The organism is Haloarcula sp. CBA1129, from assembly GCF_008729015.1.
Taxonomy (GTDB): Archaea; Halobacteriota; Halobacteria; order Halobacteriales; family Haloarculaceae; genus Haloarcula.
In genome coordinates this window covers 1-57671 of the sequence record NZ_RKSM01000001.1, presented here as the reverse complement: position 1 = coordinate 57671, position 57671 = coordinate 1, and the positions used below count along the sequence as shown (strand labels likewise).

The 57671-nt window shown below is 63.5% G+C and carries 47 protein-coding genes and 1 tRNA gene (1 of these 48 running past the window's edge); 22 read left to right on the top strand and 26 right to left on the bottom strand.

The genetic code is table 11. The annotated features are described in order from the left end of the window. On the bottom strand, window positions 1–114 hold the beginning of the coding sequence (locus Har1129_RS00250; protein ID WP_151098815.1) for a cryptochrome/deoxyribodipyrimidine photo-lyase family protein. Its footprint begins 1491 nt before the window's first position; only the first 114 of its 1605 coding nucleotides appear in the window; it begins with the start codon at window positions 112–114; its stop codon lies beyond the left edge, outside the window. Between the two features lie 139 nt (window positions 115–253). Between Har1129_RS00250 and Har1129_RS00245 the strand changes: the two genes are divergently transcribed. Beyond that, window positions 254–766 carry a hypothetical protein gene (locus Har1129_RS00245; protein WP_191906100.1) on the top strand — a complete coding sequence of 171 codons (513 nt, stop codon included), beginning with the start codon at window positions 254–256 and terminating at the stop codon, window positions 764–766. Window positions 767–824: 58 nt separating this feature from the next. Here Har1129_RS00245 and Har1129_RS00240 read toward each other — a convergent pair whose 3' ends face one another. The 7 genes from Har1129_RS00240 to Har1129_RS00210 are packed head-to-tail and all read right to left on the bottom strand — an operon-like array spanning window position 825 to window position 7733. Beyond that, a complete protein-coding gene (locus Har1129_RS00240) occupies window positions 825–1358 on the bottom strand; it encodes a hypothetical protein (protein ID WP_151098814.1) in 534 nt (177 codons plus the stop codon). Beyond that, window positions 1355–1759, bottom strand: coding sequence for a hypothetical protein (locus Har1129_RS00235; protein WP_151098813.1), 405 nt, complete (start codon window positions 1757–1759; stop codon window positions 1355–1357). The genes Har1129_RS00240 and Har1129_RS00235 overlap by 4 nt, the downstream gene beginning before the upstream one ends. Next, a complete protein-coding gene (locus Har1129_RS00230) occupies window positions 1752–2456 on the bottom strand; it encodes a hypothetical protein (RefSeq protein ID WP_151098812.1) in 705 nt (234 codons plus the stop codon). Before Har1129_RS00230 ends, Har1129_RS00235 begins: the two co-directional genes overlap by 8 nt. Then, window positions 2453–2899, bottom strand: coding sequence for a hypothetical protein (locus tag Har1129_RS00225; RefSeq protein ID WP_151098811.1), 447 nt, complete (start codon window positions 2897–2899; stop codon window positions 2453–2455). Before Har1129_RS00225 ends, Har1129_RS00230 begins: the two co-directional genes overlap by 4 nt. Continuing rightward, on the bottom strand, window positions 2892–3617 hold the full coding sequence (locus Har1129_RS00220) for a type IV pilin (protein ID WP_151098810.1): 726 nt from the start codon (window positions 3615–3617) through the stop codon (window positions 2892–2894). The genes Har1129_RS00225 and Har1129_RS00220 overlap by 8 nt, the downstream gene beginning before the upstream one ends. After that, the gene (locus Har1129_RS00215; RefSeq protein ID WP_151098809.1) at window positions 3614–5506 is read right to left on the bottom strand and encodes a type II secretion system F family protein; all 1893 of its coding nucleotides are present in this window, start codon (window positions 5504–5506) and stop codon (window positions 3614–3616) included. Before Har1129_RS00215 ends, Har1129_RS00220 begins: the two co-directional genes overlap by 4 nt. Then, window positions 5496–7733: a type II/IV secretion system ATPase subunit gene (locus Har1129_RS00210; RefSeq protein WP_151098808.1), complete on the bottom strand. Its 2238-nt coding sequence runs from the start codon at window positions 7731–7733 to the stop codon at window positions 5496–5498. The genes Har1129_RS00215 and Har1129_RS00210 overlap by 11 nt, the downstream gene beginning before the upstream one ends. Before the next feature lie 285 nt (window positions 7734–8018). Here Har1129_RS00210 and Har1129_RS00205 point away from each other — a divergent pair, with 285 nt between their 5' ends. The 5 genes from Har1129_RS00205 (at window position 8019) to Har1129_RS00185 (ending at window position 12679) form a co-directional block, all read left to right on the top strand. After that, entirely contained in the window at window positions 8019–8633 is a 615-nt protein-coding gene (locus Har1129_RS00205; RefSeq protein ID WP_191906099.1) for a hypothetical protein, read from the top strand. A gap of 89 nt (window positions 8634–8722) precedes the next feature. Continuing rightward, a complete protein-coding gene (locus Har1129_RS00200) occupies window positions 8723–9400 on the top strand; it encodes a helix-turn-helix domain-containing protein (protein WP_151098807.1) in 678 nt (225 codons plus the stop codon). Window positions 9401–9497: 97 nt separating this feature from the next. Then, the gene (locus Har1129_RS00195; RefSeq protein WP_151098806.1) at window positions 9498–10271 is read left to right on the top strand and encodes an SDR family oxidoreductase; all 774 of its coding nucleotides are present in this window, start codon (window positions 9498–9500) and stop codon (window positions 10269–10271) included. A 247-nt stretch (window positions 10272–10518) separates the two neighbouring features. Continuing rightward, window positions 10519–11742, top strand: coding sequence for an FAD-dependent oxidoreductase (locus Har1129_RS00190; protein ID WP_151098805.1), 1224 nt, complete (start codon window positions 10519–10521; stop codon window positions 11740–11742). Between the two features lie 85 nt (window positions 11743–11827). Further along, window positions 11828–12679, top strand: a complete 852-nt coding sequence (locus Har1129_RS00185; protein ID WP_151098804.1) for a translation initiation factor eIF-2B — start codon at window positions 11828–11830, stop codon at window positions 12677–12679. Between the two features lie 6 nt (window positions 12680–12685). Here the strand turns inward: Har1129_RS00185 and malQ are convergent, their stop codons facing one another. Then, window positions 12686–14176, bottom strand: a complete 1491-nt coding sequence (gene malQ / locus Har1129_RS00180) for a 4-alpha-glucanotransferase (protein ID WP_151098803.1) — start codon at window positions 14174–14176, stop codon at window positions 12686–12688. A 141-nt stretch (window positions 14177–14317) separates the two neighbouring features. Here malQ and Har1129_RS00175 point away from each other — a divergent pair, with 141 nt between their 5' ends. Beyond that, the gene (locus tag Har1129_RS00175; protein WP_151102052.1) at window positions 14318–15373 is read left to right on the top strand and encodes a glycosyltransferase family 4 protein; all 1056 of its coding nucleotides are present in this window, start codon (window positions 14318–14320) and stop codon (window positions 15371–15373) included. Between the two features lie 14 nt (window positions 15374–15387). Here the strand turns inward: Har1129_RS00175 and Har1129_RS00170 are convergent, their stop codons facing one another. The 4 genes from Har1129_RS00170 to malA all read right to left on the bottom strand — a co-directional run bounded on the left by Har1129_RS00170 (window position 15388) and on the right by malA (window position 23487). After that, window positions 15388–15717 carry a hypothetical protein gene (locus tag Har1129_RS00170; protein WP_151098802.1) on the bottom strand — a complete coding sequence of 110 codons (330 nt, stop codon included), beginning with the start codon at window positions 15715–15717 and terminating at the stop codon, window positions 15388–15390. Window positions 15718–15839: 122 nt separating this feature from the next. Next, on the bottom strand, window positions 15840–16784 hold the full coding sequence (locus Har1129_RS00165; protein ID WP_151098801.1) for a sugar phosphate nucleotidyltransferase: 945 nt from the start codon (window positions 16782–16784) through the stop codon (window positions 15840–15842). Between the two features lie 50 nt (window positions 16785–16834). Beyond that, a complete protein-coding gene (locus Har1129_RS00160) occupies window positions 16835–21370 on the bottom strand; it encodes a glycoside hydrolase family 15 protein (RefSeq protein ID WP_151098800.1) in 4536 nt (1511 codons plus the stop codon). 125 nt (window positions 21371–21495) lie between these two features. Continuing rightward, complete coding sequence (malA, locus tag Har1129_RS00155) at window positions 21496–23487, bottom strand: alpha-amylase MalA (protein ID WP_151098799.1); 1992 nt, start codon at window positions 23485–23487, stop codon at window positions 21496–21498. Between the two features lie 97 nt (window positions 23488–23584). On the opposite strand from malA, the gene Har1129_RS00150 reads away from it, so the two are divergent. Continuing rightward, window positions 23585–23920: a hypothetical protein gene (locus Har1129_RS00150; RefSeq protein WP_151098798.1), complete on the top strand. Its 336-nt coding sequence runs from the start codon at window positions 23585–23587 to the stop codon at window positions 23918–23920. A gap of 499 nt (window positions 23921–24419) precedes the next feature. On the opposite strand, the gene Har1129_RS00145 is transcribed toward Har1129_RS00150, so the two are convergent. Beyond that, a complete protein-coding gene (locus tag Har1129_RS00145; protein WP_151098797.1) occupies window positions 24420–25184 on the bottom strand; it encodes an IclR family transcriptional regulator in 765 nt (254 codons plus the stop codon). Window positions 25185–25598: 414 nt separating this feature from the next. Here Har1129_RS00145 and aceB point away from each other — a divergent pair, with 414 nt between their 5' ends. After that, window positions 25599–26906 (top strand): malate synthase AceB, encoded by a 1308-nt coding sequence (gene aceB, locus Har1129_RS00140; RefSeq protein ID WP_151098796.1) that lies wholly within the window; start codon window positions 25599–25601, stop codon window positions 26904–26906. 77 nt (window positions 26907–26983) lie between these two features. Here aceB and Har1129_RS00135 read toward each other — a convergent pair whose 3' ends face one another. Continuing rightward, window positions 26984–27364, bottom strand: coding sequence for a VOC family protein (locus Har1129_RS00135; RefSeq protein WP_151098795.1), 381 nt, complete (start codon window positions 27362–27364; stop codon window positions 26984–26986). A gap of 102 nt (window positions 27365–27466) precedes the next feature. On the opposite strand from Har1129_RS00135, the gene Har1129_RS00130 reads away from it, so the two are divergent. Beyond that, entirely contained in the window at window positions 27467–30517 is a 3051-nt protein-coding gene (locus Har1129_RS00130; protein WP_151098794.1) for an FAD-binding and (Fe-S)-binding domain-containing protein, read from the top strand. 419 nt (window positions 30518–30936) lie between these two features. Here the strand turns inward: Har1129_RS00130 and Har1129_RS00125 are convergent, their stop codons facing one another. Further along, window positions 30937–32235, bottom strand: coding sequence for a DUF362 domain-containing protein (locus tag Har1129_RS00125; protein ID WP_151098793.1), 1299 nt, complete (start codon window positions 32233–32235; stop codon window positions 30937–30939). A gap of 122 nt (window positions 32236–32357) precedes the next feature. Then, window positions 32358–33488, bottom strand: coding sequence for a serine hydrolase (locus Har1129_RS00120; protein WP_151098792.1), 1131 nt, complete (start codon window positions 33486–33488; stop codon window positions 32358–32360). A 145-nt stretch (window positions 33489–33633) separates the two neighbouring features. Here Har1129_RS00120 and Har1129_RS00115 point away from each other — a divergent pair, with 145 nt between their 5' ends. After that, on the top strand, window positions 33634–34404 hold the full coding sequence (locus tag Har1129_RS00115) for an IclR family transcriptional regulator (RefSeq protein ID WP_151098791.1): 771 nt from the start codon (window positions 33634–33636) through the stop codon (window positions 34402–34404). Between the two features lie 55 nt (window positions 34405–34459). Here Har1129_RS00115 and Har1129_RS00110 read toward each other — a convergent pair whose 3' ends face one another. Next, window positions 34460–35623 (bottom strand): acyl-CoA dehydrogenase family protein, encoded by a 1164-nt coding sequence (locus Har1129_RS00110; RefSeq protein WP_151098790.1) that lies wholly within the window; start codon window positions 35621–35623, stop codon window positions 34460–34462. 82 nt (window positions 35624–35705) lie between these two features. On the opposite strand from Har1129_RS00110, the gene Har1129_RS00105 reads away from it, so the two are divergent. Next, window positions 35706–37175 (top strand): aldehyde dehydrogenase family protein, encoded by a 1470-nt coding sequence (locus Har1129_RS00105; RefSeq protein WP_151098789.1) that lies wholly within the window; start codon window positions 35706–35708, stop codon window positions 37173–37175. 49 nt (window positions 37176–37224) lie between these two features. Here the strand turns inward: Har1129_RS00105 and Har1129_RS00100 are convergent, their stop codons facing one another. Together Har1129_RS00100 and Har1129_RS00095 are read right to left on the bottom strand one after the other, a co-directional pair. Next, window positions 37225–38286 carry a zinc-dependent alcohol dehydrogenase family protein gene (locus Har1129_RS00100; protein ID WP_151098788.1) on the bottom strand — a complete coding sequence of 354 codons (1062 nt, stop codon included), beginning with the start codon at window positions 38284–38286 and terminating at the stop codon, window positions 37225–37227. 144 nt (window positions 38287–38430) lie between these two features. Beyond that, window positions 38431–40086 (bottom strand): long-chain-fatty-acid--CoA ligase, encoded by a 1656-nt coding sequence (locus Har1129_RS00095; protein WP_151098787.1) that lies wholly within the window; start codon window positions 40084–40086, stop codon window positions 38431–38433. A 170-nt stretch (window positions 40087–40256) separates the two neighbouring features. Between Har1129_RS00095 and Har1129_RS00090 the strand changes: the two genes are divergently transcribed. The 3 genes from Har1129_RS00090 (at window position 40257) to Har1129_RS00080 (ending at window position 44253) form a co-directional block, all read left to right on the top strand. Beyond that, on the top strand, window positions 40257–41051 hold the full coding sequence (locus tag Har1129_RS00090; RefSeq protein WP_151098786.1) for an enoyl-CoA hydratase/isomerase family protein: 795 nt from the start codon (window positions 40257–40259) through the stop codon (window positions 41049–41051). A gap of 43 nt (window positions 41052–41094) precedes the next feature. Beyond that, window positions 41095–42165, top strand: coding sequence for a phosphotransferase family protein (locus Har1129_RS00085; protein WP_151098785.1), 1071 nt, complete (start codon window positions 41095–41097; stop codon window positions 42163–42165). 123 nt (window positions 42166–42288) lie between these two features. Beyond that, window positions 42289–44253, top strand: coding sequence for a 3-hydroxyacyl-CoA dehydrogenase/enoyl-CoA hydratase family protein (locus Har1129_RS00080; protein ID WP_151098784.1), 1965 nt, complete (start codon window positions 42289–42291; stop codon window positions 44251–44253). Between the two features lie 28 nt (window positions 44254–44281). On the opposite strand, the gene Har1129_RS00075 is transcribed toward Har1129_RS00080, so the two are convergent. Further along, window positions 44282–45499 (bottom strand): acyl-CoA dehydrogenase family protein, encoded by a 1218-nt coding sequence (locus Har1129_RS00075; protein WP_151098783.1) that lies wholly within the window; start codon window positions 45497–45499, stop codon window positions 44282–44284. A gap of 173 nt (window positions 45500–45672) precedes the next feature. Here Har1129_RS00075 and Har1129_RS00070 point away from each other — a divergent pair, with 173 nt between their 5' ends. Further along, a complete protein-coding gene (locus Har1129_RS00070) occupies window positions 45673–46374 on the top strand; it encodes an HAD family hydrolase (protein WP_151098782.1) in 702 nt (233 codons plus the stop codon). 36 nt (window positions 46375–46410) lie between these two features. Here Har1129_RS00070 and Har1129_RS00065 read toward each other — a convergent pair whose 3' ends face one another. After that, entirely contained in the window at window positions 46411–47220 is an 810-nt protein-coding gene (locus tag Har1129_RS00065; RefSeq protein ID WP_151098781.1) for an SDR family NAD(P)-dependent oxidoreductase, read from the bottom strand. A gap of 274 nt (window positions 47221–47494) precedes the next feature. On the opposite strand from Har1129_RS00065, the gene Har1129_RS00060 reads away from it, so the two are divergent. After that, complete coding sequence (locus tag Har1129_RS00060) at window positions 47495–47938, top strand: MaoC/PaaZ C-terminal domain-containing protein (protein WP_151098780.1); 444 nt, start codon at window positions 47495–47497, stop codon at window positions 47936–47938. A gap of 48 nt (window positions 47939–47986) precedes the next feature. Here Har1129_RS00060 and Har1129_RS00055 read toward each other — a convergent pair whose 3' ends face one another. Further along, a complete protein-coding gene (locus Har1129_RS00055; RefSeq protein WP_151098779.1) occupies window positions 47987–49126 on the bottom strand; it encodes an acyl-CoA dehydrogenase family protein in 1140 nt (379 codons plus the stop codon). A 1202-nt stretch (window positions 49127–50328) separates the two neighbouring features. Between Har1129_RS00055 and Har1129_RS00045 the strand changes: the two genes are divergently transcribed. Beyond that, on the top strand, window positions 50329–50664 hold the full coding sequence (locus Har1129_RS00045; RefSeq protein WP_151098778.1) for a hypothetical protein: 336 nt from the start codon (window positions 50329–50331) through the stop codon (window positions 50662–50664). 436 nt (window positions 50665–51100) lie between these two features. Here Har1129_RS00045 and Har1129_RS00040 read toward each other — a convergent pair whose 3' ends face one another. Next, on the bottom strand, window positions 51101–52090 hold the full coding sequence (locus Har1129_RS00040) for an aldo/keto reductase (protein ID WP_151098777.1): 990 nt from the start codon (window positions 52088–52090) through the stop codon (window positions 51101–51103). Window positions 52091–52618: 528 nt separating this feature from the next. On the opposite strand from Har1129_RS00040, the gene Har1129_RS00030 reads away from it, so the two are divergent. Beyond that, window positions 52619–53800, top strand: coding sequence for an alanine--glyoxylate aminotransferase family protein (locus Har1129_RS00030; RefSeq protein ID WP_151098775.1), 1182 nt, complete (start codon window positions 52619–52621; stop codon window positions 53798–53800). 136 nt (window positions 53801–53936) lie between these two features. Here the strand turns inward: Har1129_RS00030 and Har1129_RS00025 are convergent. Further along, window positions 53937–54010 (bottom strand) — tRNA-Tyr (locus Har1129_RS00025). A 265-nt stretch (window positions 54011–54275) separates the two neighbouring features. Here Har1129_RS00025 and Har1129_RS00020 point away from each other — a divergent pair. The 3 genes from Har1129_RS00020 (at window position 54276) to ftsZ (ending at window position 56554) form a co-directional block, all read left to right on the top strand. Continuing rightward, window positions 54276–54899, top strand: a complete 624-nt coding sequence (locus Har1129_RS00020; RefSeq protein WP_151098774.1) for a zinc ribbon domain-containing protein — start codon at window positions 54276–54278, stop codon at window positions 54897–54899. Window positions 54900–55136: 237 nt separating this feature from the next. After that, window positions 55137–55313 carry a ribbon-helix-helix domain-containing protein gene (locus tag Har1129_RS00015; protein ID WP_004515010.1) on the top strand — a complete coding sequence of 59 codons (177 nt, stop codon included), beginning with the start codon at window positions 55137–55139 and terminating at the stop codon, window positions 55311–55313. A gap of 2 nt (window positions 55314–55315) precedes the next feature. Next, window positions 55316–56554, top strand: coding sequence for a cell division protein FtsZ (gene ftsZ, locus Har1129_RS00010; protein WP_151098773.1), 1239 nt, complete (start codon window positions 55316–55318; stop codon window positions 56552–56554). 121 nt (window positions 56555–56675) lie between these two features. On the opposite strand, the gene Har1129_RS00005 is transcribed toward ftsZ, so the two are convergent. After that, on the bottom strand, window positions 56676–57671 hold the full coding sequence (locus Har1129_RS00005; protein WP_151098772.1) for a TIGR00269 family protein: 996 nt from the start codon (window positions 57669–57671) through the stop codon (window positions 56676–56678).

Here is a 57671-nt window from a genome sequence, read left to right as displayed (position 1 = left end):
AATCCGCAGGTGTTCGCGATGCCAGACGACTGTGCCGGATTCATCGCCCTCAAGCGTCGGAATCGTGTCTTGCTGTGGCGTGTCCAGCATCTCGGCCGACTCGAATCCCGCCATACGCGCTATTGATTCCTTATTGGCCCACGGACACCACTGTCTTTCGCCTCTCGAAGCCAGCTAGTTCGAGACGGAGATCACGTAGCCACCGTATCCGGCTATCAGAAAGATTACCCCTCGGGACCCGCGCTAGTCGGTAATGGAATTCAAATCTACCCGCCGCCGCTTCATGGAACTCGCCGGAACGAGCGCGACAGTGTCGCTTGCCGGCTGTAACGCCCTGCAGGGTGGCGATAGCGACGGGACAGAAACGGGAACGGGACCGCAGAGCCACAGTGCGGACGCGGATTCCGCGACCGTGACTGTCGTAGTCGAACCGGACCAGACGCAGTTGCAGGAACGACAACAGGAGATCCAATCCGAACTCCAAGCGGGGAATCTCACACAGAGCGAGGCACAGGCCGAATACCGCACTGCACAGGAGAACATTGCCGAAGACGCGATCAATTCTTTCAAGGAGCGCGCGACAGCAGACTTCGGTCTCACTGTCGACGACTCTGTTCCCGAAGCGAGTGCGCTGTTAGTCACTGGCCCACCAGCCGGCCTCATCGATACGCTGTCAGTCGAAAGTGTCTCCGGTATCCTCTCGCAAGCGACGTTCGAGCAGATCCTGTCGCAAGTTCGAACTGAAACGCCGGGTGAGACAGAGTAACACACAGCACGGACTGTCTCCTGATTTGCGGTGAAAGGTGTAGTTTTGCTCCGGCCGCTCACCGCGAGGACCGACCGCTGGCTTCCAGAACCACAGTGACAGTGGTTTCGCCGCGTTCGGTCGTCGTCATTACATCGAAACCGATAGCGAGCACGTGCGTGCGGCCCACGCGGTCCTGAGTGACGACGCCACGGTCGGCGACGCAGTCCCCGAACTGGCGGTCCGGCCCACCCGGGCAGTTTGCGTCTTTCCACTGCCGTGCCGCAGTACCGTTGTAGGTTATATTGTAATAGACACCGTCATCGATTCGGGACGTTTGGAGGCGGTCGAGCCGAGGCCGCAACCTCGTTCGAACGGCTGTCACTGCCGAATCGTTCGCAGCCCAGACGTACTGATTCGGGATGGACGCGCTCTCCGTCGCGACGGCTCGCTCAAGGACCCGAAGCGCGTCAGCTGAGGGGTCCTCATCGTAGTCTGCTGTCGCCCGAACGTCGTCGTGGTAACCCAGTTGGAGGGACGCGAAGAGAATCGGGACGAGAGCGACAGCCACGACCGTAGCCGCAACGAGGACTAGCTGTCCGCGCCGAGTCATGCGTACCACACGATAATTCTGACACTGCCGTGTCCCGTTGGGACAGTTGCGGTTCCGGTGCTGACGCCCTGTGGGGTCGGTGTTCCGACTACCCCGTGTGGTGTTTCGACCCGGAACAGGATGTTGTCGGGGAGGATGCGAGCGACCCGGCTCGAAAGCGCGTCCTGTTCGCGGTCGAAGGCTGCCGGACTCGCGACGACTTCCTGAAGTCGCGTCGCACCGTCGTGTCGCGGCGGGTCGTTAGCGAGGAGCGCCGCCGTATCCGAAGCGTACGCATCAAGCTGTGGTCCCTGCCTGTCCGGCGCTGGCGTCCCCAGAGCAAACCCGAGCGCGACGCCGAGAATCAGCACTGTCCCGAGGGCGACCTCCACGAGCGACAGCGGCAACTGGGCTCTACGCATCGACGGTCACCACCAGAGTTTCTTTCGTCGACCGCGGGGCGTCATAGCTGATGGTCACGTTCCTGGATTCGAGTCGCCCAGCGTGCTGGAATCGGAGCTCTGTCGTCTCGTAGGGCACCAGCGGGACCGTGTGGCTGCCATGCAGCCCACTCCGGTTGTGAAGGAGAACCCGGTCGTTAGCGCGGACCGTCCAGACAGTCGTGCCTGCTGGCGGATCGATAGTTACTGTGGCCTGCGCGCTCCGGCGGGGGAGCGTCACCGCGTCGGCCGTCGTCAAGTCGGGCGTGAGTGTTCGTGGCTCCCGAGACTCGACCACGACAAGCCGGCTGATGCGCGTACCGCCCTGCACCGTGCCGGTGCGTGCGATCTCCTCGTCAGCCAACTCGACGCTGACTCCATATTCACTGGCCGGCGGCGCACTCCGCTCCAGCGCCGTCTGGTCGAAGCCGTCCACCCGAGATTGGTTGAGCACGTTGCTCCGGGCGGCCAGCGGCCCGTCCGCCGCGACGAGTCGGTCAGCAATCGCGGCGGCGACCCGTCGCTCGTCAGGACTCCGGTCCGCGCCGGCAATCGCAGTGTCGGCCATCGCGACCCCCAGACCGGTGACAACGGTCAGCAGCACGAGCGCGACACCCAGCGCTGGCAGCGACGTTTGAGCGCGTGCGTCGTGGCCAAAGGGCCAACGCCGCTCCGTCATCGCTCCGACTCCAGTGTCACCGTCACGCTCCCACGTGTTCCGGAAACAACGATTACAGTCGGACTGCCACTCTGCCATTCACCCTCGAAGGTATCGACTCTCTCGGGAAACAACGGCTGTGTTCGGCCGCCGATTTCGGGGTCGGGATGGTCGAGCACGAGGGCTTCGCCGTCAGTCCGAATAGTGTATCCTGTGCCATCGATAGTCGCCGGCAGCGAGAGCCGAACAGTCGCCGAGACGGCCCGAGCGTCCGGCGGGATAGCCTGTTCGATACGAGCCGTCGCTTCGGCGAGCGTTCGGTCGCCGAGTTCCGCCCCGACGGCGGATTGATACGCCGGGACAGTGCCACCGTACAGCGTGGTCGTCACCAGTCCGATGTACAGCAGCACGATCCCCATGCTCAGTAGTTTCTCGACGACGGTGCTGAGCGCGCGGTTATCCATGCCCCACCTCCGTCCGCATATCGTGGCGAACCAGATACAGCGTTCGTCGGCCCGGGAAGGTCGCCACGACGCTCTGGACGCCGTCGCCGTCGATGTCCCTGACTCGCGTGGTTGCACCGACACGCTGGAAGTACTCGGTGAACGGGCGGGGCGTCTCCGTCTCGATAGCCACACTGTAGTTGTCGGCCGGGAGCCGCTCGCGTTCGTGGCTGACGTTCTGTCGAATGGCAGCGGATACGCCGCCCGTCCCGGACACCGTTCCGCCACTGGCGTTGACAAGCGGTGCGCCGACGATGACCGCCGTGTCGTCCCGCGTCGCCGTCACCGGCGGGTCTGTTTCGAACCACGCGTTGCCCGCTGTTCCGCGGACGACGCTACCGCCGAGAAACCGAACGCGGTTGTCGCCGGAGTCGTACACTATCGCATCGATAGGGAGCGTTCGCTGGACCCCGGAGTCGTTGAGTACGCGCAGTTCCCGTTCCACTGTGGTCAACCGCCCCTCAGTAAACCGGACACGGGCGGTCTGGTGGCCCGTCTGCTCGACCGGCCGGAACGCCGTCTCGAACGTGTTGGCGACGCGGGTCTCGTCCGCGGTTGCAGTGTGGCCATCGACGACGGTCCCGACGACCGCTGTCAGTCCACCGAGCGCGACGACGGTCAGCCCCAGCAGCAACACCACGCCGACGACGTGTGACTGGGCGTCGGTGTCGCCAATCAAATCAGACCAGCCCCCGCGAAGACGACGTAGGCGACGAGTACCAGCCCCGAGGAGTGCAACAGCGCCTCGTAGACGCCACGGCTCGCCGTCCCGGCGAACCAGCCACAGGCCAGCATCGTCGCCTGCGTGACCACGTAGAACCGGTGTTGCTCCCGGGCCGGCTTGATCGCGGTCGGGTCAAAGGCGATGTTCGCGCCGCCCGAAACGGCCGACAGTTGCGCGAAGCTATCGAGGACGTAGATGTTGACGGCGACGGTGATACCGATGACAAGCAACGCTGTCGTCCAGCCGACGGCGACGTAGACGAGCAGCGCTGAGCGGATTGATTTCCGTAAATGGTAGAGCTGACCGATTTCGGTCTGTAACGTCTCGAAAACGTCCTCCGCGTCACTTCCCGTATCTAGCGCACCGACGACCAGCCCGATAGTCTGTTCGGCCATCGGTGTGCCGACGCGGTCGACGAACTGGTCCAGCGCCGCGGCCCGCCTATCGGCAGCGGAGTCCCCGGGGCTGTCACCGAGCGAGAGCGTGAACGCGAGCGACTGGACATCGCTAGCGAGCGCGCCGAGTTCCACGTCATCGGCGACGCGTCGGACCGCTTCGGGAAACGGACGGCCGAGCGCAACGTGACCGGCGACAGCGTGCACGAAGTCCTGAATCTCCCGGTCCTTCGCGTCGTCCGCTCTGGCCCGGCGGACCGTTACCATACCGACGGGGACACCAACGGTAGCGTACGAGAGGAGCGCAACGTTGACCGGGCGATAGCCGAGTGACCAGAGGCCGACCGCGACGACGGCTCCCAGCGGCACGCAGGCGAGGAGTGCGCTTGCTGGATTCGAAGGGATGGCTGTGAGTATCGCAACGGGGCCATCCGGCAGGCTGTAACTCGGAGCGGCTGTGTTCCGTGGCCGGAGCGTAGCAACGACGAACGCCGACAGCAGCCCGGCAGCCATCACGAACGCCGCACTCCCGTAGACGACGATGGCGCGGACAGTCGTCTCGCCCAGTGGCGTCGCAACAGGCTCTGAGAGACCGGGCGCAAGAATACCCATCACGGTGACGATGAGCACCACGAGGGCAGGCAACACCAGCAACACGACGAACAGCTCCGCGAGCAGTTCGAGGTAGCCGGTCGCCCGCTCGTGTTGGCGGCTCTGCTCGTGTGAGAGCAGGCGTCCCTCCATCTCCAGATAGCCCTCCAGTGCCTCGGCGCTCTGGTTTGCGTGTTCACGGAACTTCAGCAGAAACGGGGCAAGCAGGTCCCGTGAAGGGGTTTCGCTGGCGACTCGCTCGATGCCGGTGTCGAGACTGCCGGTGAGAATCCCCTGATTGAGCGCACGCCGGAAGGCAACCGCCGTCTCGCCATAGGCGTCCTGTTCGGCAACGGCGCGTAGCATCTCACGGCGGTCGTGGGTGCCGGAGGCGAGCACTCTGAGGTATCGGACTGCGCCGGGGAGCGTGGCTGCGATGTCCGCGCGCCGCGCGCTGGCAACCCACGAGAGATATCGGTTTCCGGCGACGAACACGCCCCGCTTGAGCGTGAGTCCAGCGACGATTCCGATGCCGGTGGCCACGAGAGGGCGAGGGACCGTTGGCAGCGACAGCCGATTGATGACTGGGAGACTCTGCTGGAGCACCGCGACGAACGAATCGAAGGTCCCCGACGGGACGAGCATCGCTGTTGTCGCGGTTCCGATAACGCCGACGCAGAGCGCCAGCCACGACAGTCCGTATACCCTCGCGACGTAGACGCCGAAGCCGGTGCTTGGATAGGCAGCTCGGTAGCGGTCACGCGTGCTTGCGTGGCGGTCGTCCGCGGCGTGGTGGGCGAACAGGGCGTACAGGCCCCGGTCGAGCAAGCCGAGTGTTCCACCGCCCTCAGTCGTCACCCGTCCCAACCTCCAGTTGCGGGCTGTCGGGGGTACCGGCCTGTCGCCGCAGTCGCTCGACGGTCGCTGCCTCGTTCGTCTCCAAGTCGGCCAACACGCCGAACAGGTCGTCGAAATCGGTCACCCCCTCCTGAACGAGGTACTGGACGTAGCGGTGGCGCCGATGGAACGCGTCCTCGACGGCCGACACCGGTTCGTCACGGAGGTCCGAGAGTCGGTCGAAGATGCCGGTGTCGACCTGCCGCCGGTCGTCGCCGAACTGCGGATGGTCGTAGGCGAGTTCGAAGCTCCCGTCGGGCCGTCGCCAGCAGACGGAGTTCCAGTGGATGGTCGTCCCGTCCTTGTGTATCGTCCCGCTACGGTCGTTGCCGCTCTCGGCGACAGATGGGTCGTCGACAAACTCGACGACTTCGCCGACGTAGCGCTCCCCATCGACGTGTCGGGGAAACACGACGAGGTCGATCTCCTTGAGCAAATATGTTGGTAAGCCCTTCTCGATAACGCGGTTGACCAGCGACTCGATATCGTCGGCGTGGGTCGTCCCGATGACTCCGTGGCCGGTGTTGAGCGTCTCAGCGAACGTTTCGAACGATGCGGCAGTATTGATCTCCGCGATGACTTCGACGTCGGGGTTCAGATAATTACACTGCGTCATCAGGTCGGCCATCGTCACGCGGCGGTGGTCCCGCTCGTGGTCTCTCGTGGTGAGCGAAACGCCTGTCTCGTGTGGAATCCGCACCTCACGTGACCCCTCGTCGATACTGATGGGGCGGTCCCGGTACGGGATAAACGGCATATGGGCGTTCATCAGCGTCGTCTTGCCGGCTCCAGTCGGTCCGGAAAAGAGGACGACGCCGTGGGATTCATACAGGAGCCACAGCAGCGCGACCAGTTCCGTCGGCAGCGAGTCCCGCTGGACCAGACCGACCGGCGTCATCGCGTCACCCGACTGTTTCCGGATAGAGATGTGTGGGCCACCTTCGCTGATAGTCGGCAGGGCGACGGCGCAGCGGATGGTGTCGTCGGTGTCGTGGAGGCCGTCCCCGTCGGGGTCGATGTTGACCTTCGCGCTCGGGTTCGAGGCGTTGAGTTCGACCCCGTCATCGGCGGCCAGTTGCGTGACGACGTTGACGAAAGCGGCCTCCGAATCGAAGGCGAGATTGGTCGGCACCCGGCCGTCGTGACCAAGGTCGGCGCGCGGGAGGACCTTCACGCGTTCGTCGACCCGATTTGCCTCGATATCTTCAAGCGTATGGTCCCGAATCGGGACGGTGAGCTTCCCGTAGCCGACCAAATCACGAAGGACATAGTACAGCAAGTCATCGAGGCGGTCGTCGGCGAACCGGTGGTCGACCGGCGGCACGGCGAGGTCGAGTTCGGCCAGCGCCGACCGGAGTCGATAGCGGGCGGCGTCGACCCACTCGGTCGTGTTGCGGACGGTTAGCTGGCGGGCCAGCAGCGAGCGGGCACGGTCCCGGACGAACTCGACGCGGTTTTCGACGACGCCGTCGACGCCAGTCTCCCAGACGCGCTCTTTACACACCTCGATGAGTTGCTCGTCGCCGGGGAGCAGGTCCGGCTCTCGAACCGCGTACTTCGTCGTGAACGGGTCGGCACCGAGGAGATGCTCGCGATAGACGACAACTGGGATCTCGAATCCCTGAAACCGGACGGTATGGCGCTCGACACGCTCGCTCGCAAAGCGGTTGAGATACGCCGGCTCCGGCCCCAGATCGGTCTCGGCCGGGGCGTAATCGTCGGTGTGGACGACCACGCCGTCGTCGGTCACGTCGGCAACGTCGATGCGGGAGTCCAGTGCGTACGGGGTCAGATCGTCGAAACACGCCAGCGACGAGAGCGCGTGGTACTCGATTCGGCGACGGCTCGCCGGAGATGCATCGATCAGTCGGTCGATGACCCGACGGTGTTTCGCGTCGAACCCCCCGTTCATTCGCTCCACTGCCCCCTCACGGGTCCGTGGTCGCTCGACGTTCGCGCCTGCGAAGTGTGACTCGATGGTCGTCAGTGCGTCAGCTTCTGACGCTGAAAGTACCGGGTCACGGACATCGTACCGGAACTCGCTTCGTTCCCGTCGGACGGTCACGACGACGCCCGGATACACCTCGTCTTGCTCGCGAACGTCCGGCGCGTACCAGGCGTCGGCGGCATTCGGTGGTGTCGGTGCGGGGACCACCGGTGCGGTCTCCGTGCCAGCCTGTGCGGTCATACGGTGGTTTAAATTAACCATTGTACTTAAACTTGTAGACTTATTTTTGGGAAATTTAATCAAAATATAATTGAGAGGGTTGAGAAAGGGTGAAGCAGAAGGACAGGTCAGGAAAGTGCCATAGCAACATAGCGCAAGACCACATAATGGCCCCCTGCTGGAGTCAAAGAACCGCTAATATAGGGCGGTCGACGCAGTTCGGTAGGCCTGCCGTCTGCCTAAACTCAGACTTTCGCCATATGCACCAGAATTATCATATCCGTGCCTACGCATCAGTTCAACTGGATGAAAGAAACGCAGTCGGCGACAACGGATGCTGACGCAGCCTTGACGACCACCACACGGCGACGACTCCTCAAGGGCTCACTCGGTGCCGCGGCGACCGCAGCAGCGGTGCCGAGCTTGAGCGGCGTCGCGGCGGCCCATTTCCCGGTCGAGATTGCAATCGATATCCAGCCCGAGAACGCGGAGAACTTCATCGACCTATCGGAACACGACACCATCACCGTCGCAGTCGAGCAGTCAGCGTTCGTCAACAGTGACGGAGACAGCGAGACGTTCGACCCTACAGAGCGGCCCGTTCGGTATCGGTTCGGTTCGCGTCTCGCACTGGAAAACGGCGAGGGCGCTCGGCCCGTCGACGATGGCGAAATCAGGGACCCAGACGACGATGCTGAAGACGGCAAGGCGTCGGTCGTTCTCACGTTCCCAGTCGATGAGATGGGGTTCGACGGTGGGGAGGAGACAGGGTGGCTGTACTGGGAGCGGGACGAATCCGGGGCCCACGGCTATGCCGGCTTCGATTCCGTGCGGGTGTATCGTGGGCAGCCCGCAAGCCGCTCCTTGATCGAACAGCTGCAACGATTGCTGGGCGGGGAGACAGAGACCAGTACTGACTGAGCGGCGGCGAGTCCGGAGTGGTACTGTCAGCGTGTGACTCCCGTAAGCGCTATGCTGGCGACTATATACGTCGCATCCGATGACACGCTATGGCCATCGTTGCTGAAATCCTCCTCGCGGACGAGACGCTGCCGCTGGTCGGCGTGGCGGATTCGATTCCGAGCGGCGAACTCTCGATTTCGAACGCCGTCGGCCTCGAAGACGGAAAGCTACTGCTTACAGTTAGCGTCGACGCTGGCTCCCGCGACGCCTTCGAGCGCGAACTCGACGCACGGTCACAGGTCACCGACGCGGCGGAGATCGGACAGACGGCCGATGGCTGGTTCTACAAGGTGGTCGTCGACAGCGCACCGAACCTCATCGCGTCACACGACCCGGAGGAGTTCGAGGGCGTGGCGATGGACGCGACGGTCACCGGCGACGGGATACGGGAGCAGAAGGTGTTCTCGGATTACGACGCGTTCAGCGCGCTGCAAGACAGGTGTGCGGTCAACGACATCCCACTCGAACTACTGAACATCGCTTCGGACCCCGAGAACCCCGGCGAGCGCGACCAGTTCGGGCTCACGGATAGGCAGTATCGGGCGATGTCTGTCGCTCTCTCGTCGGGATACTACGACTCACCGCGTCGGTGTTCGACGGCGGAACTCGCCGACAAGCTTGATGTGTCGGCTGCCGCGGCGTCCGATCTCCTGCGTCGGGCTGAAAAACAGCTCATCAGTTCGACGGTCGGTCCCGACCAGTTCCGGAACGCCCTCGTGCAGTAGCCACCGCCCTGTTCGACTGCATATGCGCCACCCCACATATAAATGGGCTTATCAGTAAGCAAAGCAGGCTCGTGGCTGTCGGACCTACTAAGCAACGATGTCAGACGAATCTGCGGCAGACGACCACGACGCACAGCGACTTGCAGGCGACGTTGCGATTGTAACCGGCGCGTCATCGGGAATCGGTGAGGCGACCGCTGAGGCGCTGGCTGACGCGGGCGCGAGTGTTGTACTCGCGGCCCGCCGCGCTGAGGAACTGGAGGATCTGGCGGACCGGATCGAGTCGGCCGGCGGGGATGCACTGGTTGTGCCGACCGACGTGACCGACGAAGGCGACATCGACTCGCTGGTCGACGCGACGACCGACGAGTACGGTCGCATCGACATCCTCGTCAACAACGCCGGCGTCATGCTGCTCGAACCGCTGGAACGGGCAGATCGCTCGAACCTCCGGCAGATGGTCGAGGTGAACCTGCTCGGGCTGATGAACCTCACTCATGCGGTGCTTCCGGTCATGCAAGAACAGGAGAGCGGCCACATCGTCAACGTCTCCTCCGTCGCGGGCCGCCGAGCCTCGGCCGATTCGAGCGGCTACAACGCGACAAAGTTCGGGGTGAACGCGTTCACTGAAGCGGTCCGGCAGGAAGTGACGACACAGGGCATCCGGACGACAGTTATCGAACCGGGTGCCGTCGATACGGAGCTCGCGACACACGTTCCGGACGAGCAGGTGCTTGAGCGGTTCGCGGAGATGGACCTCCCGATGCTCCACCCCGACGACATCGCTCGTGGCATCGTGTACGCGACGAGTCAGCCCGCTCGCGTAGACGTGAACGAACTTCTGATCAGGCCGACCGGTCAGGATATCTGATCGAGCGCCCCGTTCGTTCCGAGTGAAAGGGGTGCAGCAATCCAGAGCGGCAGCCATTGCTATTTTCCACCGTCACAGCGCCGACGACAACAGCTACTGGAACCGTCTCTCACTCCTTCGATCCAGCAGGGTTTGCTGGCTTCGCGTTCATCGGCCACGGTCGGTTTCTCGGTGCTGAAATTGGACGCACAGTCGCCGAAACACCCGGTGCCGGAGGAGCCTTACGTCGTCTACCCTAACGAGATACATGGCAATTGAGACCGATGTCCTCGTCGTCGGTGGTGGTGCGACCGGCGCTGGCGTCGCTCGTGACCTCTCCCTCCGGGGCGTCGACGTGACACTCGTCGAGCGTGACGGGCTGACAAGTGGCACCTCCGGGCGCTCGCACGGGCTGCTCCACAGCGGTGCCCGCTACGCCGAGGCAGACCGGGTCGGTGCCGAGGAATGCATCACCGAAAACCGGATACTCAAGGATATCGCCGGGGCCTGTATCCGTGACACCGGTGGGTTGTTCGTCCAGCTTGCCGGGGACGACCCCGACTACTTCGAGGCCAAGCGGGCGGCCTGTGCGGAGATCGGCATTCCCGTCGAGACGCTGGACGCCGATACAGCCCGTGAGCGAGTGCCCGACCTCACTGCCGACGTCGAACGCGCGTTCGAAGTTCCCGACGCCGTCATCTACCCGTCGCGGCTCGTCGCCGCAAACGCCGCCGACGCGCGCGACCACGGCGCAGACATCCATCCACATGCGCCCGTGGAAGACGTGCTCGTAGCGGACGGACAGGTAACCGGCGTACAGGTCGGCGGGACAGTTGGCGACACTATCGAGGCCGACTACGTCGTCAGCGCGACCGGTGCATGGGCGGGCGAGTTCGCCGCGATGGCCGACCTCGATGTCGAGATGCAACCGACACGGGGCGTGATGGTCTCCATCGAGTACAACGACCTCGGACCGGTGCTCAACCGCTGTCGGGACCCCGACGATGGCGATATCGTCGTGCCACACGAGCGCGAGGCCGTTCTCGGAACGACGAGCGTCCCCGTCCGCGACCCGGACGAGTACGAGACGGAGCAGTGGGAAATCGAGGAGAGTATCGCGGAGTGTGCGGCGATGCTGCCCCCAGTTGCAGATGCGCCCGAGGTCCGGACTTGGTGGGGTGTTCGGCCGCTCTACGCACCAGACGAGGACGAGCGGGGCGGCCGCGGGATCTCGCGAGGCTTCTTTCTGCTCGACCACACTGACGACGGCGTCGACAACATGGCGAGCATCGTCGGCGGCAAGCTGACCACCTACCGGCAGATGGCCGAGGCGACGGCAGACCTCGTCTGTGACGCCCTCGGCGTCGACGCCGACTGCCGGACTGCAGACCAGACGCTCCCCAACGTCGACGATCCGAAGCAGTTGGACGCACTCGTGGCCGAGTTCGACGGTCAGGGGCCGACCGATGAAGACGTGGTCGAGTCGGCGTAACCACGCTCCGTGGCCCTGATTTGAGCCGCCAAAAGGGCTGTCGACCGGCTGTACTGTTATAAGGGTGGCAGCCGCACATGCTCTCATGATAAACGAGACCGTGCGGCAGATCGAGGAAATGGAGACACAGAGTTCCTCGATTGCCGCCGTGAAAGCTGCCAAGGCACTCCGCGAACTGACCGACCGCGAGTGCCACACGGTCGAGGACTTCCTCCGCGTGGTCGAGCGCAACAGCAGCGCGCTCCAGCGAGCGAACCGCTCGCACGCACCGCTATACACCACACAGCAACGTATCGTCTCGGACCTGAAAGACGCCGACCCCGACTCTGTCTCGGCGGCCAAGGAGCGACTGCTCGACACAATCGACGAGGTCGTCACGGAAATCGAGACCAGCAAGGACCGCGCAGCGGAGCGGGCGGCGACGCTCATCGACGATGGCGACGTACTGGTGACTCACGAGAACTCCTCGACAGTGACGGCGACGCTCATGGCGGCGCTTGACGATGGGAAAGAGTTCCACCTATACGCGAGAGAGTCGCGGCCGCATTTCTTAGGCCGTCGAACCGCCCGCCAGTTGGCCGACCGGGACGGAGCCGACGTGACGCTCATTGTCGATGGGGCGGCAGGTCACTACCTTTCGGAAGCCGACCGCGTCTTCGTCGGCATGAACTGCCTCATCGACGACGTGGTGTACAACCGCATCGGAACGTTGCCGCTGGCCGCAACGGCCAACGAGATGGATGTCCCCGTGACCGTCGTCGGGACATCGTCGAAGTTCATCGGCAGCGGCTTCACATTCAGAAACACGTTCCGGCAAGGCTCAGACGTGATGCTGGAACCGCCGGAGGGGTTCGACATCGGGAACCCGGGCTACGACGCGACGCCGACCCGCCTGCTCGATACGGTCGTCACAGAGGACGGCATTCTGCAGTTCTGAGGGTACTCAGCGGATTGTCCTGTCGGTGACCTGACGAAGGCGCTCGGCGATGTCGTCGTCAAGGTCATCGGCGGGCACTCGCCACTCCCAGTTTCCGGTCGCCGTGCCGGGGACGTTGAACCGGGCGTCGCTGTCGAGGCCGAGCAGGTCCTGCATTGTGGTCATTGCGACGACTGCATTCGAGTTCCATACCGCCTCGATGAGGTCCCAGTTGATCCGGTCGCCGTCAGTGCCGAGGTTGTAGTGAAGGCAGTCCCGTTGCCGGTCCGAAAGGTCACGGTAGTATCCGGCGAGAGTGTCTGTATCGTGGGTCGAGGTGTAGCCGACGGACTGCTCGGGGTAATGCATCGGCTGGTACATATGGCCCTCTTCACACCAGTCGGCGTACTGCGGCACTCGCATGCCGGGGAAACCGAACTCGTCCCGGAGCGCGACGATGCTCTCGTCGAGAAAGCCCAAGTCCTCGACGAAAAACGGGAGTTCGCCGAGCCTGTCTCTGACCGTCTCGAAGAAGTGTGCGCCGGGGCCGTCGCGCCACTGGCCGGCGGCCGGGTCCTCGGCCTCGGCCGGGATCGACCAGAACTCGTCGAAGCCCTTGAAGTGGTCGATGCGGGCGATATCGACGAGGTCGAACAGTCGCTCGAAGCGGTCGACCCACCAGCCGTAGTCGTTCGCGCGGAGGGCGTCCCAGTCATACACTGGATTCCCCCACCGCTGGCCGTCGTCGCCGGGATTGGGTGGGACGCCAGCCACCTCTGCTGGCTGGTGGTCGTCGTCGAGGCGGAACACCTCCGGGTACGCCCAGACGTCCGCCGAGTCGAGGCCCACGTAGATGGGGAGGTCGCCGACGAGGCCAATGTCCCGCTCGGCCGCATACTCGGCCAGCGCCTGCCACTGGCTGTCGAAACACCACTGGACGAACTTGTGATAGCGGATGTCCGCGGCCAGTTCGTCCCGGTATCGCTCCATGGCCGCTGGCTCACGCGTCCTGATATCGTCCGGCCAGTCCATCCAGCCGGCATCGTCGAACTCGGCTTTCAGCGCCGTAAACAGCGCGTAGTCGTCCAGCCACCCCGATTCGCGCTCGCAGAACTCGGCGAACGACTGCTGGTCCGCGTCGCTTGCGCTCTCGTCGAAGGTCGCGTACGCGTCCCGGAGCCGACCCGTCTTGAACTCGGTCACGCGGTCGTATTTGACGTGCTGTTGGGAGAGATCGTCCGACGGTTCGATGGCAGCCTCTGTGAGATAGCCACGGTCGACGAGGTCGCGGAGATCGACGAGCAGCGGGTTTCCGGCGAAGGCGGACGACGACTGATACGGGGAGTTCCCGTGGATGCTCGCTGTGGGACCGAGGGGACAGAACTGCCATAGCGACTGGTCCGCCCGATCGAGGAAGTCGACGAACGCCCGCGCGCCGGCACCGAGGTCACCGATGCCGTGTGGCCCCGGGAGCGACGTCTGGTGGAGAAACACCCCGCTCTGCCGTTCGAATTGCATACGCACCTGTTGCCCTGACAGGCATTTCAATGGGCGGGGTTGTTGACTGCCATCGTGTCTGCTTGTAGGTCCGGAGACGGCCGCACGCAAACATATATATTGTATCCATTTGATGCTCTGATGAGAGAGCCAGTGACAGAGATGCCACCGAACGTGCTGATGCTGGGCTGGGGGTTCCCACCCAACATCACCGGCGGGCTTGATACCGCTATCGGGGAGCTGTTCGAACAGCTCGAACCGAGAGACGACATCGAGTTCGAGTTGGTGTTACCCGCGGAGTACGCGCCGCCGGACCGCGACGGTATCCACGGCGTCTCGACGGGCAGTGGCGACATCATCACGCGTATCGGCCGGCTAGCCGGGGAGTTCGCCGACCGGGCGGCCGACGCCGATATCATCCACACGAACGACTGGTTCGGCTACAACCCCGGCTCGCGGGCCAAGTCGGCCCACGATGTCGAATGGATCTCGACGTTCCACTCGCTGTCCGCGGACCGCAACGTGAACCCGCCACAGCGGGAAGTCGAAACCGAACAGCGGGTCGCCAACCGCTCGGACCACATCGTCGCGGTGAGCAAGTTCACGCAGCGACGGATTCGCGAGCAGTACGACGCCGACTCGACGGTCATCTACAACGGATTTTCGTCGGTGGAGCCGACAGGCCGAGACATCAAGGCGGAGCTCAACATCGACGGGAAGATGCTGTTTTTCGTTGGCCGACACACCGACCAGAAAGGGCTGTCGTACCTGCTGTACGCGCTCTCGAAGCTCGGCCGAGACGACGTCAGTTTGGTACTCGGCGGCTCAGGGCATCTCACCGAACAGCTCGAACAGTTCGCGGAGCTGCTGGGCGTCGAGGACCGTGTCTACTTCCCGGGGTATCTCCCCCAGTCGGAACTCGGGGACTACTACAACAGCGCCGACCTGTTCGTCTCACCGTCGCTGGCGGAGCCGTTCGGCATCACAATCGTCGAAGCGCTGTCAGTCGGGACGCGCGTCGTCGCCTGTGAGAGCGGGGCCGCGGAACTGCTCAACGAGGACTGTGTCATCGAGGTCGAACCCGATTCGGACTCCATCGCCGAGGGAATCGAGCACGCGCTATCGCTGTCGACGCCCATCGAGTACGATGTTCGGACTTGGGAAGCGGTCGCTGACGAACACGTCGAGTTCTATCGCGAGGTTCTGAACGAAGCCTGACTGTGACCGACCGCTTACCGGAGGAAGCGAACGTCCGTGACCGGTTCCGGATGAACGATAAGGTAGCCATCGGCTGTCGGCTCCAGCCCCGTCACTGACGTTGTGTCCGTTTGCGTCCGATATGGGCTGTCGGCGGTCCCGTCGGCCGACTGGTAGGGGCTGTCGTAGGGCGTCTGTCTGTCCTCCGGCGGGCGGTCGAAGTCCTCGGGCGGCAGGTATATCTTTTCGCCCGACGCCGAACGGACGACGACGGCCGTGTCGCGGTCACCCGAGACGTCGATTCTGGTCCGGCCGTCGTCGATTGTCATCTCGAACGTGATTGGCTCCGTTTCTGTTTGTGACATGTTGTCAGTGGTTTTCGTACGCCGAGTAATCGGGGCTGTGTCACTTAGTCCTTCGCCAGCGATGCAATGGCTGGCGGCGGGCCGTGGTTGGTCTTGTACTCGGACAGAGGGTTCGCGAGCGATCAGCGGTTGATGAGGAGTGAGCCCGACATATTGTACCCCTCGACGTGGACGTCCTCGCCAAGAATCGTTTCGTCGAGGTCGCAGTCGTGGACCTCGGTGTCCGGGAACACGATGGTCCGGTCGAGGCTGCTGTCGGTCACTTCCGCGCCGGCCATCACGTGGACGGTGTCACCGATCTCGGAGTTCTCGACGGTCGCGTCCGGGTGGATGAGCGACCCGCCGTCGAGTTTCCACTCGACCGCCTCGAAGTACGAGTCGGGCGTCCCGATGTCGAACCAGACGTCGTCGAAGGTGAACGTGGACACCGGTTCCTGCCGTTGCAGCCAGTCGATGTACCAGCCCGGTTCGTCGGGGTTGTTGTCGCCCGAGAGGTACTCCTCGAAGCGGAGCGAATCAGCGGGGAAGGCGTAGCAGGCAATCGACACGAGCGTACTCTTGGGATTGTCGGGCTTCTCCTGAAAGTCGACGACGCGCTCGCCGTCGAGTTCGACGAGCCCGTAGGACTTGGCTTTCTCCCGCGAGCCAACGTCGTAGGCGGCGAGTACCGGCCCGTCACGCTCCTCGAAGAAATCGAGGAACTCGGAGGGGTCGAAGCCGATGAGGTTGTCGCCGCCGATAACGAACAGGTCGTCGTCGATACCCTCGCGGTCGATGAGTTGCGCGAGCGCGCCGACGACGCCGAACTTCTCGTCTTCGTCTGCCGTGCTCTCGACGGAGAGTTGCACCTTCTCGTAGCCCATCTCATCGATGTGGGCCTCGAACTCGTCGGCAAAGGCCTCGTTTGTGCTCAGGTACGTCGTCCCGATTCGGTCATCGGCTTCAAGCGATTGCAAGACCCCGTCGATAACAGTCGTCTCACCGACCGGAAGTAGCATCTTCGGTCGACGCCGAGTGATCGGCCACAGTCGTGTCGCGTAGCCGCCAGCTAGAACTATCGCGTCCATACCCCACAGTCAGACCCGAATTATAAAGTGGTAACTAATTGTCGGGGTGGCTAGAGGTTTAGCTGCCAGACAGTTGTCCCGGCGGTGACCAGATCCTCGTCGTCCGCGGCGGCGACGATCACCTGATTCTCACCGGGGTCGACGTCGACCGCGACCTCGAACTCGCGGTCCTCGACGGGGATGTACGTGATGTCGGCAGGGGTTTTGACCACGACACAGACGCCGGTCGTCTCGCCGGAGACGACCAGTTCGTTCCCGCGGAACTGTGTATCGACGCGGAGCGCGGGACTGCGGTCGGGGGTGTGGGCCCGTCGCTCGCGGTAGCGGTCGTCGACGAACGCGGGCGTCTCGACCGGTTCACCGGCGCTGATACCGTGGGCCAGCCGCACATACTGGGCCATCGACCACGCCAGCGGCGTCGCCGAGCCGGTCCCTTGGGCGAACTCCCAGTCGTAGTCGGTCGCGTGGCCTCGGTCCCAGATCTGTTCGGCGATCATCCGCCCCGAGTTCGCCACGTCCTGCATCATCCGCAGGCAGTTCTCGGGCGGGATATCCGGGTCATCACGATGGAGTTCGTACTCGGCGCGCTCGCCGGTAAGCAGCGGCCAGAGGCGACCCTTCCCCTTGTGTTCGACCGTCCACGGCGCGCCCTGATCGTCCCGGCCGCGTTCGCCGTAGCCGTCGCCGTTGTACCGGTAGAACCCGGGCGCGTACTCCGTGTCGACGCTGATCGTGTCGTCGACCTCGACGAGCGAGTTCCGGATGGTCTCGTCGTCGTCGGGCTTGATACCCAGCCGAACGAGTTCGAGGAAGCCGCCGTCGATGATGTTCCGTTCGTCCAGCGTCGGGCCGTCGTTCGCGAGCGTGCGAAGGTGCCCCATCTCGGGGTTCCCATCGAGCGTGACCCGCGTGTAGTAGGGCGTGGTGGAGTGGCGCTCGGTCCCGGTCTCGGTCGCGGTCCATGCCTCGACGTTGTTCGCCCACTGGTCGGCCAGCGCCAGCCAGACGAGCGCGTCGGCCTCGTGGCCGGTATCGAGTGCGAGCTTCGCCGCACACGCGAGCCCCGCGATTTCGGCCGCAATCGAGGACGGCGAGAAGCCGGCCTCCTCCTCCCAGCGCTCCTGTGCGGTCTCGGGGCCGTGGCGGACGACGTACTCGGCCGACCGCCGGACGTTCTCGTAGCTGTACTCGACATCCTCGAAGTCGACGCCGGATTCGGCGAGGCGGTAGGCCATCACCTGCGGGAACGAGATGTTGTCCATCTGCTCGCCGCCCCAGCGGGTCGTCCCGTTGACGTAGGTGTTCTGCGGGATGAAGCCGGCGTCGTCCTGCTGATACTCGTAGATGTACTCCAGTTGGTCCGTCGCGATGTCCAGCGACCCGATGGCGTCGAAGACGCTGAACACCTGATAGAGGTCCCGGGACCAGACGAAGTTGTAGCCGTAGCCCTTGGGCTCCTCTGCGTGGACAGCCTCGCCCCACGGCACGGACGGCGAGGCGATGGACGCCCCGTGGTAGGTCTTGTCCTCGACCGCCAGCAGCGTCATGAGCGCAGTTCGGTACTGGTTCGCCAGATCCTCGTCGCCGGCGACCGATTCTGGAAGAGGCTTGTCCGAGAGGAAGTCGGTCCAGCTGTCGGCGTATTCCGCGCTGACCGTCTCGTAGCCGCGGTCGAGTGCGCCGTCGGCTTCGCCCAGTGCGGCGGCGGTGTCGGCCTGCCGCGCGAAGCCGAGTGCGACCGTGTCCCTGACTCTGGTCCCCGAATCCAGCCGGCCAATGAGGACGAGGTTCGTCCCGTCGAGGGATTCGACCGGATTCGGGAGCTCGCCGTCGGAGTACAGCCCGTCAAGACGCTCGCTACCGGCCGCGCCGACAGTGGCCCAGTCGAAGCGTCCGGCCGCGGCCATCGCTACGGCGATAGAGTAGGCGTCGCCGTTCTCGTCGACAAGCAGGTCGTTGTCGGTCTGGTCGGTGTAGGCCCGGGGGTTCCGGCCGACGAGGTGGTAGCTCCCGGGCTGGCCGTATCTGATGGCGCGGTCCTCGGTGACCGTACTCGTGAGTGCGATGTCGGCGACAGAGAACACGTCGTAGGACTTGCCGTCCTCGGAACTGAAGGACACGTCGGCGACGATAGCGTCGTGTTCAGGGTCAGTCGCGTAGTCGACGGTCAGTGTCCACTCGTGGCCCCGGCCATCGCCGGTCTCGGTGAAGACGTGGCGGTAGAGCAGCGCCTCGTCGTCGACCGGTTCGACGCGTCGCCTCACGGTGTCGTCGGTCCGGCGGTTCTCGCGGTGGGTCCGGACGGCATAATCCGTCTCGTCCGTACACCGGACCAAGAAATCCAGCGTCCGCAAGTTCATCAGATCGACTTGCGGGTAGCGGGCCTCCGTCAGTGCACCCTCAGTGAGCGTGAACCAGACGCGCGAGGGGTCCTGCTCGTCGTGGTCGGCGACGGTGCCGACGCCGTACTTCTCCCCGGTTGTCCACGTCGGGCGCTCGCTCGGCCCCTCGGTTCCGGCCGATGTCGTCGGCAGCGCGTTCAGTTCGCCCAGACGCGCAGTCGCGTGGAGCCGCAGCGCATGTGACCAGCCAAGCGGCGTCGCGCTGTCGAGATCGCCGTCGTCGAAGGCCTGTTCGGCGAGGTAGCCGGCGTCGGTCGAAAGCGGCCCGTCGTCTTCGAGCAGTTCGTACAGGTCGCTCGCGCGGTCGAGGTACGCGTCGCCGCTCATATCGCGCTCGTTCAGCATATCGCCGACGCGGGCAGCGGCGAGGGTCCCCATCGCCGTCGTGACCGTCCAGACCTTCTCGCTGTCCTGATGCCCGGTCCGCCAGCGGTCGCCCTCGTAGCGGGCCAGCCCCGCGACCCGGCTCTCTGTCGGGTTCCGGAAGAGCGTATCCAGCGTCGTGCTCACATGGTCGGCCAGACGAGTGAGGTGCTGGTCGGAGAGCGTCGTCGCCTCGACGCTGTCGTACTCCTGCAGTGCGTCTGCGAGGTGGAGCCCCGCAGCGTCGATGCGGTGGTCCGGTGTCCCGTTTGTCAGCCCTATCACGTACACGCCAAGATCGGCGTCCCAGAGCGTCTCCAGCCCGTCCAGCAGCCTGTCAGCCGCTTCGAGGCTTCGCTCGCGGACCGACTCGCCCATCGGCGCACGGGCCACCGCGGCGAAGGCTTCGATGAACGTCGTAGTAGTGTGCGTGAACTGGCCGATGGAGTCTTCCCAGACGTTCTGACACGGCTCGGGCAGGTCGTTGTCCGCGATGTCTTCGACGAGCGTCTCGACGGCCGCAGTGATTGTCTCCCGAACCATCGCCGTCAGTTCGGCGTCCATCTTGCGGCGATGCGTTCGCAGCATCGTCGCGAGGAAGGCGGTGACAGTCGCGGTCTGGTCGGCCTGATACTCCGGCGACTCGGCGTTGTGTTCGACTCTGGCGTTGGCCCATCCCGGTGCGATAGCCCCGCTATCGGCCCAGACGCGGTGGGGCCAGCGGCCGTCGGAAAGCTGGCTGTCACAGAGGAACTCCGCGCTCTCGGTCAGCATCTCCGCGGTGTCGATGTCGAGCCGAGTCCCGGCTTCGAGCAGGTGCCGGGAGACCGAGGCGTCGTCGCGGAACCAGACGTAGCCGTAGCCGCCGGAGTTCGAGTAGAAGGGGTCGAACTCCGGTGCGGCGATCCGGCCACCGGTGGGCGAGGACAGCAGGTCAAGCACGCGCAGGTCCATCCGTATCGAGTCCGAGCGCGGCGTGGATTCAGCCACGTCGATCCGCGTTCGCTCCCGCCCGGCCTGTCGGAGGTCGTCAGACGTCGTATGCTCTCTCACGCAGTCGGCGAGGTCAAGCAGTGCCGTCTCCCGGTCGACCTCGTCGTGGTTGGAGAGCTGGCTGACGAGCGTCGTGTCCTTGCTGCGCCCGGACCGGTCCAGCGGCGCGGTCACGAGGAAATCGCCGGTGAGCCGCGTCTGGTCGCGCCGCTCGACTGGTTCCGACCGCGGGAAATCGACCGGGCTGTCTTCGAGTATCTCTGCGAGGCGTTCCGGCCGCTGGCCGGCGACGGCGTCTAGGCCGGTCGACGAAGCGAGGTAATCGTGTTCTCGCCGATGGTACACCTCCAGCACGCGCGAGTTGTCGGGCCCGGCGTCCTCGTGAATCAGCGAGCCGACGCCGCTATCGCTGTTGTCGGGGGCCAGCGTGACGAACGCCACGAGTTTGGCGTTCTGTGGAACGGCCCCACGCATCGCGACGTGCGTGACGTGTGCCCGCCCAAGCGTCAGGTCGTACTGGTGGACCGTGAACGACCCCGCGTCGTACTCGGTCTCGACGAGTCGCGTCTCACGATAGTAGTGCTGTCTGATGGTCTCTAGGTCGCTGAACCACCGTGTCTCGTCCCCAAGCATAACCCCGAGCCGAGAGCGGTCGATACCGGAGAGCCCGGAGAGTGAATCCGAATAGTCTTTCAGTGTGCCGTCTTCGCCGACGTGTACGAGGCGATCACCGTGCCCGGAGAAAGAGCCTGAAACAGTCCTGCGCTCCTCTGGAAAGCGCTCATGACGAGTCCGCTTGTATTCGTTGAGCGCTGTCGAAAGCCGCATACACATCAAAGCAGACCACTCTCTATAAACTCCTGTGGTTCGGACAAATTAGTGATACTTCGGGGGAGTGACTCCATATGCCGAGGAAACGGGGCCGCTAATGCTACACGCCCCCGCCCCTCGGACTACTGGTTCAGGTCGCTCTCAGTAGCCGGAAACACGCCCACACTATCGACTGTGACAGTCGCCTCACCGTCATCAGCGGTCCCGCGGTGCTCGCCGGAAACGAGGTCAGTGTCGTCGGCCCCGGCCGGCAGTCCGACAGTCGACGGCTCACTGCCGAAATTGAGCACCACGATGGCTGCGTCCTCCGTAGTTGTCCGTGCGTACGCGACGACGCGGTCGGACGGGCCGTCTCGAACCTCATACGGAACTCGAACGAGGTCCGCATCGGCCGATAGCGCCGACTGCTCGTGTCTGACTGCCGAGAGGTCACTGACGAACGACTGGAGTGCCTCGTCGGCATGGTCCCACGCGAGGTCGTCACGCCGGCCGCGCTGGCCGAACTCTTGGCCGGCATACAGCAGCGGCGCGCCGGGGAGCGTGAACAGCGCGCCCGCGGCGGCCTCAGCAGCGTCCCGCCCGTAATCGACGATATAGCGGGTCTCGTCGTGGTTCTCCGCGTACAGCATGAACGAGGCGTGCTCCGGGAAGCCGATTTCCGCTCGGCCCTCGATAGCGTCAAGAACAGCCTCGGCATCGCCGCCACCCCCGACCTGTCGGAGCGCGGCGTAGGTCGTCGAATCGAAGTGCATATCGAACAGCCCGGCCTGGAAGTCGGGAATGTACGGAATCGTCTCGTCAAGCAACAGGAACTCGCTGTCGCGGTCCTTGCAGTAATCGTGGATTTCGCGCCAGAAGCTGTTCGGGACCGCCCAAGCCATGTCACATCGGAACCCGTCGACCAGTTCGGCCCACTGGGCGACCGCATCGAGTAGGTGCCGGCGGACCGGCAGATGGTCGAAGTCGAAGTTCGCGATGTGTTCCCAGTCGAAGTACGTCTCCGGTTCGGTGTCGCTCCGCCACTCGTACCAGTCCCGGTATTCGCTGTCCGGCCCTTCGACGGCGGACTCGAAGTAGGGGTGGGTCCGCGCCGAGTGGTTACAGACCAAGTCGAATAGCACCTTGAACCCCCGGTCGTGGGCCGCCTCGATGAACCGCTCGTAGTCCGCGCGGGTGCCGAGATCAGACGCGATTTCGAAGAAGTCAGTGATGTTGTAGCCGTGGGGCGCGTGGTCGTTCTGTAACACCGGCGTGAGCCAGATAGCGTCGACGCCGAGCGAGTCGAGGTAGTCCAGACGGTCGATTATCGCGTCAAAGGGCGATTCGTCGCTATCGCCGGCGAACGTGCGGACGTAAATCTCGTAGATCACCGACTCCTCGGCCCACGAAGGCGCATCGTAGGGTCGTCTAACGGCAACGCCTGCATCGTTCGTCACCGTTTCGACGCCGCCCGCGGTGCGGGTGAACTCGACGGCGTCGGGCACGCTATAGCCGTGGTCCCCGACCGCGACAGCATGGATGCGGACTCGCTCCGAGAGTGCAGCCAGCGGAATCCGGAGCGCCGTCCCGTCCCGGGTTACCGCGTCCTCGTCGATGTCGTCGCGGTCGTCCAGCAGGAACTCGACGGCGAAGTCGGCGGCGGTCTCGGTCCCCGCTGGGTGAGGGCTGCAGTCCGCCCGAACCACGGCCTCGTCACCCTCGATGGCCGGCCGTAAAGTCAGACGCGGCTGGCCGCCGCCGTCTCCGTCGCTGCTGTCCTCGCCCTGTGTATACTCGCCGCTCCCGCTCCGGCCGGGACCACTTCGCCCGCTGGCGACGCCGCCGCTGTGACCGCCAGATTGCCCGGATGTGTGTGTGTTACTCGGCTGGAGGCTCCCCGGGAACGCACGCACAGTGAGGTCGTGCTCGCCGTCCGGTGCGGTGAGGCGGACGACGTATCTCCCCGGTGCGTCAGGGACGAGGTGTTCGACCGGGTCGTTTCCGAGCGATGCTGTTGATTGCTCCGGTGCCTGCGTTAGTCGCCAAGTGTAGGTCGCCGACGGATCCGGGTCGCGGGGCGCGAGTTCGACCTCGTCACCCGTCGCCACGAACCGCGGCGGTCCAGGATGGTGCATAGGTTCACTGCGATTGACAGTGTCTTTGTACTTGGGGTAGCCGCGAACGTCCCGTCGCCGGCAGCATCGCTTTCCGGCTACGGCGTGTACCCCCTCTGTGCCCGACTACCGACGCGATGCCGGGTTTGCGCTGCTCTGTGGACTGGCACTAGTTGCGTATCTATGGCAGACAGGTGCACATGAGGCGCTCTGGTCCAAGTCCGTTGTGGCCGTCGGCGTGGCCGGCGCACTGGGTGTCGAGGCGCTGTTCGTTCTCGAGACACCCGTCGCGTCGCTGTGGGAGCGACGCGGCGTGCGGACGGCGTCGGCGATTGCGCTTGTGGGAGGGGCTGGCGGACTCGCAGTCTTTCTGGGTCCAGTCATCGTCGCCGCGGCGTGCTGGGGGCTCATAACGTACTTCCTCATCCTCGCTGTGAGCCTGTGTTACCGGTGATTGTCGCCCCCACAGGGACATCCCTGCGGACAACATCGGCTAATGGGAGCGAGGGGACCGTCCAGCGATAGCGCCTCGTGATCCAGATCGGTACAGGTAGCATCAGGACGTATTTATATGCACACACATATCGGTATTTGTCTCTACTCTATACATTTTCGCGTCCTATTCTGGGAGTTAAGGAACTAAATAAACCCCATTTTCTGCATAGCGGGCCTAGAATATAGGTATGTAGACTCCAACTCACATATCTGGGGCCGCTTTTTGATTTTCTACACCCAAATGAGAGAGGTTATTACTAAACATAGTAGATACCCCTCTCAGATGACGTATATGGGCCTACTAATGGCAAGGTATCCCTACAACAGTCTGACTTGTCCACTACGGGTAGCGGCTACTCGGTCATCGAATAACAACTGTACTGGTATTAGATTCTTCCCCGGTACCGGTCAGCAGACGACAGAACTCGGTAGATCCGTCGAGACAACAGACAGCGTCGTTATTCGTGGGCCAAGTTGACCTCGATGACGTTGGCAGCCTGTTGCACCGTATCGATGAGGTGTGCTTTGCGGCCCGGTGATTGCAACCGGTTGATGGGTGCGGTGATGCTGATGGCGGCCTCGCGGCGGTCGCCGGTGTCGATAGGGACCCCGACGCAGCCGGTCCCGTCGACCCGCTCCTCGGTATCGTCGGCGACGCCCCGTTCTCGAATGGTCTCCAGTTCCGTAAACAGCGTCTCGCGGTCTGTGATGGTGTGTTCCGTCTCAGCCGGGAGCCCGCGGGCCTCGATGATTTCCGCGACCCGGTCGTCGTCGAAACTCGACAGAAGCGCTTTGCCGATAGCGGTCTTGTGGAGGTGGATGCGTTTCCCGAGGCGCGTATCGAGCGCGACCGCCTGATCGCCGCTGGTCGTATGGATGTAGATGCCATAGCCCTGCTCTTCGATCATCAGGTTCGCCAGTTCGCCGGTCTCGACGGCCATCCGTCTGACTTCGGGCTTTGCCACTTCGTAGATGCCGTCATATCGCTGTGCGATGCCGCCGAACTCCAGCCATCGGAGCCCGATGTGGTACTCGCCGTCCCGTTCCACGACCAACCCCTCGTCTTCCAGCGTTACCAGATGTTTGTATATCGTGCTCTTGGCCGGCTCCAGCGAGTCAGCGAGTTCGACCAGCGTGGCGCTCCCACCGAGGTCTTTGATTCCTGAGAGTATTGCCAGCGAGGTCTGCGTCGCCCGGACCGAGTCCGTTTTTGCCCGTGTCATTAGACACCAGTTCTGGTGCCGCTCGAATAAAATTGCCGTATCGGCTGTGACAACCGCTCTGCGTTGGCTTCCGGGACTGAGCATACTGAGACATGGGCGTCACACAGCTCCTCGGTGGCACAAGCGTTCGAAATGACGAAACGGAAGACCGGCTCCAGTGATGCGATAGCAGCGACCGAAGTCGTCGGTATCGCTGTGACGTGGCGACCGAACAGCCACAGGAGACCGAGAGACCAGTTACGTGCCGCCGACCGCTTTGGAGGCTGGGTGAGCAGGGAGTGAAAGGTTATATAGTGAGAATATTTCGTGATTTCGAATTTCCCGAAAAACGGTAGGACGACAGTCCTAAGTGAGGTTTCAGTCGCCAGTGGACGGTAGATTTAAGCGGTTCCGTCGGGATTTTTGAGGTGAGTTATGAGTGTGACGCGACACTACGACCGCGAGTTCGTCAGAACGTTCTTTACCTCCCCGACAGCCGTCGACGGGGAAGAGGACTCCGCGAAGATGCTGCGAAGCGCGGGCCAACTCCGTGGCCTGCAGGCCCCGGACGTCTGGGTCCCGGACAACGAGGACGCGACCGCACCGAACATGCGCGAGGAGGGCGTCGAGAACATCATCGAAGTCGTCGCCGAACAGGGCGCTGAGTTCCCCGGCGAGATCCACCCGCGCGTCGTCTGGCACCGCGAGTCGCCGACGACCCGGTATCAGGGGTTCCAGCAGATGCTGGAAATCACAGACCCCGACAACGGCGCTGTTGAACACATCGACGGGTTCGTCATCCCGGAGGTCGGCGACATCGACGACTGGAAGAAGGCCGATGAGTTCTTCACCATCATCGAGCACGAGCATGGGCTCGAAGAGGGGAGCCTCTCGATGTCGGTTATCGTCGAGAGCGGCGAGGCCGAACTGGCGATGGGCGACCTGCGAGACGAGATGGGCAAGCCTTCGAACAACCTCGAACGCATGTTCCTGCTGGTCGACGGCGAAGTCGACTACACGAAGGACATGCGCGCGATGACCCCCACCGGCGAACTCCCGCCGTGGCCCGAACTGCGGCACAACACCTCCCGGGGAGCCAGCGCCGCGGGCCTCATCGCCGTCGACGGCCCTTACGACGACATCCGCGACGTGGCGGGGTACCGCGAACGGATGCAGGACAACCGCGCGAAGGGGATGACCGGCATCTGGTCGCTGACGCCAGGTCAGGTCGTCGAGGCGAACACGGCCCCGCTCCCGCCCAAAACCGGTAGCTGGCTGCTCGAAGTCGGCGGCCAAGAGGTCGAACTCGAACAGGAAGACGGCACGCAGGTGTACGACGGCGACGACCTCTCACTTTCGGCGGACGGCGAGGGCGGCTACGTTCTGGAGGCAGGCGGTGAGCGACTTGAACTCGACGAGGGTGAACTCACCGAGGAACTGCTCGACAGGACCGCGTACATCCCCAGCATGAACGACATCGTCGACTCGATGGAGGAGTTCGAGGCCGCCAAGGAGGCCGGTAAGGGAGCCATCGCGATGACTCAGGCCGCCACGCTGGTCATCGACGGCGTCGAAGTGGATATCAGCAAGGACCGGATGTGGGACGAGGCCACCTATCAGGCCGCCCAGACGCCCATCACGCTGTTTCAGGACGTGTACGAGCACCGGCCGGACCAGCACGAAGAGCTAGAGGAGATGTACGGCGCTGACATCGTCGAGCGTGCGACGGCTGTCGGGAACTGACGGTCGGACCCAGCATTTCGCCATTCGAAACACCGTGGGTGCGGTTCAGCTTTTGAGCACTACAGCCTTCGAACGGTTCAGTCTTCCAGCGGTTCGATGAGTTCGACGTGATGGCCGTCGGGATCCGCGACGAAAGCCGTGTACGCGCCGGCTTCCGGCTGTGGGCCCGGCTCTTTGACGACGCCGTGGTGGTCGATACGCTCGACTGTCGCGTCGACGTCGTCCACGCCGAGCGCGAGGTGGTCCCAGCCGCTGCCCATCTCGAAACTCGTCTCGGCCTCGGTCTCCGAGAGTTGCAGTTCGACGCCGTTGTCGTCGGCCACGTAGTAGTTGGTCGTCTCGCCGTCCGGCGTGGTGAACTGCCAAGACTCCTCGAAGCCGAACTGTTCGTAGAACGCGATCGATTCTGTGGCGTCGGCCACGTTCAGGCACATGTGGAGTATGCTTGCGTTGCCCATGCATCGCTTCCACTGCCCTGAGGCAAATAGCTGGTGGGCTGTCCGAAGCGAATTGTGACCGCATGCCACAGACTTTAATGATTATTACTTCTGAATGCTCGTATGGCGATCGAAAACGTCGAAGACACTTGGTCGGCACAGGAACTGGACCTGAGTCGACCGGACGTTGACGCGTATCGGGACCTAGCAGAGGCGCTTCGTTCACAGGTCTCGGGTGGGGTCGAATTCGACGAATACGCCCGGGTTCTGTACGCGACAGACGGGAGCATCTACCGCGCCGAGCCGGCCGGGGTCGTGTATCCGACCGATGTCAGCGACGTGCAGGCAGCTGTCGCGGTGGCAACGAACCACGGTGTTCCGATACTGCCCCGTGGCACCGGGTCGTCGCTCGCTGGACAGACCGTCGGACCGGGCTGTGTCGTCCTAGATATGTCCCGACACATGGACGATATCCTCGATGTCCGGCCGGACGAGCAGACCGCACATATCCAGCCGGGGGTGGTGCAGGACGACTTAGACGACGCCTTAGCCGACTACGGCCTGAAGTTCGCCCCGGACCCGGCGTCGTCGAACCGCGCCACTGTCGGCGGCGGCATCGGAAACAACTCCACCGGCGCACACTCAGTCCGGTATGGCATCACCGACGCCTACACCGACGCGGTGAAGGCCGTCCTCTCGGACGGCTCGCTCATCCACGCCCGCGAGGTCGTCATCGACTCGCCGGAGTGGGACGACATCGTGGGCAAGGACGACCGCGAAGCCGAGATCTATCGGACGGTCCGCGAAGTCGTCGAGGAGAACGCCGACGAGATCGAAGCGCGGTATCCGGACCTCAAGCGCCGGGTGTCGGGCTACAATCTCGACCGCGTCGTCTACGAGAACGACGACGGCGAGCGGGTGCTGAACCTCGCGAAACTGTTCGTCGGCAGCGAGGGAACGCTGGGCGTCATCGTCGAGGCCGAGCTCTCGCTCGTGACCGTCCCCGAGGAGACCGCGCTGGCGCTGTACTGCTTCGACACGCTCGCGGACGCGATGAAGGCCGTCCCGGTCGCGCTCGACTACGACGTCAGCGCCGTCGAACTGATGGACGACGAGGTGTTCAGGCTGGCGGCCGGCTCCGACGGCTACGCCGAGTACGTCGACCCGATTCCAGAGCGGGCGGCGGCCGCGCTGATGCTGGAATACGACTCGGAACTGCACGACGACTTCGAGGCGGCCATCGCGCGGACCACCGAGCGGTTCGTCGACGACGGGGAAGCCTTCGACGTGGTCGAGGCCTACACCGAGGCCGACCAAGCCGACCTCTGGAAGCTCCGCAAAGCGGCGATTCCGCTCCTGATGTCAATGGACGGCGATCCCAAGCCGTACCCGTTTATCGAGGACGCGACGGTTCCGCCCGCCGAACTGGCCGAGTACGTCGACAAGTTCGAGGACGTGCTGGCCGACCACGACACGTCCGCCGCGTACTTCGCTCACGCCGGTTCCGGGACGCTGCATATCCGCCCGATTCTCAATCTGAAAGAGATGTCGGGCATCGAGGACATGCACTCTATCACCGACGACGTGACCGACCTCGTGCTGGAACACAACGGGTCGTTCTCTGGCGAGCACGGCGACGGGATGGCCCGGACGGAGTTCACTCCCAAGATGTATGGCGAGACGCTCTGGGACGCGTTCAAGGAGGTCAAGACAGCCTTCGACCCGCAGTGGTGGATGCACCCGGGTAACGTCGTCTACCGCGAGGGGCCGGCGGATATCGGCCCTGACGCCGACCGCGGCGTCGGCGCGGACATGCGCGAGAACCTCCGCTATGGCCCGGACTACCAGTCCTTGGAGCCACAGACGACGCTCGATTTCGAGGACGAGGGCGGCTTCTCGGAGCTCGTCGAACTGTGTAACGGCTGTGGAACCTGCCGCCAGACCGACGGGGACGTCATGTGTCCTACCTACCGCGCCTCGGAAGAAGAGGTCCAGACAACGCGGGGCCGTGCGAACCTCCTCCGGTCGGCCATCAGCGGCGACTTAGACGAAGATGAGATGCACTCCGACCGCTTTCAGGAGGAAGTGCTCGACCTCTGTGTCGGCTGCAAGGGCTGCAAGAGCGACTGCCCGACCGGTGTCGACATGGCGAAACTCAAGACCGAACTGAAACACCAGCACCACGAGGCGGAGGGAGCCAGCCGCCGGGAGCGCCTGTTCGCCAACATCGATACGGCCTCGAAGATTGGATCAGCGCTGGCCCCAGTCTCGAACTGGGCAACAGCTATTCCGGGCGCGCGTGTCGTCATGCAGAAACTGTTCGGCATCGCGCCGGAGCGCGACCTCCCTCCCTTCCGTCGCGAGACGCTGCAGGACTGGTTCGACGCCCGCGGGGGCTCGACCGTCTCACAGGCCGAGGCCGACCGGAAAGTCCTGCTGTTTCCCGACACGTACACGAACTACTCGTACCCGGCTGCCGGTAAGGCCGCCATCGAAACGCTCGAAGCCGCGGGCGTTCACGTCACCATCGCGGACGACACCGCGCCGTCGGGGCGAGCGGCGTACTCCACCGGGATGCTGGATCTCGCGCGCGAACGGGCCGAAACGAACACGACCCGTCTGTCGGACCGGGTCGCGGAGGGGTGGGACGTCGTGTTCGTCGAGCCCTCCGACGCCGTGATGTTTCAGGACGAATACCGCGACCTGCTCGATGGCCCTGCGGTCTCGCAGGTGGCCGACAGCGCCTACGGCGTGCTGGAGTACCTCGATACGTTCCGGCTCGACGACGCGCTGCCGGTCGAAGACAGGTCACTCGGGACTGCCGGGTCAGTCAGCTATCACGGCCACTGCAACCAGAAAGGGACCAACAAGGACCACCACGCTGTCGGCGTCATGCGCCGCGTCGGCTACGACGTCGACCCGCTGGACTCGACGTGCTGTGGCATGGCCGGCAGCTTCGGGTACCACGACGAGCACTACGACCTCTCGAAAACTATCGGGCGACTGCTGTTCGACAAAGTCGACGAGAGCGATGGCGACCGCGTCGTCGCGCCGGGCGGGTCCTGCCGCTCGCAGTTGGGCGACCGCGACGGCGTCGAGGAGATTCCGCCCCATCCCATCGAGGTCGTCGCCGAACAACTCACAGACACAGCGACGGCCCAACGGTCGGTGTGACAGACACAGCGATCGGTCTAGCAGGTTCGCGAGAGAGTCCGGGAGAACTGTGTACAACAGTCCCCGAATGGCCTGTTTGTAACCATGACTCGGAGATTTATCAGTATAATTGGATAACTTTTGACAGATATTTGTATTTGTATACATATATCCTCCTATTTGGGAGAGATATCTGGAGGACTGGAATTATATATCGTTATCTAGTTCTGGAGCCACTGATACAGGGCTCCGTATACTCTCGAAAAATTCGGCTGTTCCTAATTGGGTTTTCTATCTCCGCTTCCGCCTACGTTCAGGGCCCTGCTGATATGGACCGAAACACATGTGAAAGCATATATCCATCTAACATGTTCTGGGCAGAGAAACGAATGTACAGTTGTTAGAAATTGTTTGGGCAAACGAGTGTCGTCGCTCGAACCTCAGTCCCGGGTGAACGACGCTGTGCCGTCGGTGAACGAAAGCGATTCGCGGCCGGTGACTTCGGCGGCGGCCGGCAGGTCCGCGACGAGCGGCTCGGAGACGTGCAGTTCGGACAGATCCTGCGTGTTCTGTATCCAGACGATTCGGACGGTGTCGGGGTCGTAGCCACCGAGTGCGGACAGCGCTGTCCGGATGGCAAACTCGTCGTCCGGTGCGACAAGCGGGAGCTTCGCCTTCGCCGTCGACCCGCTTGTGAGCGCGTTCGCGTACGTCTTCTGGAGGTCCAGCTGGTCAACGGCGGCCCGGCGGGTGATGTCGGCCAGCCCGATGCCGGTGCCGTTGCCCTTCGTCGCCTCGGTAAGCCCGCGGGCGTACAGCAGCTTGATCGCGGGCTCGTCGGGGTCCGGTGCGTTGAGGACGCGGTAGCGGCCGATGACGTTCGTGTCCATCCCCGCGCCGGAGACGTCCTTGCCGAGTTCGTCAACGACAAGCAGGTCGATATCGTCGACCGGAAGCGTCGCCATCTCGCCGTAGGCCCGCTCCAGCAGTGCGGGCTCGCGGTCGGTGAACGAGCCCGCCGGAATCGCTTCGACGTGGGCCGTCTCCTCGTGGAAGTTTTCGACCAGCGCCACGCCGCCGACCAGCGGCAGCGCCGACTCGACGACCGGGAGCGCGGCCTCGAGTGTCTCGACGTAGCCCTCCTTGATCGCTGTCGAGTGGAACGCCTTCGCGCCGTGTTGCTTGCCCAGCCCGACGACAGTCATCTTCGTCAGACCGCTCTCGATGCGACCGCTGTAGTTGGTATGAGGCTTCACCCGATTCACTACGACCACGGCATCTGCCGCCTGTGCTGCCGCCGAGACGTGGACCGGGAGCTCGGTGTCACCGACGGTTACCGTGTCGACCTGTGCAGTGTCCATCCGTGCGTCGATGTGGGTATCGAGACGTGCTTCCGTGATCCCGAGGCTCTCCAAGACTTCGCGCTGGCCCGCCGGTGTCGCACCACCGTGGCTCCCCATCGCCGGGACGACGACTGGCTCGAAGCCCCGGTCGCGAACAGCTTCAACGACGGCTGCCACGATGTCGTCGATGCAGTGGATGCCGCGGCTGCCGACGGCGACGGCGACAGTCGCACCGGGTTCCACCCCATCGAAGTCGAGCCGGTCGAGTTCAGCCCGCGCCGCGGCCGACGGGTCGTCGACGGCGGCCGTCTCCGGCTCGTACTGGACGCGAGCGAACGCCGGCAGCGGCTGTGGGTCAATGAGATGGTCCACGTCGCCTCGGTCGGGGAAGTTCATATCGGAGGATGAGGCGCGAGTCATACAAAAACCGGGGCCGCCCAGCCCTATCGTGGCCGGGGACACGAACGTCGGCTCTGACAGTCGGAAATGCTTACGACGGCAGCCCCAAACCGGCGCGGTCAGTCCTGTAACAGCAGCCGAACAGCGTCGGAAAGCTGGCCGACGCGAGCGGCGTGTTCGAACGACTCGTCGCGGATCCCGTTCGTGACGAGCGCGAACCCGACGTTCAGGTCGGGGTCGGCCCAGCCGAACGAACTCCCGAGACCGGCGTGGCCGAACATGCGCTCGCGGCTCGCGGCCCCGAACATGTCGGCGGCCAGCCCGCCGGTCCAGACCCCAAGCCCGTAGCGGGCCGGGCGCGACAGCGTGCCGTCGGACTCGGTTTCGGCGTGGGTCGTCGTCGCTTCGTCGACGGTCGCTTCGGTCAGCAGCTGCGTTCCGTCCAGTGATCCGCCGTTTGCGAGACAGGCGTAGAACCGGGCCATGTCCCGGGCGGTGCCGATGCCGTTGGCCGCGGGAATCACCGTCCGGCGCATCGCTTCCCGGTTGAACGCCGCAGCGGACCCAGCAGGATCATCGAGCCCCTCGTCGATATCGTGACACCGCTCGAACGCTTCGTAGCCGGCCAGCGTCGCCACGTCGTCGGGCTCGTCGTCCCGCAGACCGATACCGGTATCGTCCATCCCCAGCGGCTCGAACACGTTCTCCGCGACGTACTCCTCGACCGGCTGGCCGCTACACCGTCGGATGAGTTCACCGACCAGCCAGCCGTAGTTGATGGCGTGATACGCCGGTGTCGTTCCGGGCTCGAACACGGGGTCGATGTCTTCCATCGCCGCGACGACGGCGTCCCAGTCGCCCCAGCTTTCGTACTGTTCGTCGAACTCACCGAAGGGGATACCGGCAGTGTGGCTGAGCACCGGCCGGACTGTGATCGATGCTTTCTGCGTTCCGTCGTCGGCGAATTCCGGCCAGTGCTCGACCACTCGGTCGTCGTAGTCGAGTTCGCCCTGTTCGACGAGCTGGTGTAGGCCGACGCCGGCGAACGGCTTCGTACAGGAAAACAGCACGTGGCGCGTCTCGGGCGTCGTGTCGTCGCCGTCGGGACCCGTGGAGCCGCCGGCGAAATCGACGACGAGATCGCCGTCGACGTACACCGCGAGCTGTGCGCCGTGGTGCAGTCCGACGTCGAGCTGTCGGTCGAACTGGGCCCGGAGCTGTTCGATGTCGTCTGCGCTGAGCCGTGGCATAATTCGTCTTGAGCCCGGCTGCATAATAGAGGTTAGGTCCGGCTGTGAGATCAAGCAAGGGAGGGCGACTGACCGCATTCGAGCTGCCAGACTATCATGGTCGATTATGCGAAACGTTGATGTCACTAAGCGGTCACAACTCCGTATGCTCGAAAACAAGAACGAAACGTCCGGTGTATCGACAACTCGGACATCGTTCGAGATTCTGGCGCTGGTTCGGGACGCGGGGGGCGCGACAATCGCGGACATTCGAGCGGAGACAGGTCTGGCCAAGAGCACAGTGTATCGACATCTCAAAACGTTACACGACATGGACTATCTCGTCGAGGAGAACGGCGAGTACCGACTCTCGCTGCGGTTTCTGCAGCTCAGCGAACCGCCGCGGATACGACGACCGGGCTATATCGTCGCCAAGCAGAAAGTCATCGAATTAGCGATAGAGACTGACGAACGGGCGCTGTTTCTGGTCGAGGAGGGGTTCGAGGGCGTGTATCTCCACCGAGCCGGCGGCCGGAATCCGCTGCAGAGCGACACGATGATCGGCAAACGCCGGCCGCTGCACGCGCTCGCCGCGGGGAAAGCCATCATCGCGGAGTGGTCTGACGAACGCGTCGAAGAGTTCACCGAAACCACTGCACTTGACAGGCTGACGGAGAACACGATTACCGACCGGGACGCGCTGTTCGAGGAACTCGAACAGGTCCGTGAGCAGGGCTATGCGACCAACATATCCGAACACATGGACGGCCTGCGCGCGGCGGGCGTGCCGGTGTACAACCACGAGGACGACCTCATCGGCGCGTTGAGCGTCTTCGGACCGAGCGGCCGGGTGAGCCGGGACGACATCGAATCGACGTACCCCAATCTGCTGGAACAGAAGGCCAGCGAGCTGAAGATCGACCTCACGTACGATTGAGAAGAGCGGTTGCACGTCGGCGAAGTCGTTCCGTATATCGCGTCGAACGGCCGTCCTACTCGAAGGCCGGGATACCGGTCAGGTCGTGCCCGATGATGAGCGAGTGGATGTCGTGCGTCCCCTCGTAGGTATAGACGGTTTCGAGGTTCGTCAGGTGCCGCATCGGGGAGTAGTCGGCCGTAATGCCGTTGCCGCCGAGCATCTCGCGGGCCACCCGTGACTGCTCGCGGGCCATCCGAGCGTTGTTGCGCTTGGCCATCGACACCTGTTCCGGGCGGAGGTCTCCGCGTTCCTTCAGGTCAGCGAGCCGGTGGGCGAGCAACTGGCCCAGCGATATCTGGGTCGCCATCTCTGCGAGTTTCTCCTGCTGGAGCTGGTAGCCGGCGATGGGCTTCCCGAACTGCTCGCGGTCAGTGGCGTATTCGTGGGCGGTCTCGAAACAGTCCATGGCGGCCCCGACCGTCCCCCAAGCGATGCCGTAGCGGGCCTGCGTGAGACAGGACAGCGGCCCCTTCATTCCCTCGACGCCCGGCAGGACGTTCTCCTCCGGAACGCGGGCGTTCTGGAGGCTGATCTCGCCCGTAATCGACGCGCGCAGCGAGAGCTTCTCGTCGATCTTGTTCGTCGTCACGCCGTCGCGGTCAGTCTCGACCAAGAAGCCCCGAACCGGGTCGCCGTCGGCGGAGGTGACTTTCGCCCAGACCACTGCGAGGTCGCTGATGGGCGCGTTCGTGATCCACGTCTTCGAGCCGTTCAGGACGTAGCCGTCGGCGTCGCGCTCGGCCGTCGTCTCCATCGCCGACGGGTTCGACCCGTGTTCGGGCTCGGTCAGGCCGAAACAGCCAACTCGCTCGCCGCTGCCCAGTGCCGGCAGCCACTCCTCTTTCTGGGCATCGCTACCGTAGGCGTGAATCGGGTACATGACGAGCGCGCCCTGTACGCTGGCCATCGAGCGCAGGCCGCTGTCGCCGGCCTCCAGTTCCTGCAACAAAAGGCCGTAGGCTTTCTCGCTGAGTCCCGGCAGTCCGTACCCATCGAGGTTCGGCGCGTAGAACCCGAGTTCGCCCATCTCTGTGATGAGGTCTGTCGGGAACGTCCCGTCGATCCAGTGCTGTCCGACATCCGGCTTGACTTCGTTCTCGACGAAGTCCCGGGCTGTGTCCCGGACCATCCGCTCTTCCTCGCCGAGGTCGCTTTCGAGACCGAGGTAATCGATCATATAGGATCTGTGGCCGGGGTTCAATTAAGCGTTTGCCCGGTGCCAAAGGGATAAAAGTCCGTGGCGCTGTCGCTAGCATAGAATGTCGCAACCAGATAGCCAGACGGCGTGGAGCCGGCTGTACATCGACGGTGCATGGCGCGACGCCGGAACGCCTGATACGATTCCCGTGACGAACCCTGCGACAGGGGAGGAGATCGCGGCGGTCCCCGCCGGGACGGAGGGGGATGTCGACGATGCCTATCAGGCCGCCGAAGCGGCCCAGTCCGACTGGGCGGCGCTGTCGCGCGAGGAGCGCAACGAGTACGTCCAGTCGATGATTGCGGTAATGCAGGACCGACTCGACGAAATCGTCGAACTGCTTGCGACGGAGTCCGGCAGTGTTCAGGCCAAGGCAACTGCCGAGGCCAACTTCGCGATGGCGGACTTCCAGAGCGCGCTGGAGATGATTCCGCCGGAAGAGGAGGTCCGCGATTCGATGTATCACGAGGACAAGGACCATCACATCGTTCGCGAACCTGCCGGCGTCGTCGGGATTATCTCGCCGTGGAACTTCCCGCTGCACCTCACCACGCGGGCGCTCGGGCCCGCGCTCGCGCTCGGGAACACCGTCGTCATCAAGCCCGCGACGGACACGCCGATTACCGGCGGGCTCCTGCTGGCCGACATCGCCGAGGAGGCCGGCCTCCCGGACGGCGTCGTCAACGTCGTGACGGGCCATGGCTCCGACATCGGTGACCGGATGGCCGGCCACCCAATCGCTCGCGTGATGTCGTTCACCGGGTCGACGGCAGTCGGCAGGTCCGTGGCCAGTCAGGCCGGAAACGCACTCGCCCTGCCGGCGCTTGAACTCGGCGGGAACGGACCGTTCGTCGTCACCGAGGACGCCGATATCGAAGCAGCCGCAAAGGCCGGCTCCGTCGGCGCGTTCGGCCATCAGGGACAGGTGTGTATCTCGATTAATCGCCATCTCGTCCACGAGGACGTCTACGACGAATACGTCGAGAAGCTCGTCGAACACGCGGAGTCGCTGACCATCGGGAACCCGCTTGACGATGATGTGGAGTTCGGCCCGATTATCAACGAGAGTCAGGTCGAGCAACTTACCTCGTTCATCGAGCAGACCGTCGACGCCGGCGCGACGCTGGAAACGGGCGGCGAGGCCGAGGACCTGTTCCTCGAACCGACCGTCCTCTCGGAGTGTACCAACGATATGTCTGCGGCGTGTAACGAACACTTCGGTCCTGTTGCACCGGTCATTCCGTTCGGGTCCGACGAGGAAGCCGTCGAACTCGCCAACGACACCGAGTACGGCCTCGCCGCCAGTGTGTTCAGCGGCGACATCGAACACGGTCGGTCCATCGCCGACCAGATCGACGCCGGGATGGTCCACGTCAACGACCACCCGATTCAGGACGAACCCAACGCTCCCTTCGGTGGGATGAAAAACTCCGGAATCGGCCGGTACAACGGCGAGTGGATCATGGACGAACTGACCGAGACCAAGTGGATCTCCGTCCAGCACGAGGAACGCGACTACCAGCTGCTCTGAGCTGTCCGCACATCTCAGGAATCCTCGACGGTGCCAGCCCCGTACTGCCTCAGAACTCGTCGATGACGGGGATACCGACCGTCTCGTACTCGCCCATCGAGGCAAGCGTGTCCGGCACGGCATCGAGGGCGAGCGTCTCCCCGACGATCTTCGAGGGGTCGAGCGTCCCGGCGTCGATGAGCCGGAACAGTTCGTCGTAGCGGATCGGCGGCATCCCGTAGGAGCCGTGGAAATCGATCTCCTGAAGCGTCATCGTGTCCACCGGCAGGGAGATCTCTCCAGCCTCTGCGTCGGTGGTGAGGCCGACTTGGACGTGGGTCCCCTGCTTGCCCAGCGACTGCACGGCGTTGCGACACGTCTCGGCGATACCCAGCGCGTCGAGTGCCACGTCGGCCCCGCCGTCCGTGACAGCATGGACCTCGCCGGGGACGTTGTCCGTCTCGGCGGCGTTGATTGTCGTCGCCGCGCCGAGCTCCCGCGCCCGGTCGAGTTTGCCCTCCTGCACGTCGACCGCAATCGGTTCGGCCCCGAGCGCATCGGCGATGTGGACCGCCGATAGCCCGACGCCGCCACAGCCGTGAATCGCGACGGCGTCGCCCGGCCTGAGGTCCGCCCGGTCGGTCAGCGCGTGGTACGCCGTCATGAACCGACAGCCGAGGCCGGCCATCTCGGTGAAGTCGACGGCGTCCGGTAGTGTGACGCAGTTGAAATCCGCCTCGCGGACGGGGAACGCCTCGGCGAACGCCCCCGGCGCGGCGTCGAGGAATCCAAGCGGCATCGATGTCTCGCAGATGTTCGCGTGCCCGCGCTGGCAGTACTGACACGACCCGTCGCCGAGGTGGAACGGGACCGTGACGCGGTCTCCCTCGGAGAACTGTTCGACGTCCGCGCCCACATCGGCGACGACACCGGCCGGCTCGTGGCCCAGAATCTGACCGGGACCGGTCTGGATGCCGAACCACTCCCAGTCCCCCTGCCAAGCGTGCCAGTCACTCCGGCAGACCCCGCAGGCTTCTGTCTCGATGACGACCTGATCCGGCTGGGGTTCCGGATAGGGCACGTCCTGAATCGTAAGCGGTTCGCCGTGCTCCTCAATGACAGCGGCTCGCATACAACAACAGTCACAGAGCTATCATAAATACTTATCCGCGACTGGACTTGGCGTGGCTGGGTCGATAGCGATGGTCGCACGTATTGGGAACGCTGCCGCGATACCGTGCCTGACAGCCGGAAAAACCGCCACGCTCCGGTCAGCTTAGGTCGCCGGTGCGTTCTCGGCGACAGTCTCGATGATGGACTCGTCGACGTACTCGTCACGGAGCGTCTGCTTGGAGAACTTCCCGGTCGCACCCTTGGGAATCCCGTCGACAAGACGGATGGCGTCGGGGACCCACCACGACGGGTACGACTCGGCGACGAGGTCTTTGATTTCTTGGCGCAACGCGGCTTCGTCGGCCACAGCATCGCGTGTGACGACGAACGCGGCAGGGCGTTCGTCCCAACGTTCGTGCGGGACAGGGACGACAGCGGCTTCGACCACCTCGTCGTGGCCCATAACCGCGTTCTCGACCTCGACGCTTGCTATCCACTCGCCGCCGCTCTTGACGAGGTCGTCCATCCGGTCGACCACGTCGACGTACCCCTCCGGACTCACCCGGACGATGTCACCGGTCTTGAACCAGCCGTCGTCGGTGACGGCCTGTTCGGTCGCATCAGGAGCGTTGTAGTACTCCTGTGTGACCCACGGCCCACGCATCCAGAGTTCGCCCAGCGACTCGCCGTCCCAAGGCACTTCCTCGCCGTCGGTGTTGACGACTTTGAACTCCAGACCGGCAATCGGCAGGCCCGCGGAGTGGCTCCGCAGGTCGAACAGTTCCTCTTCGGGAAGGTCCGCCATCCCGGGTTTTGGCTCGTAGGCGTGCGTGACCGGTGACGTTTCGGTCATGCCGTAGCCGGAGATGAGGTCCACGTCGAACTCCTGCTTGTAATCCTCCATCAGCGACCGCGGTGTCGCGGAGCCACCGCTGGTGAAGTACCGGACCGACGAGAAGTCCACGTCGGTATCACGGGCGTACTCTAGCAGGTCCATGAAGACGGTCGGGACCGCCGCGGAGACGGTCACGTCCTCTTCCTCGATCAGCTTCGCTAGGTCCTCGGCTGACGGGTTCGGCCCGGGGAGGACCGTCTTGGCTCCAGCGGCGATGGTCGTGAACGGGCGACACCAGCCGCTGACGTGGAACATCGGGACGTAGGTCAGCTCCACGTCGTCGGTCTTGATGCCGGCCTGACTGGTCATCAGCGACATGACCTGTGTCCAGTACATCTTCTGGGTGTACTCGACGCCTTTCGGCTTACCTGTCGTTCCCGAGGTGTAGCACATCCCCGCCGGCTGGTCCTCGGGCAGTTGCGGGAAGGAGTAGTCGGGGTCGCCGTCGGCGATGAACGATTCGTAGTCGACGACCGGTTCCAGCGACGTGTCGGGGACGCTGTCGCCCATCACGATGTACTGCTCGACAGAGGCGAAGGCCTCCTCGTCGTAGGCCGTTTCGAGTTTCTCCAGCATGACGGGGTCGACGATGAGAATCTCGTCCTCGGCGTCGGCCACGATGTGCCGGATATGCTCGTCGGGCAGGAGGAGGTTGATCATGTGGACCTGCGCGCCCATACAGGCGACCCCGTAGTAGGCCTCCTGATGCCAGTGGTTGTTCCAAGCGAACGTCCCGACCCTGTCGCCGCGTTCGATACCGGCCTGCTCAAGCGCCGAGGCCAGCTTTCGTACGCGCTGGGCGTACTCCGCTATCGTGTACCGGTGAATCCCTTGATGTGTCCGCGAGACGATCTCGCTGTCAGGGAACACGTTCTCGCCACGCCACAGGAACGACCGGAGGTTGAGTGGTGCACCACCAGGCATACTCCGTGTCAACACACACCGATATGTTAAAACTAGCCCTGTAGCTGCGGTGGCCGCTGGCTTGGCAAGCTCAGTACGTAGCCGACGTTCGCTGAAACTGTGAACCAGCGGTAAATTTATACCGGAACCGTGTGAAGCGGCCCCATGCAGCTACGACGGAGTGATATCCGGTGAGCGAGTCTGTACTCCTCTCCATCGACGACGGCATCGCCACGCTGACGCTGAACGAACCAGACACGCGGAACGCGCTCACACAACCCGTCTATGACGGGCTGGAGCGCCATCTCGACACCATCGAAACCGAGTCCGATATTCGGTGTGTCGTCATCGAGGGTAGCGGCGAGTCGTTCTCGGCCGGCGGTGACATCGAAGGGATGAGCGAGCGGCTCACGAACGACGACCCGACCGACGACGCCGTCAGGGAACTAGCCCGCCGGACCCGAGACACCATCGCCAGAGTCGTCGCGCTGCCGGTCCCAACCGTCGCAAAGGTCGACGGGTCGGCCGTCGGGGCCGGCGCAAACCTCGCTATCGCCTGTGACATCCAACTGGCGAGCGAGTCGGCCAGCATCGGCTTCGTGTTCCGGCAGGTCGGCCTCGGCGTCGACGCCGGCACCTCGTATCTGCTCCCACGAATCGTCGGGACGAACGTCGCGAAAGAGCTCGTGTTCACCGGCGAGATTCTCGACGCAGAGCGAGCCGCGGAGCTGGGTCTGTTCAATCACGTCTACGACGCCGAGGCGTTCGAATCCGAAGTCGAAGCGACCGTCAGCCGCATCGCCGATGGCCCGACCGTCGCCCTCCGGCACTCGAAACGACTGCTGCAGGACGGGCTGGAGAAGTCTTTCGACCGCGCCCAGCGCGACGAGGCGACGGCGCAGGGCATCGTCTTCGAGACGGCCGACCACGAGGAGGGCGTCGAGGCGTTTCTGACCGACCGCCGGCCGGAGTTCGTCGGACGGTGACACGACCCGGAGTTTTTCATGAGATGGGGGCGAAACGACGACCATGACTGAACGGAGTGCCGACTACTACCAGCGGTTGGTCGACGAAAGCGCGCTCGAACAGTTCCTTACCGAGAAAATTGGCTCGGCTGGGACGTTCGAGGTCGAACGCCACGAACAAGGCCATTCCAACGAAACGCTGTTTGTCACTTGGGGCGACCGAGAACTGGTCGTCAGGCGGCCGCCGCCGGGCCAGACCGCCGAGACGGCCCACGACGTGTTGCGGGAGTATCGCGTCATCGACGCCCTGCAGGACACAGCCGTCCCAGTCCCGCCGACGGTGCTGGCCTGTGATGACCACGATGTCATCGGCAGCGATTTCTACGTCATGGCCCGCGTGGATGGAACCGTTATTCGAGACGCAGAGCCAGCGCGCTTCGCGAACGACGACGCTCGGGAGGCAGTCGGAACGGAACTGGTGGACACCCTCGCGGCCATCCACGAGGTTGCTCCCACAGCCGTTGGCCTGTCCGACCTCGGCCGTGCGAAGGGGTATCCGAAGCGACAGGTCACGCGCTGGGGGAAACAGCTAGCTTGGGCATTCGAGCGGACGGCCGAATCCCGAACCATCCCGGAACTGGAGCGGGTCGGCTCGTGGCTACAGGAGGAGTGCCCCGACGACCACCCAGAGACACTGGTCCATGGCGATTACAAGCTCGACAACGTGATGTTCGGGCCCGGTGACGACCCGGAACTCGCCGCCGTCTTCGACTGGGAGATGGCGACGCTTGGCGACCCACGGGCCGACCTCGGCTGGATGCTCTCGTACTGGCGCGACGCCAAGGACCCCGAGCCGGAGATTCCCGACCTCGCGACGGAGTTCATCGAGGCACCGGGCTATCCGACCCGTCGAGATCTGGTCGACCGCTGGGAAACCCAGACCGGCCTGACGTTCGAACACGAGCGGTTCTATCGAACGCTCGCCGTGTACAAGCTCGCCGCCCTCGGCGAGATGTTCTACCGCCGCTATCTGGAGGGCAACGCCGACGACCCGTTCTATCCGTTGATGGAGAACCGCGTCCCGGCGCTGGCTGACCGCGCGATTCGGATTATCGAGGGCGACGAGCCGCTCTGAAGACGAAGAGTGACGATTGAGAGTAGCTGCCGGACGAGTGGGCGGCTTTCCAGCCGTTTGACTCACCACTTACACCGTGTACCAGGGTGATGATTGATGTGTGTTGCAATAGACACTACGCCCATGGTAGCGGAGCAGACCGAGATAGCGACAGTGGCAGTGCTCGGTGCGGGAACGATGGGCCACGGCATCGCCGAGGTCACGGCAATCGCCGGCTACGACGTCGTGTTGCGTGACATCGATGAGGACATCGTCGAAAACGGCTACGACGAAATCGAGTGGTCGCTCGAAAAGCTCGCCGAGAAGGGACGACTCGACGAGGCCCCCGACGATGTGGCGTCGCGGGTCACGACAACGACCGATCTGGAGGCGGCAGTTAGCGACGCCGATCTGGTCATCGAGGCCGGCCCGGAACAGCTCTCGGTGAAACAGGACATCTTCGAGTCCGTCGACGCCGCCGCACCCGAGGATGCGCTGCTGGCGACCAACAGCTCCTCGCTGTCGATCACAGAAATCGCCACAGCGACGGAGCGGCCGGACTCGGTGCTTGGCCTGCACTTCTTCAATCCGCCCGTGAAGATGGACCTCGTCGAGGTCATCTACGGCGAGCAGACGACCGACGAGACGGCCGAGCAGGGCTACGAGTTCGTCGAGTCCATCGGGAAGACGCCGATTTACGTCCGCAAGGACGTGCGCGGGTTCGTCGTCAACTCCGTTCTCGGGCCGTTCATGAGCGAGCCGGCTTGGATGGTCTCGGCGGGCGAGGCGACCATCCGCCAAGCCGACGCCGCGATGGTCCACGAGCGGGGGTACCCGATGGGGCCGTTCGAACTCGGCGACCTGACCGGCATCGACATCGGCTACCACGTCCGCAAGGAGGCCGGGACGCCGATTCCACCCATCATGGCGGAGAAGGTCGAAAACGAGACCCTCGGCCGTAAGACCGGTGCGGGGTACTACGACTACGAGGACGGCGACGGCCCGGACTACGTCCCCGAGGACGCCGAAGGGTTCGACCACCGCCGCGTCGAAGCGGTGATGGCAAACGAGGCCGCAACGCTCGTCGGCGACGACGTGGCGACGCCGGACGCCATCGACACGGGGATGCGACTCGGGGCCGGATTCCCCGAAGGGACCTGCCGCCGAGCCGACGATATCGGCCTCGATACAATCCTGAACACGCTTCGAGCGCTCCACGAGGAGTACGGCGACGACCGCTACGAGCCGGCCGACTACCTCGTCGAACTGGTCGAGGCGGGCCACACCGGGAAAGATGCGGGCCGGGGCTTCCACGAGTACGACACCGGTGACGACCCTAGCGACTATCACACCATCAACTGGGCGCTGGACGACGATGGCCTGCTGGAGGTGGAGCTCGACCGCCCGTCGCGGATGAACGCCATCAGCGACACGCTCGCAGACGAGGTCGTGGCTCTGCTTGAGTCGGTCGACGACGACGCGGTCCGGGCCGTTGTGTTCGCGGGTGCCGGGGACCGCGCTTTCTCCGCCGGGGCCGACATCTCCGGCTTCGCGGACCGCGACCCCGCCCAGACCTCGGAGCCGACAGCGGTGTTCACCGCCGTCGCAGAGTATCCCCGGCCGACGCTGGCGCGCATCGACGGCTACTGTCTCGGCGCGGGGCTGGAACTCGCCCTTGCCTGTGACCTTCGGCTGGCGACGACCGATTCGGAGTTCGGCTTCCCCGAAATCACACTCGGCCTGCTGCCCGGCGGTGGCGGGACACAGCGCACCATCCGAATGCTGACTGACGCGCGGGCGAAGGAACTCGTCTTCCGCGGCGAGCATATCTCCGCCGAGCGGGCGGCCGACTGGGGACTCATCAACCGCGCCGTCGAGGCCGAGGAGTTCGACGCTACTGTCGAGGAGTTCATCGACGACCTCGTCTCGGGGCCGCCGATTGCCCTTCGGAAAGCCAAGCGCGTGATGAACGAGGGAGCCGACCAGAGCCTCGACGCCGGCCTCGAAATGGAGAGTCAGGCCTTTGCGCTCCTGCTAACGACCGACGATGTCACGGAAGGAACAGCGGCGTTTGCGGCCGACCGCGAACCGGAGTTCGAAGGGAAGTAGCGACCGGTTCCGATAGTGGCTCGGCTCCCTACTCCCGGTAGCGGCGGACCGGTTCCAGCTCGTCGCTGTCCACGTCCTCGAACGCCTCGCGGGCGATGGTCCGCAGGTGGACCTCATCAGCCCCGTCGACAATGCGGAAGGTCCTGACCAGTTCATAGAAGTCCGCCAGCGGAAGGTCCCGCCCGATACCGTTGCCGCCACAGAACTGGACCGCGGTGTCGATGGCGTCCTGCGTCGCTCGGGCAGCGAACACTTTGCTCATCGACACCTCGACGCGGGCTTCCTGACCAGCGGAGATGGCGTCTGCGGCGGCTCGGACCAGCGCCCGCGCGGCCTGAATCTGTGTCTCTTGCTCGGCGATCTCGAACCGGACGTGCTGTTTGTCGGCCACGCTGTCGCCGAAGGCCTGCCGCTCGGCGGTGTAGGCCTTGGCGATGGACAGCGCCCGCTCGGCCATTCCCGAGAAACGCATACAGTGGGTGAGCCGCGCCGGGCCGAGCCGTTGCTGGACGTGCTGGAACCCGTTGCCTTCCTCGCCCAGCAGGTGCTCCTCGGGGACGCGAACGTCGTTGAACTCGATTTCGGCGTGACCCTTCGGGTCGCCCTGACTCCCCATGTGCGGGATGTTCCGAACGATGTCCACGCCGTCGGCGTCGGCCGGGACGATGAACACCGAGCACCCCTGATACGGATGCACGTCCTGATCTGTCCGGGCGAAGACGAGCAGAATGTCGGCATCGACGCCGCCGGTAGTCCACCACTTGTGGCCGTCGATGACCCACTCGTCGCCGTCTTTCGCTGCGGTTGTGCGTATCATCTTCGGGTCCGAACCCGCACCCTGCATCGGCTCCGTCATCGCGAAGCCCGACTGTATCTCGCCCGCGACGAGCGGCTCCAGATACTCCGATTTCTGGAGGTCCGTGCCTTGCATTTCCAGCAGGTGCATATTGCCCTCGTCGGGCGCGTCGACCCGCATCGCAATCGGGCCGAGAAGGCTTCGACCCGCTTCCTCGAACGTCGGCAGCACGTCCCGGAAGTCATAGCCCATACCGCCGTGTTCTTCGGGAATTTGCGGGGCGTACACGTCGTACTCCCGTGCAGCAGCGCGGAGGTCGCGAACTGTTGCGTCCGAAATGGCCGTCCCGCCCGCGAGCTCCCGCTCCCGCGGAATGACGACTTCGTCCATCAGCGCTCTGGCGCGCTCGGCAAGCGTAGTCGCGGCCTCGGAATCGGTGAACGATATCATGTAACACTCTTGTTCTCGTACGTCGACATCATAAGTGTTGGAGCACAGCGAACGCGTGGTCGGTCGTTTATTTCTCATAGCTGTGCTCCGGGACACGCCCATCGCGACACACTCACGGTACGACGTCGAGCGTCGGCGGTAGTTTCATACCCAGCCCAGTTCAAGCCGCTGCCGTGAGCGAGAGTCCAGACGTCGAGGCCGTCTTCTGGGACATCGGGGGCGTCATCCTTCGGATGGAGTCCGTCCGGGCGGCCCACCGCGAGTTTGTCGAACGCCTGTGTTCGGAGTACCCGGCGGCTATTGGTTCCGACGCGGCCCTCGAACGATGGCGGACGGTCCTCGGAGCGTACTTCGGCGAGCGCGATGGCACCGAGTTCCGGCCGGCCCGCGAGGGCTACCAGCTGGCAGTCGACGAGATTCTGACAGTCGACCCCGAGGAAACCGAGTGGGAGTCACTGTTCCAGAGAATCCGCAACGAACAGGTCGAACCCAACCCCGACGCTATCGCGGCTATCGAGGTGCTGGCTGCTGCACCGCTCCATCAGGGCGTCATCAGCGACGTGGACGACGGCGAAGGCGAGCAACTGTTGCGGACCTTCGGCGTCTGGGACGCGATGGATTCGTACACCGCCTCGGAGACCGTCGGTCGTACCAAGCCGGACCCCGCGATGTTCGAAACGGCGCTCGAAAAGGCCGGGGTCACACCGGAGCGGGCCGTGATGATCGGTGACCGCTACGAGCACGACATGGACGGTGGGACACAGGCCGGGCTGTGGACGGTCGCCTACGGAGCCGAGGACGGACCCGCCGTGGACATCGCGCTTGATGACCTCCGGGAGTTGCCGGATTGGCTCGCCCTCTCAGACGGGGAGTGACACCGCGGTCCCAGCCGTTGGTACTGGTCCCGGCGCTCAGATGTCGGGCGTCTCTTCGAGCCGTGGGACGCCGGCGGCGGTGATGGTCTGACCGACGATGTACGACGACGCCGGGCTTGCAAGGAACAGCGCGATGTCGGCGATTTCCTCTGAGAGGCCGATGCGACGCTCGACGGCCTCGCGGTCGATGTTGTCGGCACTGACGCCCATCTGTGACTCGACGCCCGGCGTGGCGACAAAGCCCGGCGCGATGCAGTTGATTCGGATGTCGCGGTCAGCCCATTCCGCCGACAGCGTCGATGTGAGATTGCTGACCCCGGCTTTCGCGGCCCCGTAGTGGCTCATATACGGCGCGCCCTGTTCGCCGGCGACGCTGGAGAGATTGATGACTGTCCCGCCGTCGCCATCGGCCAGCGCGTCACCGGCCGCCTGCGTGCAGTGGTAGGTCCCGTGGAGGTTGATGTCGACGATGGTCTTCCAGCCGTTCTCGCTGATGTCGTCGAAGCCGGACATGAAGCTCGCGCCGGCGTTGTTCACGAGCACGTCCAACCCACCGAACTCGTCGACGGTCGCCTCTACCAGCGCCTCGACGGCCTCACGGTCTGTTACGTCGCATTCGATGGCGACCGCCTCGCCGGGCCGGTCGCTGTCGTTGATCTCGTCGGCAACGGGGCCGACGTTGTCCTGTTCGCGCGAGCAGACAACTACGTCGGCTCCGTCGGCCGCGAACTCCTCCGCGATTGCCCGGCCGATGCCGCTCGATGCGCCCGTGATAATCGCCCGCTGCCCCTCCAGATCGAACCGCTCCATGTGTGGCTTTGACATCGCTTCCGACATCTGGGGCATCCCCAATAAAGCTACGTCCTGAGTGCTCTCTGCCGGGTTCCGTTGAATATAGTTGAACAGTCAGAGCAGGCTGTAGACGCTACGTCCCTCCGTGGCGGCGTCGTGAGCGAGGCGGGCCCGATAGCATTAACAGCGGTGCGAGACACAGTGGCTATGTATATGTCCAGCTACAGTAGCAAACCGGGGTCCCGGGACCGACAGGTCCGAACGCAGCAGTGGCGACTCGCCCAACAACCAACGCGGCGTTCTACGACCGTCTGCGAGGGACGGTAGGATGGCTGGCGAGTTCGACACAGTCGACGTTGGCGACGGCTTCACGACGCCGGGGCGGACCATCACCGAGGCCGATGTGGTCAACTTCGCCGGTGTTAGCGGGGACTTCAATCACCTCCACACGAACGCCGAGCGGATGGCCGACTCGGGGTACGGCGAGCGCATCGCACACGGTGCGCTGGTGTTCTCGGTCGTCACCGGACTACTATGGCAGGCCCGCGACGAGGCCGAAAAGCGGCACATGGTCGCGTTCTACGGGCTCGACCGCCTCCGGTTCGTCAAGCCGGTGTTTCTGGGAGAGACAGTGCACGTCGAGGCCGAGATTGTCGACAAAGAGCGTCGAGACCACCCGGTTGCGACGGGCGTCGTCCGGACCGAGGTCACCGCTCTGAATCAGGCCGACGAAACCGTCTTTTCCGCTGAGTTCCTGACACTCCGGCAGTAGGCCGGCTATCGAGACAGTGGCGATATCGGTAGTCCGTCCGCCGCGGCCTCACAGCACGCGGTCGGCGATGATGTTCTTCTGTATCTCGCTGGTCCCCTCGTAGATCTTGGTGATGCGGGCGTCGCGGTAGTATCGCTCGACGTTGTGGTCGGTGACGTAGCCCGCGCCGCCGTGGACCTGAATCGCCTCGTCGGCCACGTCGACGGCGTGCTCGCTGGCGAACAGCTTCGCCATGCTGGCCCACTTTGTCGCCACGTCAAGATTGTCCTCGTCGATGGCGCTCGCGGCGCGGTAGGTGAGCGACCGCGCGGCTTCGACATTGGTCGCCATCTCGGCTATCTTGTGTTCGATGGCCTGAAACTCGCTGATGGGCTGGCCGAACTGCTCGCGCTCGTTCGCGTACTGGATCGAGTCGTCGACGGCGGCCTGTGCGGTACCGACGGCCTGTGCGGCCACGTTCGCCCGCCCGCTGGCGAAGAAGTCCATCAGCTGGTAGAAGCCAGCACCTTCCTCGCCGATGATGTTCTCCTCGGGCACGCGCACGTCGTCGATGATGATTTCGGCCAGATCCGACGCGCGGATGCCGAGTTTGTTGTCGATTTTCTCGGCCTGCAGGCCGTCGGTGTCCGTCGGCACGAGGAAGGCGCTGATGCCCTCGTGGCCGGCGTCGGGGTCGGTCTTGGCCATCACCACCATGACATCGGCGACGGTCCCGTTCGTGATCCACATCTTGTTGCCGTTAAGGACCCAGCCATCGCTGTCACGTTCGGCGTGGGTCTCGATACCGGCCACGTTCGAGCCGTGGGCGGGTTCGCTGATGGCGCTGGCACACGCCGACTCGCCGCTCGTAATGCGCGGCAGCCACTTCTCTTTCATCCACTCGTCGCCGTACTTCTGGAGCATACTCGACCCGAAGCCACGGGAGCCGATGGCGCTCCCGATACCCGGATCGGCACGCCAGAGTTCCTCAGTGACGACAACGCCGGTGAGGCTGTCCATCCCCGCGCCACCATATTTCTCGGGGACTTCCGGCGCGATAAGATCGTATTGCGCCGCCTGTTCCATCAGTTCCGCTGGGTAGCGTTTCTCCCTGTCACACTCTTTTCCGAGGGGTTCGATCTCGTTCTCGCCGAATTCGCGCACCGCTTCTCGGACTGCCGTCTGCTCGGCCGTCAAGCTAAACGCCATACCCACTGTGTGACTGCCACCCACATATAAATTTGGTCGACCGTGTCGTGATTGGACTCACAAGTGTGGGAACGAGCGGTCAGAGCATGTCCAGCGCCGATACTGCTTCGAACAGCCAGCAATCGTTTGACCAGCCGAGACAGATGAGACCGAAAGGGACAGCTGCACTTAGCTGACGCTGCAGTACTACATCGTCGTGGTGCCGATGTTCGTGGGTGCGGGCACGCTGGCCGGCTCCTGTTACTGGAATCAGGCCGGGTCACGCTCAGTGGCTCCGCCGCGGGGTTTCAGGACAACGCTACATCACGGAGGCATACGCCGGCATTCGCTGAGCGGACGCTGGCGACGTGAAACTCTGGCATATGCTGCACTGTCCGTCAACGGCTGGCACTCGCCCAGCAGCGGTTCGCTGCCGACGGTTCATATTCTCGAACAGATGCCGAATACAGTGGACGCGACGGATGGGAACCCACCGGACTACGGGCCTCGCGAAATGTGTGCATATATGGCTGGATACGCTTGCCACAGTCCCCCACAATGTCGCTCCACTGTCGGTAAACCGAAACGCACCGGAGACAAACAATCGAGACGGTGCTTGTTCCGTATGCTGAAACAGACAGTGTTTCACGTCGCTATGGCCCGCCTGCAGTCCGGTCCAGCGGTAGAGACAGGAGACTGTTCAGCGGCAGGGGATAATAACCGTACTTTTGTTATCCGGCAGACCAAGAGAAGATAGCTTGACCGATAATCGTGTCCGTCGCCGGCCGAAACGGAGACATTGTCCCAGTGCCAAGCCCAACAGTTGACATGGACAGTTAGTCACCGGCGGACGTGGCTTACGCTACGACACCGGCTTTATCGTTCGGCTTATCCGAACGGCCATGACGGAGGTGCTGATCCTGCGTTGACGTGTGGGGTTTTGCGACCACAATACTCACTATTTCTAGATTTCCGGTGGTAAATATACAATATAGATTCAAGGATTCCGAAAAGATGGTATTATATATGGCTCTTAAACACTATCTCGAAGGTTTTCATTCTCAATTCTGTCCTAGTAGATGTGTATCTCCCAAGTACAGGTGCATATTTTCCATACACAACAGCAACCATACAGTACACTTTTGCAGCGAAACAGCCGGGAGATGTGTCTGCTGTAACAGATATGGAAACGTATTTCTACAAGTGTGTATATATTCATCTCTATGGGAGACGAAGAAGACATCGAAGACGAAACCGTGTCCGTATCGATGGAGATATCTGGGAATTACGACGAAGTCATGTCGAAACTGGCGACAGAAGACGAGGGGTCGACGTCGCTCGTCTCGCTGCTCGACGACCTCGAACAGTTGCTTGACACGGTCGTCCGGATGGACGGGGGGACACGCAGTGCAATTGCGCAGCAACTGCCCCAAGATATGACCGTCTCCTTCGACGCCCAAGCGGTCGTCGATACGCTCCAAGTGCTCGAACGCTACGACCTCGTTGTCCTCGAAGGCAACACGTGGAAGCCCGGTCCGAAACTCACCGCCGAAGAGTAAGAACCACGACCACGTGTCCGCCGTGGGGCGACTCGTCTCACACCGGGACGGCGTAGTGACTCACTACAGTCCGACCGGTAGCGGATGCTAGTTCGCCACAAACGGCTAGTAACGGCCGAAGCCAACGGGTGGAACACCCGCCAGAGTCCCAGTTACGGTGTTCAACGGCGAGGGGTTTTCAGCTGGCGTGAATGACTCCAGTAGCGTCCCCCTGCCGCCCAGTCCGCTGACTGTCGCCGGAGAAAGAGCTGTATAACAAACATCGGATGGCATGGATGACTGTATGCGGGCACAGTGCGTGCTCGTACTCTCCCGACGCTCACCGTCCCATGCTCCCCTGTACGGGACGGTTTCACGCCGGGTTTGCCCACCCGGCATTGGTCCTCGGCGTCCGTTCGCTGACCGTACTTCTCGAACAGTGCTGCAACGCGGGCGACTACCAGCGATGATGGACGTCGTCGAAGACGTACTCCTCGTAGGTGTCACGCACCGCACCATGAACGCGATTAGAGAGGGGGTCCATATCGCTGACTGCTGCGTTCGCCCGGACGTGATCCGGCGAGGTCGAGCCGGGGATAACAGTCGATACAGCGTCGTGGTCCAAAATCCACCGCAGCGACATCTGAGCCATCGTCATCCGCTCGGGAACGTGCTCGCGGAGTTCCTCGACGGCGTCGAAGCCTGCGTCGACCGGAAGGCCGGCAAAGGTTTCACCGCGGTCGAACGCCTCACCCTCGATGTTGAAATTCCGGTGGTCGTTCTCGGGGAACTCCATGTCTCTGGAGAGGGTACCTGTCAGGAGTCCAGAGGCCAGCGGGACGCGGATAATGACGCCGATGTCGCGGCGCTTGGCCTCCTCGAAGAACAGCTCCGCGGGCCGCTGGCGGAACATATTGAAGATTATCTGGACCGTCTCGATTTCCGGGTACTCGATGGCTTTCAGTGCTTCCTCGACGCGTTCGACGCTGACGCCGCAGTGCTCGACCAGCCCCTCGTCTTGCAACCGCGATAGGGCGTTGAACGTCTCGGGCTGGTAGTAGGCGTCGGTCGGCGGACAGTGCAGTTGCAGCAGTTCGAGCGTGTCGACTCCGAGATACTCACGCGAACGGTCGACGTGTTCCGAGAGATTGTCGTAGTTGTAGCGCTCGGCAGTGTGTGGGTCGAGGCGGCGGCCGGCCTTCGTCGCGACGGTCACCTCATCGCGGACCTCACGTTCGTCGAGCACTTCGGCGATGCGCTGTTCGCTGAAGCCGTCGCCGTACACGTCAGCAGTGTCGATGAAGTCGACGCCGGCATCGAGCGCTGTGCGGATCGTTTCCCGGCCCTCCTCCGCCGAGACATCACCCCAGTCACCACCGATATTCCAAGTACCCAGTCCGACATCAGTCACGTCATACTCTGTCGTCCCTAACTGTCGTCGGTTCACAGACCATCGTACCGTCGGCGGTCACTTGGTGGCTGTGGTACGGGAGAACACTCGGTAAAAAAGGGCAGTGTAGCCCGATAGCAGGCAGTCTGTGGACGTGCCAACGTGGACGCCGGGGGCTACGTGAGCCACTTCGTCCGGCGGATGTCGTACGCACCGCAGTCCGGACAGGAGTGGTACTGAACGTCGAACGACGCCCGGCACACCAGACAGGTGTACCGGCGTCTCGGTTCCTCCCCAGGGGACACAGCGTTATCGAACAATCTCATCGACGACCACACCCCACCTTAGCAGTACGAGAGTAAAAACGGGGCAGATAGTTCACACACTTCACACCGGCTTCTTCCGGCGGTTATGATTATGGAGTAGGGTAGTATCAGCTCGTGACTGGTGTGCTAAAATCGATAGCTTCGGTCTGTGTCTGAGACGAGAGAGTTGCTCTCCTCCAGAGTCGTGGGACCGCCTTCGACACTGACAGGAGAGTCGTGACCACGGATTTTAATGCCCAGTCACCGGGTAACACACGGTATGGATGAGGCACCTGCTGTCGGTGAGTTGACGCCGCCGGATCGAACACTGATGGGACCCGGCCCGAGCGACGTACACCCACGCGTGCTCAAAGCGATGAGCACGCCGCTGGTCGGCCACCTCGACCCCTCGTTCATCGAGATCATGAACGAGGTTCAGGATCTTCTCCGGTACACCTTCCGGACGGACAACAAGTGGACGATTCCAGTCTCGGGAACCGGCTCCGCAGCGATGGAGGCCGCCATTGGAAACGTCGTCGAACCGGGCGATACGATGCTCGTCCCGACGAACGGCTACTTCGGCGGCCGGATGGCGAGCATGGCCGAACGAGCGGGCGGCGATGTCGTCACCGTCGACGCGCCGTGGGGCCAGCCGCTCGACCCGGCAGCGGTCGAAGCGGCATTCGACGACCATAGCCCAGACGTGTTCGGGTTCGTCCACGCCGAGACCAGCACCGGCGTCCTCCAGCCGTCGGTGCCCGAGCTAACGGACATCGCCCACGCGAACGACGCGCTGGTCATCGCCGACAGCGTAACCTCGCTGGGCGGCGTCGAACTCCGCGTCGACGAGTGGGGCATCGACGTGGCCTACTCCGGCCCGCAGAAGTGCCTCTCCTGTCCACCGGGCGCGAGCCCGCTCACACTCAACGACGACGCGATGGACAAGGTCCTCACCCGCGAGGAGGAGCCCCGGTCGTGGTATCTGGACCTCTCGCTGCTGGAAGGGTACTGGGGCGAGGAGCGCGCCTACCATCACACCGCGCCCATCACGAACGTGTACGCGCTGCGTGAGGCGCTGCGACTCGTCGCTGAGGAAGGTATCGAAAATCGCTGGGACCGCCACCTGCGCGTCGCCGGCGCGCTGAAAGCCGGCGTCGAGGGGATGGGCCTAGAGATGAACGCCCCCGAGGACTTCTGGCTCCCGAGCCTGAACACCGTCCGCGTCCCCGACGGCGTCGACGACGGCGCGGTCATCCAGCACCTGCTCGACGAGTACGACCTCGAAATCGCCAGCGGTCTGGGCGCACTGGAGGGCGACATCTGGCGCATCGGCTGTATGGGCCACTCCGCTCGTCGCAAGAACGTCAGCTACCTGCTCGCGGCGCTGGGCAACGCGCTGGGTGAGCAGGGTGCGGCCGTTGACGTGGACGCTGGGCTGGCGGCGATGAGCGAGCGGTTCTGACGCTACTGAGCCAGCCTCGAAGATTTCAATCCACGGATCTGCTGGAGGCATATTGCTTCAGGTAGCTCCGCTGTCGGAAGTCGTACGACAGCTCACGGTCATGTTCACATCCGTTCAACACCGACTGAAAACCAAGTCCGCCCTCCCCGATTTGAACGGGGGACAAGTCGATCTACAGTCGACTGCTCTACCAGTCTGAGCTAAGGGCGGTCGACACCCGAAAATACCCCGCCGTCCAGACTTAAGGATTGTTATTCGCGAAGGGTACGCCGAACGGTCACACGACGCGGAGTGACACACTGGCAGATGTCAGACACGTCTGACCTCGCTTTCCGACCTTCCGATAGCGGGTCAAAGCGGTCTATGAACGGTGTCCGACCGAAAAGTGGGTATTGCGTCATGCCGGTAGCTGACGGGCGTCAGACAGCGCGGGAAGATTAAAATACCATCCTGTACAATACTCTCACCGAGCCAGATGAGTAAGATAACGTTCCGTGCTGACGATGACCTCATCGACCAACTCGAGGCGTTCGACGCCTCGAAGAGCGAGGTCATGCGTGAAGCGCTCCGGGAGTATCTCGGAGACGCATCACCGTCAGCGTCGGAACCGTCGTCGGCGTCGGAGTCCGTGACCGACGCCGAGACAATCGACGAACTCATCGAAGAACGCGTCGACAGCATCATCGCCGACAGACTGCAAACGCGACAACGCCGTTCGCAACCGCAGGATGTCAACGTAAACATCTCGTTAGACGGCGTTAGTGCGGGAGCAGCGAACGCCGAAACCGAACGACGACAGGCCACTGACCGAGGTGCAAACACTGGGGACGGACGGTCTCACAGCGAAAGTCAAACGTCTGATACGAGCGGGCGTAAGACAGATACGGAAACACGGGACAGAGCCGATACAGAGGAACGTAAGACGTGCGCGCAATGTGGTGAAAACCTTGGTTCTGACCACGTTTACTGCCCGAACTGTGGTGAGAAGGCGTCTCGCCGGGTGTTCTGTGACTGCGGCGATGAACTCCGGTCGGACTGGGGATTCTGCCCGGGTTGTGGGAGACGAACGCCTGCGGCGGACGTCCTTGACCAGACCTGAGTTGGCGTTTACGCGCAGTACACAGCCTCAGTCGCCGTAAACGGAGATGTGTATGACACTGCCCGTAAGTTTTAATACATCAGGGTCAGTGGTTTATTCTGCGTAAGACGGTCGTCTTACACGGCGGCGAACGCGAGGGGATGCCGCTCTCGTACTGCGGTTTCGCTGTGTAAACACTCGTGCGGGGCGTAAACAAACCTCGTCCGGGCCGTCTTACCCAAGGGGAAACTACCAAACATGGAGCGTGTGACACTACGGATTCCGAAGCAGCAGATCGAAGAGGTCGAACAAATGGTCGAGACGGGCGAGTACCCCAATCGGAGCGAAGCGATTCGCTCGGCGGTCCGGGAGATGCTCGCTGAGGAAGGCTCCGAACAAGCCTCCGAGAAGAAGCGGTCTTGGGCCAAGGTGTAACGATGCAGGATATCGTTAACGAGGCCCTCGAACGCGACGAGCAAGAGCAACAGAAGATGTCCGACGCGGATGTCGACGGGTTCGGAGACCCGCGCATCGTCATCGTCGGCTGTGGTGGCGCCGGCAACAACACGGTCAACCGCCTGTACAACATCGGCGTCGAGGGCGCTGACACCGTGGCCATCAACACGGATAAACAGCACCTCAAGATGATCGAAGCCGACACGAAGATTCTGGTCGGCAAGTCCCTCACCAACGGCCTCGGGGCCGGTGGCGACCCGTCGATGGGCGAGCGCGCCACGGAGATGGCACAGGGGACTATCAAAGAAGTGCTGGGCGACGCAGACCTCGTGTTCGTCACCGCCGGTATGGGTGGCGGGACCGGGACCGGTGCGGCTCCGGTCGTCTCGAAGATCGCCAAGGAACAGGGCGCAATCGTCGTCGGCATGGTGTCGACGCCGTTCAACGTCGAGCGAGCACGGACGGTCAAGGCCGAGGAAGGCCTAGAGAAGCTCCGCAACGAAGCGGACTCCATCATCGTGCTGGACAACAACCGCCTGCTCGATTACGTCCCGAACCTCCCAATCGGTAAGGCGTTCTCCGTGATGGACCAAATCATCGCCGAGACCGTCAAGGGTATCTCCGAGACAATCACCCAGCCGAGCCTCATCAACCTCGACTACGCCGACATGACATCCATCATGAATCAGGGCGGCGTCGCGGTGATGCTGGTCGGCGAGACTCAGGACAAGAACAAGACCGAAGAGGTCGTCAAGGACGCGATGAACCACCCGCTGCTTGACGTGGACTACCGCGGCGCGAGCGGCGGGCTAGTCCACATCACCGGCGGCCCGGACCTCACGCTGAAGGAGGCCGAGGGCATCGCACAGAACATCACCGAGCGGCTTGAAGCCGACGCCAACGTCATCTGGGGCGCACGGATTCAGGAAGAGTACAAGGGCAAGGTGCGGGTCATGGCTATCATGACCGGCGTCCAGTCCGCACAGGTGCTCGGTCCGACGACCCAGAAGCAGGCCAACAAGTCCCGCGAGGCGATTCAGGAAGTCAGCGACGACACGTCCTTCGACGCGTCCGACAACGTCGAAAGCTTCGACAGCCCCGCCCCGAACAGCGGGAGTCAGAGCAGCAGCGGTCGCAACGCTGGCTACAGCGAGACCGACGGCGGGCAGGACCAGCGCGAGAAGAACAACGGACTCGACGTCATCCGGACGAACAAGTAGCGACGTCCGCGGTTTTTCTTTCGGTTTCTACAGCCACGAGCGACGCGAAACGTGAGCGGCGTCCGGTGCGATGGCGGACAGAACAGATTCGTTGCGGTGTCGGACAGAAACAGCGAACGCGTCAGACCGCTTCCAGCGCATCCAGCAGATTACACTTCCGACAGAGGTCCCGCGCCGTCGGCGAGCCACAGTTGTCGCACTCGCCGTAGTCGGTATCGCCGTTCTCGCCGCCGTAGGTGTCGGCAGCGAGCGCCGCGAGCTTCTCGTAGCCAGCCATAATCGAATGGCGCGTTCCGGGGTGGTTCTCCTCCAGTCCGAGCATGAGTTCCTGTATCTCGCCGCGGTAGGCCTCGTCGGCGTGCGGACATTCGGTGATGTGTGCCGGGAGGTCCTGAAAACGGGCGTACAGCGCGACCTCCTTCTCGGGGATGTCCCGGAGCGGCTTCGCCCGGGGAATGTGATGGTCTTGCGCTTCGCGCGTTTGCTCCGTGGGCGCGTCGGCAGCCGAGTCGAACGGACCCAGAGAAGCCTCGAAGTGCTTGGCGATCTGTGAGATGTCGCCTTCGAGGAAGTTCATCAGCGCCGTCTCAGCCTCGTCGTCGAGGTTGTGGCCGGTCAGCAGTTTGTCGGCGTCGAGTTCTTCGGCGTACTTCGAGAGGAGGTCGCGGCGGAACACACCACAGTAGGCGCAGGCGGCCATCCCCTCGGGGTCGTCCTCGACGACATCGTCCATCTGGACGCCGAACTCCTCGGCGTAGGAGACGGTGACGTGTTCGATACCCAGCTCCTCAGTCAGTTCCTCGCAGGCCTCCAGACTCGCGTCGCGGTAGCCCTCGATGCCCTCGTGGATAGAAAGCGCCACCAGTTCGATACGGGGGTCCTCGGCGAACGTGTCGTGGAGAATCTGCGTGAGGACGACGCTGTCTTTCCCGCCCGAAAGCCCGATGACCCACGTCTCGGGGTCCTCGACGGTGGCGTCGTCGGAAACGAGGCCGTCCTCGCGGATGCGACGGCGGACCCGTTTCGTGACCGCTCGGCAGAGATGGGACTCACAGAGGTGAAGCCCGGAATAGGCCGCGTGTAACACCGCGTTCTCGCCGCATTTGTCGCACTCCAT

Coding starts and splice junctions, on each gene's coding strand:
- Har1129_RS00100 (WP_151098788.1), bottom strand. CDS start 38,286: ATGCGAGCCGCTGTCATTGAGGAGCACGGCGAACCGCTTACGATTCAG.
- malQ (WP_151098803.1), bottom strand. CDS start 14,176: ATGCAATTCGAACGGCAGAGCGGGGTGTTTCTCCACCAGACGTCGCTC.
- Har1129_RS00145 (WP_151098797.1), bottom strand. CDS start 25,184: ATGACACGGGCAAAAACGGACTCGGTCCGGGCGACGCAGACCTCGCTG.
- Har1129_RS00015 (WP_004515010.1), top strand. CDS start 55,137: ATGGAGCGTGTGACACTACGGATTCCGAAGCAGCAGATCGAAGAGGTC.
- Har1129_RS00200 (WP_151098807.1), top strand. CDS start 8,723: ATGGCCATCGTTGCTGAAATCCTCCTCGCGGACGAGACGCTGCCGCTG.
- Har1129_RS00230 (WP_151098812.1), bottom strand. CDS start 2,456: ATGACGGAGCGGCGTTGGCCCTTTGGCCACGACGCACGCGCTCAAACG.
- Har1129_RS00130 (WP_151098794.1), top strand. CDS start 27,467: ATGGCGATCGAAAACGTCGAAGACACTTGGTCGGCACAGGAACTGGAC.
- Har1129_RS00165 (WP_151098801.1), bottom strand. CDS start 16,784: ATGGACGCGATAGTTCTAGCTGGCGGCTACGCGACACGACTGTGGCCG.
- Har1129_RS00175 (WP_151102052.1), top strand. CDS start 14,318: ATGCCACCGAACGTGCTGATGCTGGGCTGGGGGTTCCCACCCAACATC.
- Har1129_RS00225 (WP_151098811.1), bottom strand. CDS start 2,899: ATGGATAACCGCGCGCTCAGCACCGTCGTCGAGAAACTACTGAGCATG.
- ftsZ (WP_151098773.1), top strand. CDS start 55,316: ATGCAGGATATCGTTAACGAGGCCCTCGAACGCGACGAGCAAGAGCAA.
- Har1129_RS00095 (WP_151098787.1), bottom strand. CDS start 40,086: ATGCCTGGTGGTGCACCACTCAACCTCCGGTCGTTCCTGTGGCGTGGC.
- Har1129_RS00235 (WP_151098813.1), bottom strand. CDS start 1,759: ATGCGTAGAGCCCAGTTGCCGCTGTCGCTCGTGGAGGTCGCCCTCGGG.
- Har1129_RS00045 (WP_151098778.1), top strand. CDS start 50,329: ATGGGAGACGAAGAAGACATCGAAGACGAAACCGTGTCCGTATCGATG.
- Har1129_RS00190 (WP_151098805.1), top strand. CDS start 10,519: ATGGCAATTGAGACCGATGTCCTCGTCGTCGGTGGTGGTGCGACCGGC.
- Har1129_RS00080 (WP_151098784.1), top strand. CDS start 42,289: ATGGTAGCGGAGCAGACCGAGATAGCGACAGTGGCAGTGCTCGGTGCG.
- Har1129_RS00135 (WP_151098795.1), bottom strand. CDS start 27,364: ATGGGCAACGCAAGCATACTCCACATGTGCCTGAACGTGGCCGACGCC.
- Har1129_RS00065 (WP_151098781.1), bottom strand. CDS start 47,220: ATGCCCCAGATGTCGGAAGCGATGTCAAAGCCACACATGGAGCGGTTC.
- Har1129_RS00185 (WP_151098804.1), top strand. CDS start 11,828: ATGATAAACGAGACCGTGCGGCAGATCGAGGAAATGGAGACACAGAGT.
- Har1129_RS00125 (WP_151098793.1), bottom strand. CDS start 32,235: ATGAACTTCCCCGACCGAGGCGACGTGGACCATCTCATTGACCCACAG.
- Har1129_RS00240 (WP_151098814.1), bottom strand. CDS start 1,358: ATGACTCGGCGCGGACAGCTAGTCCTCGTTGCGGCTACGGTCGTGGCT.
- Har1129_RS00055 (WP_151098779.1), bottom strand. CDS start 49,126: ATGGCGTTTAGCTTGACGGCCGAGCAGACGGCAGTCCGAGAAGCGGTG.
- Har1129_RS00205 (WP_191906099.1), top strand. CDS start 8,019: ATGAAAGAAACGCAGTCGGCGACAACGGATGCTGACGCAGCCTTGACG.
- Har1129_RS00105 (WP_151098789.1), top strand. CDS start 35,706: ATGTCGCAACCAGATAGCCAGACGGCGTGGAGCCGGCTGTACATCGAC.
- Har1129_RS00060 (WP_151098780.1), top strand. CDS start 47,495: ATGGCTGGCGAGTTCGACACAGTCGACGTTGGCGACGGCTTCACGACG.
- Har1129_RS00075 (WP_151098783.1), bottom strand. CDS start 45,499: ATGATATCGTTCACCGATTCCGAGGCCGCGACTACGCTTGCCGAGCGC.
- malA (WP_151098799.1), bottom strand. CDS start 23,487: ATGCACCATCCTGGACCGCCGCGGTTCGTGGCGACGGGTGACGAGGTC.
- Har1129_RS00115 (WP_151098791.1), top strand. CDS start 33,634: ATGCTCGAAAACAAGAACGAAACGTCCGGTGTATCGACAACTCGGACA.
- Har1129_RS00030 (WP_151098775.1), top strand. CDS start 52,619: ATGGATGAGGCACCTGCTGTCGGTGAGTTGACGCCGCCGGATCGAACA.
- Har1129_RS00110 (WP_151098790.1), bottom strand. CDS start 35,623: ATGATCGATTACCTCGGTCTCGAAAGCGACCTCGGCGAGGAAGAGCGG.
- Har1129_RS00160 (WP_151098800.1), bottom strand. CDS start 21,370: ATGCGGCTTTCGACAGCGCTCAACGAATACAAGCGGACTCGTCATGAG.
- Har1129_RS00005 (WP_151098772.1), bottom strand. CDS start 57,671: ATGGAGTGCGACAAATGCGGCGAGAACGCGGTGTTACACGCGGCCTAT.
- Har1129_RS00210 (WP_151098808.1), bottom strand. CDS start 7,733: ATGACCGCACAGGCTGGCACGGAGACCGCACCGGTGGTCCCCGCACCG.
- aceB (WP_151098796.1), top strand. CDS start 25,599: ATGAGTGTGACGCGACACTACGACCGCGAGTTCGTCAGAACGTTCTTT.
- Har1129_RS00120 (WP_151098792.1), bottom strand. CDS start 33,488: ATGCCACGGCTCAGCGCAGACGACATCGAACAGCTCCGGGCCCAGTTC.
- Har1129_RS00170 (WP_151098802.1), bottom strand. CDS start 15,717: ATGTCACAAACAGAAACGGAGCCAATCACGTTCGAGATGACAATCGAC.
- Har1129_RS00195 (WP_151098806.1), top strand. CDS start 9,498: ATGTCAGACGAATCTGCGGCAGACGACCACGACGCACAGCGACTTGCA.
- Har1129_RS00085 (WP_151098785.1), top strand. CDS start 41,095: ATGACTGAACGGAGTGCCGACTACTACCAGCGGTTGGTCGACGAAAGC.
- Har1129_RS00020 (WP_151098774.1), top strand. CDS start 54,276: ATGAGTAAGATAACGTTCCGTGCTGACGATGACCTCATCGACCAACTC.
- Har1129_RS00245 (WP_191906100.1), top strand. CDS start 254: ATGGAATTCAAATCTACCCGCCGCCGCTTCATGGAACTCGCCGGAACG.